At 67.4% G+C, this 54,409-nt stretch carries 58 protein-coding genes and 1 tRNA gene (2 of these 59 only partly in view); 33 read left to right on the top strand and 26 right to left on the bottom strand.

Annotation, left to right across the window (positions count from 1 at the left end):
• Together J8I34_RS11255 and J8I34_RS11260 are read right to left on the bottom strand one after the other, a co-directional pair.
• A protein-coding gene (locus J8I34_RS11255; RefSeq protein ID WP_209806065.1) for a tyrosine-type recombinase/integrase crosses the window boundary here: on the bottom strand, positions 1-1,118 show its 5' portion. Its footprint begins 22 nt before the window's first position; the window shows 1,118 of its 1,140 coding nt (coding positions 1-1,118); its start codon is at positions 1,116-1,118; its stop codon lies beyond the left edge, outside the window.
• A 244-nt stretch (positions 1,119-1,362) separates the two neighbouring features.
• Positions 1,363-3,114, bottom strand: a complete 1,752-nt coding sequence (locus J8I34_RS11260) for a diguanylate cyclase (RefSeq protein WP_209806066.1) — start codon at positions 3,112-3,114, stop codon at positions 1,363-1,365.
• A gap of 294 nt (positions 3,115-3,408) precedes the next feature.
• On the opposite strand from J8I34_RS11260, the gene arfB reads away from it, so the two are divergent.
• Positions 3,409-3,813, top strand: a complete 405-nt coding sequence (arfB, locus tag J8I34_RS11265; protein WP_029046594.1) for an alternative ribosome rescue aminoacyl-tRNA hydrolase ArfB — start codon at positions 3,409-3,411, stop codon at positions 3,811-3,813.
• 25 nt (positions 3,814-3,838) lie between these two features.
• Here arfB and htpX read toward each other — a convergent pair whose 3' ends face one another.
• Together htpX and J8I34_RS11275 are read right to left on the bottom strand one after the other, a co-directional pair.
• Positions 3,839-4,717: a protease HtpX gene (htpX, locus tag J8I34_RS11270; protein ID WP_029046595.1), complete on the bottom strand. Its 879-nt coding sequence runs from the start codon at positions 4,715-4,717 to the stop codon at positions 3,839-3,841.
• Between the two features lie 143 nt (positions 4,718-4,860).
• Positions 4,861-5,202, bottom strand: coding sequence for a hypothetical protein (locus J8I34_RS11275; protein ID WP_209775873.1), 342 nt, complete (start codon positions 5,200-5,202; stop codon positions 4,861-4,863).
• A 193-nt stretch (positions 5,203-5,395) separates the two neighbouring features.
• Between J8I34_RS11275 and J8I34_RS11280 the strand changes: the two genes are divergently transcribed.
• The 3 genes from J8I34_RS11280 to J8I34_RS11290 all read left to right on the top strand — a co-directional run bounded on the left by J8I34_RS11280 (position 5,396) and on the right by J8I34_RS11290 (position 7,451).
• Positions 5,396-5,857 (top strand): Cd(II)/Pb(II)-responsive transcriptional regulator, encoded by a 462-nt coding sequence (locus J8I34_RS11280; protein ID WP_029046597.1) that lies wholly within the window; start codon positions 5,396-5,398, stop codon positions 5,855-5,857.
• A gap of 482 nt (positions 5,858-6,339) precedes the next feature.
• Complete coding sequence (gene rnk, locus J8I34_RS11285; RefSeq protein ID WP_371748066.1) at positions 6,340-6,768, top strand: nucleoside diphosphate kinase regulator; 429 nt, start codon at positions 6,340-6,342, stop codon at positions 6,766-6,768.
• Positions 6,769-7,037: 269 nt separating this feature from the next.
• The gene (locus J8I34_RS11290) at positions 7,038-7,451 is read left to right on the top strand and encodes a hypothetical protein (protein ID WP_029046599.1); all 414 of its coding nucleotides are present in this window, start codon (positions 7,038-7,040) and stop codon (positions 7,449-7,451) included.
• Between the two features lie 192 nt (positions 7,452-7,643).
• Here J8I34_RS11290 and ypfJ read toward each other — a convergent pair whose 3' ends face one another.
• From ypfJ to gcl, 6 genes are all read right to left on the bottom strand, one after another.
• On the bottom strand, positions 7,644-8,513 hold the full coding sequence (gene ypfJ, locus J8I34_RS11295) for a KPN_02809 family neutral zinc metallopeptidase (RefSeq protein ID WP_209806068.1): 870 nt from the start codon (positions 8,511-8,513) through the stop codon (positions 7,644-7,646).
• Between the two features lie 236 nt (positions 8,514-8,749).
• Positions 8,750-10,213 (bottom strand): pyruvate kinase, encoded by a 1,464-nt coding sequence (gene pyk / locus J8I34_RS11300; RefSeq protein WP_029046601.1) that lies wholly within the window; start codon positions 10,211-10,213, stop codon positions 8,750-8,752.
• Positions 10,214-10,287: 74 nt separating this feature from the next.
• Positions 10,288-11,610, bottom strand: a complete 1,323-nt coding sequence (locus J8I34_RS11305) for a glycerate kinase type-2 family protein (protein ID WP_209806069.1) — start codon at positions 11,608-11,610, stop codon at positions 10,288-10,290.
• Between the two features lie 81 nt (positions 11,611-11,691).
• Positions 11,692-12,606 carry a 2-hydroxy-3-oxopropionate reductase gene (locus tag J8I34_RS11310; protein WP_029046603.1) on the bottom strand — a complete coding sequence of 305 codons (915 nt, stop codon included), beginning with the start codon at positions 12,604-12,606 and terminating at the stop codon, positions 11,692-11,694.
• Positions 12,607-12,687: 81 nt separating this feature from the next.
• Positions 12,688-13,470 carry a hydroxypyruvate isomerase gene (hyi, locus tag J8I34_RS11315; RefSeq protein WP_029046604.1) on the bottom strand — a complete coding sequence of 261 codons (783 nt, stop codon included), beginning with the start codon at positions 13,468-13,470 and terminating at the stop codon, positions 12,688-12,690.
• Between the two features lie 85 nt (positions 13,471-13,555).
• Entirely contained in the window at positions 13,556-15,340 is a 1,785-nt protein-coding gene (gcl, locus tag J8I34_RS11320) for a glyoxylate carboligase (RefSeq protein ID WP_209806070.1), read from the bottom strand.
• Positions 15,341-15,634: 294 nt separating this feature from the next.
• On the opposite strand from gcl, the gene J8I34_RS11325 reads away from it, so the two are divergent.
• On the top strand, positions 15,635-16,360 hold the full coding sequence (locus J8I34_RS11325) for a hypothetical protein (protein ID WP_209775869.1): 726 nt from the start codon (positions 15,635-15,637) through the stop codon (positions 16,358-16,360).
• Here the strand turns inward: J8I34_RS11325 and J8I34_RS11330 are convergent, their stop codons facing one another.
• Entirely contained in the window at positions 16,361-17,575 is a 1,215-nt protein-coding gene (locus tag J8I34_RS11330) for a M20 aminoacylase family protein (protein WP_209775868.1), read from the bottom strand.
• Between the two features lie 43 nt (positions 17,576-17,618).
• A complete protein-coding gene (locus tag J8I34_RS11335) occupies positions 17,619-18,932 on the bottom strand; it encodes an MFS transporter (protein WP_029046608.1) in 1,314 nt (437 codons plus the stop codon).
• Between the two features lie 376 nt (positions 18,933-19,308).
• On the opposite strand from J8I34_RS11335, the gene J8I34_RS11340 reads away from it, so the two are divergent.
• The 3 genes from J8I34_RS11340 to J8I34_RS11350 all read left to right on the top strand — a co-directional run bounded on the left by J8I34_RS11340 (position 19,309) and on the right by J8I34_RS11350 (position 21,637).
• Entirely contained in the window at positions 19,309-20,259 is a 951-nt protein-coding gene (locus J8I34_RS11340) for a LysR family transcriptional regulator (RefSeq protein WP_035877275.1), read from the top strand.
• Between the two features lie 63 nt (positions 20,260-20,322).
• Positions 20,323-21,243, top strand: coding sequence for a LysR family transcriptional regulator (locus tag J8I34_RS11345; RefSeq protein WP_029046609.1), 921 nt, complete (start codon positions 20,323-20,325; stop codon positions 21,241-21,243).
• A 19-nt stretch (positions 21,244-21,262) separates the two neighbouring features.
• Positions 21,263-21,637, top strand: coding sequence for a DUF2784 domain-containing protein (locus J8I34_RS11350; protein ID WP_209806071.1), 375 nt, complete (start codon positions 21,263-21,265; stop codon positions 21,635-21,637).
• A gap of 10 nt (positions 21,638-21,647) precedes the next feature.
• Here J8I34_RS11350 and J8I34_RS11355 read toward each other — a convergent pair whose 3' ends face one another.
• From J8I34_RS11355 to J8I34_RS11375, 5 genes are all read right to left on the bottom strand, one after another.
• Positions 21,648-22,496, bottom strand: coding sequence for a crotonase/enoyl-CoA hydratase family protein (locus J8I34_RS11355; RefSeq protein ID WP_209806072.1), 849 nt, complete (start codon positions 22,494-22,496; stop codon positions 21,648-21,650).
• A gap of 55 nt (positions 22,497-22,551) precedes the next feature.
• Positions 22,552-23,337 carry an enoyl-CoA hydratase-related protein gene (locus J8I34_RS11360; RefSeq protein WP_029046612.1) on the bottom strand — a complete coding sequence of 262 codons (786 nt, stop codon included), beginning with the start codon at positions 23,335-23,337 and terminating at the stop codon, positions 22,552-22,554.
• A 54-nt stretch (positions 23,338-23,391) separates the two neighbouring features.
• Entirely contained in the window at positions 23,392-24,195 is an 804-nt protein-coding gene (locus tag J8I34_RS11365; RefSeq protein WP_029046613.1) for an SDR family oxidoreductase, read from the bottom strand.
• Positions 24,196-24,811: 616 nt separating this feature from the next.
• Complete coding sequence (locus J8I34_RS11370; protein WP_029046614.1) at positions 24,812-25,504, bottom strand: GntR family transcriptional regulator; 693 nt, start codon at positions 25,502-25,504, stop codon at positions 24,812-24,814.
• 47 nt (positions 25,505-25,551) lie between these two features.
• On the bottom strand, positions 25,552-26,955 hold the full coding sequence (locus J8I34_RS11375) for a C4-dicarboxylate transporter DctA (RefSeq protein WP_029046615.1): 1,404 nt from the start codon (positions 26,953-26,955) through the stop codon (positions 25,552-25,554).
• 395 nt (positions 26,956-27,350) lie between these two features.
• Between J8I34_RS11375 and J8I34_RS11380 the strand changes: the two genes are divergently transcribed.
• Complete coding sequence (locus J8I34_RS11380) at positions 27,351-28,619, top strand: allantoate amidohydrolase (protein ID WP_029046616.1); 1,269 nt, start codon at positions 27,351-27,353, stop codon at positions 28,617-28,619.
• A 53-nt stretch (positions 28,620-28,672) separates the two neighbouring features.
• Positions 28,673-29,950 (top strand): M20/M25/M40 family metallo-hydrolase, encoded by a 1,278-nt coding sequence (locus tag J8I34_RS11385; RefSeq protein WP_209806073.1) that lies wholly within the window; start codon positions 28,673-28,675, stop codon positions 29,948-29,950.
• 160 nt (positions 29,951-30,110) lie between these two features.
• Here the strand turns inward: J8I34_RS11385 and J8I34_RS11390 are convergent, their stop codons facing one another.
• Positions 30,111-30,680, bottom strand: coding sequence for a GNAT family N-acetyltransferase (locus J8I34_RS11390; RefSeq protein ID WP_209806074.1), 570 nt, complete (start codon positions 30,678-30,680; stop codon positions 30,111-30,113).
• Positions 30,681-30,858: 178 nt separating this feature from the next.
• Here J8I34_RS11390 and arsC point away from each other — a divergent pair, with 178 nt between their 5' ends.
• Positions 30,859-31,218, top strand: coding sequence for an arsenate reductase (glutaredoxin) (gene arsC, locus J8I34_RS11395; protein WP_029046619.1), 360 nt, complete (start codon positions 30,859-30,861; stop codon positions 31,216-31,218).
• Positions 31,219-31,298: 80 nt separating this feature from the next.
• Here the strand turns inward: arsC and J8I34_RS11400 are convergent, their stop codons facing one another.
• The 3 genes from J8I34_RS11400 to J8I34_RS11410 form a co-directional block, all read right to left on the bottom strand.
• On the bottom strand, positions 31,299-31,532 hold the full coding sequence (locus J8I34_RS11400) for a hypothetical protein (protein WP_029046620.1): 234 nt from the start codon (positions 31,530-31,532) through the stop codon (positions 31,299-31,301).
• Between the two features lie 208 nt (positions 31,533-31,740).
• Positions 31,741-32,397 (bottom strand): 3'-5' exonuclease family protein, encoded by a 657-nt coding sequence (locus J8I34_RS11405; protein ID WP_029046621.1) that lies wholly within the window; start codon positions 32,395-32,397, stop codon positions 31,741-31,743.
• Positions 32,398-32,401: 4 nt separating this feature from the next.
• On the bottom strand, positions 32,402-33,052 hold the full coding sequence (locus J8I34_RS11410) for an MBL fold metallo-hydrolase (RefSeq protein WP_209806075.1): 651 nt from the start codon (positions 33,050-33,052) through the stop codon (positions 32,402-32,404).
• Between the two features lie 294 nt (positions 33,053-33,346).
• On the opposite strand from J8I34_RS11410, the gene J8I34_RS11415 reads away from it, so the two are divergent.
• A complete protein-coding gene (locus J8I34_RS11415) occupies positions 33,347-34,114 on the top strand; it encodes a septal ring lytic transglycosylase RlpA family protein (RefSeq protein ID WP_029046623.1) in 768 nt (255 codons plus the stop codon).
• Between the two features lie 88 nt (positions 34,115-34,202).
• Here the strand turns inward: J8I34_RS11415 and rsmI are convergent, their stop codons facing one another.
• Positions 34,203-35,111, bottom strand: coding sequence for a 16S rRNA (cytidine(1402)-2'-O)-methyltransferase (rsmI, locus tag J8I34_RS11420; RefSeq protein ID WP_209806076.1), 909 nt, complete (start codon positions 35,109-35,111; stop codon positions 34,203-34,205).
• A 15-nt stretch (positions 35,112-35,126) separates the two neighbouring features.
• Here rsmI and J8I34_RS11425 point away from each other — a divergent pair, with 15 nt between their 5' ends.
• The 18 genes from J8I34_RS11425 (at position 35,127) to J8I34_RS11510 (ending at position 48,961) form a co-directional block, all read left to right on the top strand.
• Entirely contained in the window at positions 35,127-35,522 is a 396-nt protein-coding gene (locus J8I34_RS11425; RefSeq protein ID WP_029046625.1) for a YraN family protein, read from the top strand.
• A 53-nt stretch (positions 35,523-35,575) separates the two neighbouring features.
• Entirely contained in the window at positions 35,576-36,163 is a 588-nt protein-coding gene (locus J8I34_RS11430; protein ID WP_029046626.1) for a phosphoheptose isomerase, read from the top strand.
• 54 nt (positions 36,164-36,217) lie between these two features.
• A complete protein-coding gene (locus tag J8I34_RS11435; RefSeq protein WP_209806077.1) occupies positions 36,218-37,057 on the top strand; it encodes a BON domain-containing protein in 840 nt (279 codons plus the stop codon).
• Between the two features lie 161 nt (positions 37,058-37,218).
• Positions 37,219-37,584 (top strand): c-type cytochrome, encoded by a 366-nt coding sequence (locus J8I34_RS11440; RefSeq protein WP_209806078.1) that lies wholly within the window; start codon positions 37,219-37,221, stop codon positions 37,582-37,584.
• A 14-nt stretch (positions 37,585-37,598) separates the two neighbouring features.
• On the top strand, positions 37,599-38,864 hold the full coding sequence (locus J8I34_RS11445; RefSeq protein WP_209806079.1) for an NAD(P)/FAD-dependent oxidoreductase: 1,266 nt from the start codon (positions 37,599-37,601) through the stop codon (positions 38,862-38,864).
• Between the two features lie 143 nt (positions 38,865-39,007).
• The gene (locus J8I34_RS11450; protein WP_209806080.1) at positions 39,008-39,934 is read left to right on the top strand and encodes an EamA family transporter; all 927 of its coding nucleotides are present in this window, start codon (positions 39,008-39,010) and stop codon (positions 39,932-39,934) included.
• Positions 39,935-39,997: 63 nt separating this feature from the next.
• Complete coding sequence (locus J8I34_RS11455; RefSeq protein WP_029046630.1) at positions 39,998-40,414, top strand: ArsR/SmtB family transcription factor; 417 nt, start codon at positions 39,998-40,000, stop codon at positions 40,412-40,414.
• A 108-nt stretch (positions 40,415-40,522) separates the two neighbouring features.
• Positions 40,523-41,872, top strand: coding sequence for a sulfite dehydrogenase (soxC, locus tag J8I34_RS11460; protein WP_209806081.1), 1,350 nt, complete (start codon positions 40,523-40,525; stop codon positions 41,870-41,872).
• The gene (locus J8I34_RS11465; protein WP_029046632.1) at positions 41,856-42,899 is read left to right on the top strand and encodes a c-type cytochrome; all 1,044 of its coding nucleotides are present in this window, start codon (positions 41,856-41,858) and stop codon (positions 42,897-42,899) included. The genes soxC and J8I34_RS11465 overlap by 17 nt, the downstream gene beginning before the upstream one ends.
• 120 nt (positions 42,900-43,019) lie before the next feature.
• Positions 43,020-43,346 carry a c-type cytochrome gene (locus J8I34_RS11470; RefSeq protein WP_035826540.1) on the top strand — a complete coding sequence of 109 codons (327 nt, stop codon included), beginning with the start codon at positions 43,020-43,022 and terminating at the stop codon, positions 43,344-43,346.
• A gap of 207 nt (positions 43,347-43,553) precedes the next feature.
• A complete protein-coding gene (soxY, locus tag J8I34_RS11475; protein ID WP_209775855.1) occupies positions 43,554-44,009 on the top strand; it encodes a thiosulfate oxidation carrier protein SoxY in 456 nt (151 codons plus the stop codon).
• 59 nt (positions 44,010-44,068) lie between these two features.
• Positions 44,069-44,380 carry a thiosulfate oxidation carrier complex protein SoxZ gene (soxZ, locus tag J8I34_RS11480; RefSeq protein ID WP_209761369.1) on the top strand — a complete coding sequence of 104 codons (312 nt, stop codon included), beginning with the start codon at positions 44,069-44,071 and terminating at the stop codon, positions 44,378-44,380.
• 106 nt (positions 44,381-44,486) lie between these two features.
• Positions 44,487-44,951 (top strand): DsrE family protein, encoded by a 465-nt coding sequence (locus tag J8I34_RS11485; RefSeq protein WP_029046636.1) that lies wholly within the window; start codon positions 44,487-44,489, stop codon positions 44,949-44,951.
• 76 nt (positions 44,952-45,027) lie between these two features.
• Positions 45,028-45,855 carry a sulfur oxidation c-type cytochrome SoxA gene (gene soxA / locus J8I34_RS11490; RefSeq protein ID WP_209806082.1) on the top strand — a complete coding sequence of 276 codons (828 nt, stop codon included), beginning with the start codon at positions 45,028-45,030 and terminating at the stop codon, positions 45,853-45,855.
• A gap of 19 nt (positions 45,856-45,874) precedes the next feature.
• Positions 45,875-46,537: a sulfur oxidation c-type cytochrome SoxX gene (gene soxX / locus J8I34_RS11495; RefSeq protein WP_209806083.1), complete on the top strand. Its 663-nt coding sequence runs from the start codon at positions 45,875-45,877 to the stop codon at positions 46,535-46,537.
• 6 nt (positions 46,538-46,543) lie between these two features.
• Positions 46,544-47,032, top strand: a complete 489-nt coding sequence (locus tag J8I34_RS11500) for a TlpA disulfide reductase family protein (RefSeq protein WP_209806084.1) — start codon at positions 46,544-46,546, stop codon at positions 47,030-47,032.
• A gap of 57 nt (positions 47,033-47,089) precedes the next feature.
• Positions 47,090-48,811: a thiosulfohydrolase SoxB gene (gene soxB, locus J8I34_RS11505; protein ID WP_209775850.1), complete on the top strand. Its 1,722-nt coding sequence runs from the start codon at positions 47,090-47,092 to the stop codon at positions 48,809-48,811.
• A gap of 74 nt (positions 48,812-48,885) precedes the next feature.
• Positions 48,886-48,961: transfer RNA gene (locus J8I34_RS11510), tRNA-Ala, on the top strand.
• 163 nt (positions 48,962-49,124) lie between these two features.
• Here the strand turns inward: J8I34_RS11510 and J8I34_RS11515 are convergent.
• Complete coding sequence (locus J8I34_RS11515; protein WP_209775849.1) at positions 49,125-49,376, bottom strand: hypothetical protein; 252 nt, start codon at positions 49,374-49,376, stop codon at positions 49,125-49,127.
• Positions 49,377-49,613: 237 nt separating this feature from the next.
• Here J8I34_RS11515 and J8I34_RS11520 point away from each other — a divergent pair, with 237 nt between their 5' ends.
• Entirely contained in the window at positions 49,614-50,576 is a 963-nt protein-coding gene (locus J8I34_RS11520; protein WP_209775848.1) for a cation diffusion facilitator family transporter, read from the top strand.
• A gap of 375 nt (positions 50,577-50,951) precedes the next feature.
• On the opposite strand, the gene J8I34_RS11525 is transcribed toward J8I34_RS11520, so the two are convergent.
• A complete protein-coding gene (locus J8I34_RS11525) occupies positions 50,952-51,578 on the bottom strand; it encodes a DNA-3-methyladenine glycosylase I (protein ID WP_029046643.1) in 627 nt (208 codons plus the stop codon).
• Positions 51,579-51,680: 102 nt separating this feature from the next.
• On the opposite strand from J8I34_RS11525, the gene J8I34_RS11530 reads away from it, so the two are divergent.
• Entirely contained in the window at positions 51,681-52,037 is a 357-nt protein-coding gene (locus J8I34_RS11530; RefSeq protein WP_029046644.1) for a DUF2314 domain-containing protein, read from the top strand.
• A 9-nt stretch (positions 52,038-52,046) separates the two neighbouring features.
• Here J8I34_RS11530 and J8I34_RS11535 read toward each other — a convergent pair whose 3' ends face one another.
• Together J8I34_RS11535 and J8I34_RS11540 are read right to left on the bottom strand one after the other, a co-directional pair.
• Positions 52,047-53,048, bottom strand: coding sequence for a hypothetical protein (locus J8I34_RS11535; RefSeq protein WP_232232365.1), 1,002 nt, complete (start codon positions 53,046-53,048; stop codon positions 52,047-52,049).
• A 167-nt stretch (positions 53,049-53,215) separates the two neighbouring features.
• Complete coding sequence (locus tag J8I34_RS11540) at positions 53,216-53,545, bottom strand: hypothetical protein (RefSeq protein ID WP_369796415.1); 330 nt, start codon at positions 53,543-53,545, stop codon at positions 53,216-53,218.
• A 282-nt stretch (positions 53,546-53,827) separates the two neighbouring features.
• Here J8I34_RS11540 and J8I34_RS11545 point away from each other — a divergent pair, with 282 nt between their 5' ends.
• Positions 53,828-54,409, top strand: the 5' portion of a protein-coding gene (locus J8I34_RS11545) for a DODA-type extradiol aromatic ring-opening family dioxygenase (RefSeq protein ID WP_209806105.1). 315 nt of this gene lie beyond the right edge of the window; 582 of the gene's 897 nt are visible here — the first part of the coding sequence; the start codon lies at positions 53,828-53,830; its stop codon lies off the right edge, out of view.

Genomic DNA, 54,409 nt, shown 5'->3' on the forward strand with positions numbered 1-54,409 from the left:
AGCTTAGCCCGCATCCGGTCGTGCCGCAGATGTCCGTAATGTTTGTCGATCATATCGGTCGACGTCCCGGCCATCCGGGCCACTTCGAAGCTGTCGATGCCGCTCGCGATCATTTCGCTGATCGCCGTGTGGCGAAGCGAGTACATTACGACCGAATCAGGAAGCTGAGCTGCTTTGACCGCGTCCTTGAACGGCTTCTTCCACGAGTCCTTGTTCCAAGGCTGCCCGTACTCAGTCGAGAAAACGGGTGCGTTGACGATCTTGCCCTTGGTCTGCTCCTCGAAGAAGCGAATTGCTGTCGTCGACAGCGAAACGACGCGATGCCCGGTCTTCCCATCAAGGACAAGCGTGCCTTGCTGACGATCGAAATGTTTGACGCAGGCGCGTGCGAGTTCGCCTGGACGAGCTGCGGTGAACAGCATGGCTTTGACCAGTTGCCGGATGTCTTCGGCGCACGCCTCGATCAATGCGCTTCGCTGCTCTGTCGGGAGGAACGACTGCCTACGACGCCCGACATCTTTGAACTTCGAGACCGTTTTCCATCCCGCGTCGGTCGCAACCAAGCGATCATGTAGTGCAAGATTCAGGGCTGCTTTCAACGACGCGAGGTTGCGATTCGCCGAGTCCTTGGCACGCCGGAGGTCGTCTTCGTCCTCGGCGGACTCCTCGATTTCGGTGATTTGCTCGGCGAGCCATTCCTTCACGTGTGAAGTGCGCAGCTTTGAAAGATCGATGCGGCCGATTTTGTCGTTGTAGACCAGCCGTTTGAAACGGCCTTCGGCGTCCGATTTGCTGGGCGCGCCTTTATGCAGCCCCAGATGCTTGACATAGTGCTCGCAGGCATCCTTGACGGTCGTGGTCTTGGTGGACACCCCGGCGTCTGCAGCCTTCGACCATTCGAGCGTAGCTTTCACCGCATCATCGAAGTTCGGGAGGGTACCGAGCGCCTTGTACTCCTGTTTGCCAGCCTCGTTGCGTCTGCGAGCAATCCAGGTCCCATCGCCCTCGGCGAGCTTACGGAACCCGACGTAGAGACCGGATTGAACCCGAGCAAAATAGGGTTCCCGGCGGGAGGGCAGCTTGTCGCGGGCGGTTTTGCTGGTGATGGATGTGGCCATGATTCTCGTACGGAAAGGGTACGGAAATTATAGGCTGGATTGCGTTGGGCTTTGTTGGCATTTTTATATTTAAAAATCAATGACATAAGAATCATCATTGGATTGGTTTGGATGTCGTTGGGGTTGGTTTCCTGCCCTCCGAAGGCAGGGGTTGCTGGTTCGATCCCAGCCGGGCGCGCCAATCCCATCCGGGTTCCCGCATTTCCACGAAGAAGAACGAACAACCAGGTGGTTCCCGCTGCGCTCAGGCTGTCGGCGCAGGGGCGAGCACGCTGTCGCCCACCGGTTCCGGCACCCGGTCGTCGCTGACTACCCGGTTGCGGCCCGCATTCTTGGCGGCGTAGAGACGTCGGTCCGCCACCATCAGCATGGTGTCGAGGTTGTCGGTGCCGTCGGCGCCGAGATCCGATACGCCGATGGAAACCGTAAATCGAATCTCGCCCTTGTGGGCCGCATCGGGGGCCGGCTCGCATACTGCCTGGCCAAGGATGCCGCGCAGCCGCTCGGCGGCCTGGGCCGCTTCCTCAATGCCGGTGTGCGGCAGCAGCACGGCGAATTCCTCGCCGCCAATGCGCGCCGGCACGTCGATGGCCCGCACGGTCGCGCGCGCCACATCGGCAAGCTTCCTCAGCACGCGGTCGCCGCTGGCGTGGCCCCAGTTGTCGTTGATGCGCTTGAAGCGGTCGATATCTATCATCAGCATCGACATCGGCGTCTTCTCGCGCAGGCTGCGGTTGTGCTCGACGGCAAATCGCGCCTCGAACACGCGGCGGTTGGCCAGCCCCGTCAGCGCGTCGGTCTCGGCCAGTTCGCGCAGCGCTTCGCCGCGGGCGAGGTAGTGCGAGAACAGCTTGCGAAAGCCCTGCAGCGTGACCCACAGCAGCACCGCCAGCGACAGCGCGCTGGCCGCCAGCACCGCGCTCAGGCGCGAGGCGGCGCGCAGCAGCAGGTCCGTGGCGGAGAAGTAGTCCACCAGCATCAGGTTGCTGTTGCCGATGCGCTGGAACATCAGGCGGCTGCCGTCGGCCAGGTGTATCGTGCCGGCGCCGCGACTGAACATCTCCTCGGGCGTGGCGGCGCGCGACGAGGGTGGCACGACCGAGGCAATCTTTTCGACACCATTGACGTTGCGCGTGCTGGCGCCGATCAGGTGGCCGTCGATATCGATCAGGAAGCTGCGCACGCCCTTGCGCGTGGTGTTGGTCAGGTAGGCGTCCAGGCTGCGTTGCGAAATGCCGGAAATTGCCACGCCGCGGAACTGCGCGTGCAGGTAGACCGGCAGGCTCAGCGTCAGGTACATGTCGCCGCTGCCATCGTCAGCCGGCACTATCTGCCAGCGCAGGGTGCGGTCGGGATTGTTGTGTGGCTGGTGCTCGCGCAGGAAGCCTGCGTTGCTGACGCGTCGCAATACGGCGGCGGCGCGCGCGGGCGGCACCGGCGGATAGGTAACAAAGAAGCCGTTGGTGGACACGTACATGAGCTTGCGCGTGACCAGTGGGTTGACCGGCTCCGCGCTCAACAGCTGGCTGAGGCCGCGTGCCACGTACAGGCCGGGGAGCAGGTCTTCGTCGCGGCGGTAAAAGCCGTCCATGCCTTCCAGCAGGCGCGGGCCGACGCCCAGCAGCGCCGCATCGCCTTCAGGTGCCGGCAGTTGCCACTGGTCATCGTTGCGGTGCGCGTAGGCAGCTTGCAGCGGCGGGTCGACTTCAACCGCGTGCGGGCCCATCTGCAGGCGGATCAGGTGCTGGGCGAAATTGCGCACGCTGCGCAGCCGCTCGGATTCCACGTTCAGCACCGAGCTGATGCCAGCCACTTGCAGTTGCTGGGTTTGCTGCAGGGTCTGCACTTCGTGGTCGCGCAGCACTACCAGGCCGTGTACGGAAATGACCAGCAGCAGCACGGAAGCAGCGGCAAAGGACAGCACCACGAAGCGTTGCGGTGTACGCACTGCCTGCTCCCATAGGCGGTCGAGCAGTGCGGAAAGGCGGGGGCGCATGAGTGACTCCAGGGGTTTCCTGAATCCGTGCACGCAGCCTGTAGCATTCGCGATCGGGTTCGTGGGCGCGGAGTTCAGCGAAAGCTGAACTCATCATGTGTCATCTGGAATAAAAGGCAAAGGGCATTGATATGTCATTGCCAAATAAGAAATGATCGAGACTATCCGGAAATGGATATCGTCATTACAGGCACGGATATCGCGACGCGCACTTTATCCCGACGCGAAAAGCTTCATGACCCAAGGAGCTTGCTGCGTCAGCTGCGCGCGGGGCCGGCTTGCTATGATCCAGCCATGGTCGACGAACTAGTCATTCCCCACCACGAATTCCAGATCACTGCGATCCGCGCGCAAGGCGCAGGCGGCCAGAACATCAACAAGGTGTCCAACGCCGTGCATCTGCGTTATGACGTTCGGACTTCCTCGCTGCCACCTGACCATAAGGAACGTCTTCTGGCCTTGCACGATCACCGCATCACCCGCGATGGCGTGGTGGTGATCAAGGCGCAGCAATTCCGCAGCCTCGAGCAGAACCGCGACGAAGCGGTGCGGCGCCTGCATGAGCTGGTGCGCAGCGCGGCCACGCCGCCGCGCGTGCGGCGTGCCACGCGTCCGACGCTGGCATCGCGCCAGCGCAGGCTGGAAGGCAAGAGCCAGCGCAGCCAGGTCAAGGCGCTGCGCGGCAGGGTGTTCGACTAGCCCCGCTTATGGGGCAAGCCTCAGGTCAGCGCGCGGACTGCAGCGCGGCAATGCGTTCCTCGATCGGCGGATGGCTGGAGAACAGCGCCATCCACGACTTGCCGCCGGCAATGCCCATGGCCTGCATGTTCTGCGGCAATCCGTCCGGCTCCAGGCCGCCCAGCCGGCGCAACGCCGAGACCATCGGCGTGGGCGATCCCATCAGGCCTGCGGCGCCGGCATCGGCGCGGAATTCGCGGTGTCGCGAGAACCACGCCACGATGATGCTGGCCAGGATGCCGAACACGATCTCGCAGACGATCACCGTCACCATGTAGCCGATGCCGGGGCCGCTCGATTCCTCGTCGTTCTTGCGCAGCATCGAATCGACGAAGTAGCCGACCACGCGCGCCAGGAAGATGACGAAGGTGTTGACCACGCCCTGGATCAGCGTCAGCGTGACCATGTCGCCGTTGGCCACGTGCGCGACCTCGTGTGCCAGCACCGCCTCCACTTCCTCGTGCGACATCGATTGCAGCAGGCCGGTGGACACCGCCACCAGCGAGCTGTTCTTGGTCGCGCCGGTGGCGAAGGCGTTGGGCTCGCCGTCGTAGATCGCCACCTCTGGCATGGGCAGGCCGGCGCGCTGCGCCAGCTTTTCCACCGTCTGCACCAGCCACAGCTCGGTGCTGGTGCTCGGGTGGGTGATGACCTGCGCGCCGGTGGACCACTTGGCGATGGTCTTGGACATCAGCAGCGAGATAAACGCGCCGCCAAAGCCCATCAGTGCCGCAAAGGCCAGCAGCGTACCCAGGTTCAAGCCGTTGGCGGTCAGGAACCGGTTCACGCCGAGCACGCTGGCGGTGATGCTGAGGACGATCATGACGGCGATGTTGGTCGCCAGGAAAAGCAGTACGCGTTTCATGTGTGTATGGAATGCAGTCGAGTGCAATCGAAGTGGAGCAACAGTAGAGCAACTGCGGCGGGATGCGGCAAGTCGCAAGTGCGCACCGCACTCGCGGCACGGCGCGCGGGAAACGGCGGACGCGGACAACCGCGGCCGCACGCTCAGGCCCGCGGCGGGCGGGGCAGCAGCGGCAGGTCGGGTTCGGGCAGCGGGGCGCCGGCGTAGCGCGGCGGGCCGGAGCGGCCCGCCCACGCTGCGAGGCGCAGAGGAGATGCCGGCAGCAACTGCTCGGCAAGGTCGGCGCCGGGCTGCGGTTGCGGTTCGGAGGATTCGGGCGCAGGCGCAGCATCTGCCGGTGCGGCTTGTTCGGCATCGCCGGCCATGTCGTCGGCAGCGCTTGCAGCCGGTGCGGCGGCGGACGCCACCAGTCCGTCGCTCATCGTACCCACGGCGTGCGCGAGCGCACCCGCCCAGCCCGGAAGGGGCAGGAAGGCCAGCATCATGACCAGCAGCAGAAGCCGGAGCGAACGCACTTGGGGGACGACTTATCGGTAGGTGTTGAGGGATTCTACAGGATGCGCCAAGACGGCGGCGCCGGTTGCGGCACGCCGCTGCAAGCTTGCTCGGACTGCCCTACACTAGCCAAAACCCTGGAGTGATTACAGGGATTTGGCCACCCAAGACAGGACTTCTACCATGCGTATCGGCGAACTTTCCCGTACCAGCGGCTGCGATGTCGAGACCATCCGCTATTACGAGCGCGAGGGGCTGCTCGACGCCCCGCGGCGCGAGGCCAACGGCTACCGGCGCTATGACGACGGCCACCTGGTGCAGCTGAATTTTGTGCGCCATTGCCGCTCGCTCGGCATGAGCCTGTCGGACGTGCGGCGGCTGCGCGAGTTCGAGCGCAACCCGTCGCAGGACTGTGACGACATCAACACGCTGCTTGACCGCCAGATCGCGCAGATCCACGCGCAGCGGGTGGCGCTGGAGGCGCTGGAAGGCCAGCTGCGCGCACTGCGCGAAACCTGCCACCACCATCACCACCAGCCCGCCAGCGAGTGCGGCATCCTGCAGAACCTGCAGCAGGCCGCCGCCGGGGCCGCCTGTGAATGCCATTCGCCCGCGCAGGATGCCGGGCATGCCGCCAATGGGTGAGGTACGCGGGCGCGCCGCTGTGCTACGATGGCTGTCACCGTGACCGCACCACAGCAGTGCACGAACCCGGTCGGCGCCTTGCATAGTAAGTGATGACTTGCCTCGCAGGCCTTACGGCTGAATGGCCGCCGCACACCAATCCTTTCCGCATGACCGTGAACGATCGCCTGACGCCGATGAATGACGTGCCTGTCCGCCTGCAGCGGACCGGCCGTCCGGGCGCGTCCGCGTTCGTCATGTCCCCCCGCCGGATCAGCGCACCGCCTGCATCCGCCCGGTTCCCAGCCTGACTGTCTCCCACCACGGGGCCCGGGCCGAACCGGGCCCGAGCCAGCCTCTCCATGGTTGCCGGCGACTGACATACCGTCGCCGGCACCGTTGATATCCGCGCTGCTGCGCAAAGCCAAGACTTGACCGCGCTGCCGCCTGCCACTTGTCATGCGGCCGGGCCGCGCCAATCCATGACTGCCGGAGGATCCGCCGTGAAGTCCACCAAGAAGCAATCCGCACAATCCGTGTCGCTGTACCTGACCGAACTCGACGTCACGCGCCTTGAGCGCATCGCCAGCCGCGCCGGCTCTGCCCAGCTCGAGGACATGCTCGACAGCCTGCTGGCGCGCGCCACCATCGTCGCGCCGGATGAAATCCCGACCGATGTGGTCACCATGAACTCGCGGCTGGTGTGCACCCTGCCGGGCGATGCGTCGCCGCGCAACTGGACCTTGGTCTATCCGGATGCGGCCGACTTCGACGCCGGCCGGCTGTCGGTGCTGTCGCCGGTCGGCCAGGCGTTGCTGGGCGCTCGCGCCGGCCAGACCGTCGGCTACCGCCTCCCCGACGGCCGCGAGCAGCAGGTGACGATCAGCGAGATCGCTTTCCAGCCGGAGGCCAGCGGACAGTACACACTCTGAGCGGCCGCCGCGCCAGCGCCAGCACATGCCGGACAAGCCACACGCACGCCGCGCCGCGTGCGTGCGACCGGCGCTCCCTGGACACCATTCATCGGCAAGCGAGTCGTTTCACGACTCGCAACGCACCATTCGTCGCAGCGGCATTTCTGCTTGCGCGCACTGTGACTAATCTTCAGTCCGTGCTCGTATCGCAACGTAGATTGCCGGGCGGTCGGAGCTTCACCCGGCCAGAAAATAAGACAGACGAAATCAGTTGAAGGAGTCCCGAAATGATCGCCAGACGTATCCTTGGCGGCGCGCTTGTGTTCGCGGCAGTGGCCGCGTCCGCTGCGGCGTTGGCTGCCCCCGCCACCAGCAAGGTCGGCAAGTTTGATGTGTATGCCGATGCGCTGCGCGCCGGCAAGTATGACGTGTACACGGACGGCGCCAAGCAAGGCAAGTTCGATACATACACCGATGGCGCCCGCACTGGCCGCTTCGATGTGTACTCGGAAGGCTCGCGCCAGGGTGGCAAGTTCGACACCTTTACCGAAGGCACGCATACCTTCAGCGGCGAGATCTCCAAGCAAGGCAAGTTCGACACCTTCAGCGAAGGGACGCACACCTTCAGCGGCGATATCGCTGACCGCGCGCTCGACAACTCGCGCACCGGTGACGGCTCGCTGTACGGCTATCGCGTCTGAGCGGCGCAGCCGAACGCCTGAACTTTCCGGTCCTCACCCGACCTGAAGCGGCCACCCACGGTGGCCGCACGTTTTCTCTCCCGCCTGCCCGGCCGACCTCCTCCTCCTTCTCTCTTCGCCTGGCAGGCGTTTTTCTCCCCCTTTCCTGTTTGCCGCACGCCTGCGGGGCGGGTGCCGTGCCGGGCTAAGGCCTCATGGTTCGCGCGCGGCGAAGGTGTCGCACTTGCGGACGTCGCCCGATTCGATGCCGCGGCGCAGCCAGCGCACGCGCTGCTCGCTGGAGCCGTGGGTAAAGGCCTCGGGCACGACATAGCCCTGCGACTGGCGCTGCAGCCGGTCATCGCCGATCGCGGCGGCGGCCTTCAGGCCTTCCTCGATATCGCCCGGTTCCAGCAGTTGCTGGTTGGCGCGCTGTGCGGTGGCGGCCCAGACGCCGGCCAGGCAGTCGGCCTGCAGTTCCATGCGCACCGACAGCTGGTTGAACTGCGCCTCGCCCATGCGGCGGCGGGCGGCGTCGACCTTTTCGGACACACCCAGCAAGTTCTGCACATGATGGCCGATCTCGTGCGCGATCACGTAAGCCTGGGCAAAGTCGCCACCGGCGCCGAAGCGCTTGCGCAGTTCGTCATAGAACGCCAGGTCGATATAGACCTTCTGGTCGCCGGGGCAGTAGAACGGGCCCATCGCAGACTGGCCGGTGCCGCACGCGGTCGGCGTGGCGCCGGAGAACAGTACCAGCGTCGGGGGCGCGTAGCGCCGGTTCAGCTCGGTTTCGAAGATGTGTTGCCAGGTGCGCTCGGTATTGCCCAGCACCTTGCGCGTGAAGACCGTCATCTGGTCGGTGGCCGGCGGGCGGTTGGCCTGCTGTTGCTGCTGCTGCGGCCCCGAGCCTTGCAGCACCGATGCGCCCTGCATGATCAGCATCGGGTCGATGCCGAAGAAATACGACGCGGCCAGTGCGATGATGACCGTGCCGATGCCGATCGACTTGCCGCCCAACCCGCCGAATCCGCCGCGGCGGTCTTCTACGTGCTGGCTTTCGGCTTCGTCATCGAGACGCATGTTGCGGGCTCCTGGGGCGGAAATGTGATGTGTGAATCCGGCGCTGGGCCAGGTGGGAGTCAGTATAGCAACGGCGCCGCAGGGCACCTTCGGAGCGTTGCACGTCCCAAAAAAAACACCACCCGATCACCCTGGAGACGGGCAACGCGGGCGGTGTGCGGCAAACATAAGAAACCGGGCTTGCGCCCGGTCCGGTCACTGCCTGAACGTTCCGGGACGGAACGTTGGTGCGGGGGCTAGGCCAATGCGGCTTCCCGCGTGGACGAGGTCGTGGCCACCGCGCTGGCGCCGACTTCCGCCACCCGCAGCAGGTTGGTCGTGCCGCCCTGGCCGAACGGCATGCCAGCCGCGATGGTGATCTGGTCGCCAGGCGCGGCGTAGCCTTCCGCCAGTGCCGCGCGCGTCGCGGCATCGACCATCTCGTCGACGCTCTGCACGTCCGGGCTCACGGTGGAGTGGATGCCCCATGCGATCGCCAGCCGGCGCGCGATCTCCAGGTTCGGCGTGATGCTGACGATCGGCGCGCACGGCCGCTCGCGCGCGGCGCGCAGCGCGGTGGCGCCCGACGACGTATAGGTCACCGTCGCCGCCGCGCCGATGATCTGCGTGACTTCGCGCAGCGCGGCGCAGATCGCATCCTGGCGCGTGTTCAGCGGCGTCTCGTGCTGCGCGTCGAGCAGGTTGCGGTACAGCGGGTCGCGCTCGACCTCGGTGACGATGCGGTTCATCATCGACACCGCCTGCACCGGGTAGCGGCCGTTGGCCGACTCGGCCGACAGCATCACCGCATCGGCGCCTTCGTAGATCGCGCTGGCCACGTCCGACGCTTCGGCGCGCGTCGGCACCGGCGAGTCGATCATCGATTCCAGCATCTGCGTGGCGATGACGACCGGCTTGCCCAGCTGGCGGCACACGCGCAGGATGCGCTTCTGCACGCCGGGCACGCGCTCGGGCGGCAGTTCCACGCCGAGGTCGCCGCGCGCCACCATCACCGAATCGGACACGCGCACGATCTCTTCCAGCTGCTGCAGCGCGGCCGGCTTCTCGATCTTGGACAGGATGCCGGCACGGGTGCCGACGATCTCGCGCGCCTCGACGATATCGGACGGACGCTGCACGAACGACAGGCCGATCCAGTCAGCACCCAGCGACAGCGCGAAGTCCAGGTCCTTGCGGTCCTTCGCCGTCAGCGCGGGGATGGGGATCACCGCGTCGGGCACGTTCACGCCCTTGCGATCGGACAGCGTGCCGTTGTTGGCCACGCGCGTGGTGATGGTGCCGGTGGTCACCGACTCGATCGCCAGGCGCACCTTGCCGTCATCGATCAGCAGCGACTGGCCCGGCTGCGCGGCTTCGAACAGCTCGGGGTGCGGCAGGTAGACGCGGGTGCCGTCGCCCGGCGTGGGATCGCTGTCGAGCACGAACACGTCGCCGGTGCGCACCGCGACCTTGCCCGCGGCGAAGGTGCCAATGCGCAGCTTGGGGCCTTGCAGGTCGGCCAGCACGGCGATGGGGCGGCCGGTCTCGGCCTCGACCTGGCGCACCGCGTCGTAGCGCGCGCGGTGGTCCTCGTGCGTGCCGTGGCTGAAGTTCAGGCGGAACACGTCCGCGCCCGCATCGAACAGCGCGCGGATCAACGCGATGTCGGTGCTGGCGGGGCCGAGCGTGGCCACGATCTTCGCTTTGCGCTGGCGTCTCATGATGTCTCCTCTTCCATTCTCGGTAGCGGCGCGTCGGCGCCGCGAGTCAGTCGGTACTACGTTGGCGGCGATCGTCAGACGATCAGGATCGCGCGGAAGTCGTTCACATTGGTACGGGTCGGCCCGGTGACGATCAGGTCGTCCAAGCCGGCGAAGAAGCCGTAGCCGTCGTTGTTTTCGAGATGCGCACGTGCGTTAAGCCCACGCGCTGCGGCGCGGGTCAGCGTGTCGGGCGACAGCAGCGCGCCGGCGTTGTCTTCCGAGCCATCGATGCCATCGGTATCGCCGGCGATCGCATGCACGCCCGGCAGGCCGTCGAGCGCCACCGCCAGCGCCAGCAGGAACTCGGCATTGCGCCCGCCGCGGCCCTTGCCGCGCACGGTCACGGTGGTTTCGCCGCCGGACAGCAGCACGCACGGCTTGCTGAAGGGCTGGCCGCGCTGCGCGACCTGGCGCGCGATGGCGGCATGGACTTCGGCCACTTCGCGCGCTTCGCCTTCAATGCAGTCGGACAGGATATGGGCCTCGAAGCCCAGTTCGCGCGCACGCGCAGCGGCGGCCTCCAGCGATTGCTGCGCGGTGGCCAGCGTCACATTGCGATGGCCTTCGAAACGCGCATCGCCCGGCTTGGGCGTCTCGCCGGCACCGCTCTCCAGGTGGGCGCGCACGTTGGCGGGCACGTCGATGCCGTACTTGGCGATCACGGCCAGCGCATCGGCGCAGGTGGTCGCATCCGGCAGCGTCGGGCCGCTGGCGATGAGGGTCGGGTCATCGCCGGGAATATCGGAAATCAGCAGCGTTTCCACGCGCGCCGGCGCGCAGTGCAGCGCCAGGCGTCCGCCCTTGAGCGCGGACAGGTGCTTGCGCACGCAGTTCATCTCGCCGATGCTGGCGCCGCTCTTGAGCAGCGCCTTGTTCACGGACTGCTTGTCGGCCAGCGTCAGGCCCGGCGCCGGAGCGGCCAGCAGCGCGGAGCCGCCGCCGGAAATCAGGCACAGCACCAGGTCGTCGGCGCCCAGGCCCTGCACCAGTTCCACCATGCGCTGCGCGGCGCGCGCACCGGCTTCATCGGGAACGGGGTGGGCGGCTTCGACCACCTCGATCCGCTTGCACTCCGCGCCGTGGCCATAGCGCGTCACCACCAGGCCCGACAGCTCGCCTTGCCAGTTCGCTTCCACTGCCTGCGCCATCGCGGCGGCGGCCTTGCCGGCGCCGATCACCACGGTGCGGCCCCTGGGCGGCGCGGGCAGGTGCGGCGGCAGGCAGTGGCTGGCGCTGACGGAAGCGACCGCGGTATCGAACAGGTCGCGCAGCAGCGCGCGCGGATGGATCTGTCCGGGATGGGCTGCCGTGCGCTGGGGCGACAGCAGGGCGGCTTGGGGTTCGGTGACGAGCATGAAGAATCCTGGTGCTGACGGGATACTGGCTGACTGCGAAAGCTAGTCGTCCCCGCGGGGCGGGGACGACTGGGGCACTGCTTACTTGGCGATCTGGTGGTTAGACATGATCTCGATCGCGCGGCACAGGGCCGAGTGATCCTGCTTGCCCAGACCGTTGGCCGAGCAGGTGTTGAACAGCTCCTGCGCGGTGGCGGTGTTGGGCAGCGCCACGCCCAGCGCCTTGGCGCCCTGCAGCGCCAGGTTCAGGTCCTTCTGGTGCAGTTCGATGCGGAAGCCCGGATCGAAGGTGCGCTTGACCATGCGGTCGCCGTGCACTTCCAGGATGCGCGAGGCAGCGAAGCCGCCCATCAGCGCCTCGCGCACCTTGGCCGGATCGGCGCCGGCCTTGGAGGCAAACAGCAGGGCTTCGGACACCGCCTGAATGTTCAGCGCGACGATGATCTGGTTGGCCACCTTGGTGGTCTGGCCGTCGCCGTTGCCGCCCACCAGCGTGACGTTCTTGCCCATCAGCTCGAACAGCGGCTTGACCTGGTCGAAGGCCTCTTGCGGGCCGCCGACCATGATCGTCAGCGATGCGGCCTTGGCGCCGACTTCACCGCCCGACACCGGTGCATCCAGGTACGAGGCGCCCAGCTTGTTGATACGCGCGGCGAAGTCCTTGGTGGCGATCGGCGAGATCGAGCTCATGTCGACCACGATCTTGCTGTAGCTGGCTTCCTTGCCGGCGGCCTTCAGCGCGGCGGCAACGCCCTTGTCGGCAAACAGCACGGCTTCGACGTGCGGCGTGTCCGGCACCATGATGACGATGATGTCGGCACGCTTGGCGACTTCCTCGGCGCTGGTGCAGACGGTCACGCCTGCATCGACCAGCGCTTGCGGGGCCGGGTTGACGTCATGCACGAACAGCGTGTGGCCGGCGGCACGCAGGTGGCCCGCCATCGGTGCGCCCATGATGCCCAGGCCGATGAAGCCGACGTTGCGTTGGTTTGCCATATTGATGTCTCCTTGCTTGAGAGTAAGTCTGTCTTGGTTCGCGTAGGTGGTAACGGGTTACCACCGGGAATACCGTAGCGGTTACTGCACGCCGTGCGCGGCGCGCCAGCCCAGGCCGGCTTCGGTGGTGGTCTTCGGCTTGTACTCGCACCCGATCCAGCCGGTGTAGCCGATCTCGTCCAGGAACTTGAACAGGTACTGGTAGTTCAGCTCGCCCGTGCCCGGCTCGTTGCGGCCCGGGTTGTCGGCCAGCTGGATGTGCCTGATCTTCGGCAGGTTGGCCTTGATGGTGTTGGCGATCTCGCCTTCCATCCGCTGCATGTGGTAGATGTCGTACTGCACGTACAGGTTGGGCGCGTTGACCTGGTTGATCAGGTCCAGCGCCTGCTGAGTGCGCGACAGGAAGAAGCCGGGGATGTCGAAGGTGTTGATCGGCTCGACCAGCAGGTCGATATGCTCGGCGGCAAGCGCGCCGGCGGCGAAGCGCAGGTTTTCCACCAGCGTTTCCTGCGCCTGCTCGCGCTTGACGTTCTGCGGCAGGATGCCGACCAGGCAGTTCAGCTGGCGCACGCCCAGCACCTTGGCGTACTTGATGGCCTCGCCCACGCCGTCCTGGAACTCGCCGACGCGGTCCGGGTGGCAGGCAATGCCGCGCTCGCCCGCGTCCCACTTGCCGGCCGGCAGGTTGTGCAGCACCAGGTCCAGCTGGAAGCGGTTCAGGCGGTCAGCGATCTGGTCCGCGTGGAATGCATATGGGAAGAGGAACTCCACGCCGCGGAAGCCCGCGCGCGCGGCGGCTTCGAAGCGGTCGAGAAAGCCCACTTCGTTGAACAGCATGGTGAGGTTGGCCGCAAGTTTGGTCATTTGTCATCTCCTGTGACTTGGTTTTTGTGCGCCATCCCCGCTGGCGCGGGGATGGCGTTCTGGTCCTGCAGGGGGCGGGAAGGTCTTACGCCGTTTCCACTTCTTCGGTCAGGATCGCCTCGTCAGCGTCCTCGATATCCTCGATCGGCTCGAATTCGTTGATGTTGTCGATCTCGGTGCCCATCGCGATATTGGTCACGCGCTCCAGGATCACCTCGACCACCACCGGCACCGAGAACTCGGCCATCAGGTCGCGCGCCTCGGCGAAGGCGGGGGCGATGTCTTCCGGCTTGAACACGCGGATCGCCTTGCAGCCCAGGCCTTCCACCACCTTGACGTGGTCCACGCCATAGCCGTTCAGCTCGGGCGAGTTGACGTTGTCGAAGGCCAGCTGCACGCAGTAATCCATCTCGAAGCCGCGCTGCGCCTGGCGGATCAGGCCGAGGTAGGAGTTGTTCACCACCACGTGGATGTACGGCACCTTGAACTGCGCGGCCACGGCCAGTTCTTCGATCATGAACTGGAAGTCATAGTCGCCCGAGATCGCTACCACGTCCGAATCCGGCGAAGCGGTCTTCACGCCGATCGCCGCCGGGATGGTCCAGCCCAGCGGGCCGGCCTGGCCGCAGTTGATCCAGTGGCGCGGCTCGTTGACCGACAGGAACTGCGCCGCGGCGATCTGCGACAGGCCGATGGTGCTGACGTAGCGCACGTCGCGCGGGAAGTACTGGTTCATCTCGCGGTACACGCGTTGCGGCTTGACCGGCACGTTGTCGAAGTCGCTCTTGCGCTGCATGGTGCGGCGGCGCTTCTGCACGTCGGCCACCCACGACTTGCGGCACGGCAGGCGGCCGGCCATCTTCATTTCGCGGGCGACTTCGACGAACAGCTCCAGCGCGGCCTTGGCGTCGGAGACGATGCCCAGGTCCGGGCCGAACACGCGGCCGATCTGGGTGGGCTCGATATCGACGTGCACGAACTTGCGGCCCTTGGTGTAGACATCGACGCTGCCGGTGTGGCGGTTGGCCCAGCGGTTGCCGATGCCCATCACGAAGTCGGAGGCCAGCAGCGTGGCGTTGCCGTAGCGGTGCGAGGTCTGCAGGCCGACCATGCCGGCTTGCAGCGGGTGGTCGTCGGCCAGCACGCCCCAGCCCATCAGTGTCGGCACCACCGGCACGTTGACCAGCTCGGCGAACTCGACCAGCAGGTCGGACGCGTCAGCGTTGATGACGCCGCCGCCGCACACGATCAGCGGGCGCTCGGCGGCGTTGAGCATGGCGATGGCCTTCTCGATCTGGGCGCGCGAGGCGGCCGGCTTGTACGGCTGCAGCGGCTGGTAGGTCTCGGGATCGAATTCGATCTCGGCGACCTGCACGTCGAACGGCAGGTCGATCAGCACCGGACCCGGGCGGCCCGAGCGCATGATGTGGAACGCCTGCTGGAACACTTGCGGCACCAGTGCCGGCTCGCGCACGGTCACGGCCCACTTGGTCACGGGCTTGGCGATCGACTCGATGTCGACGGCCTGGAAGTCTTCCTTGTACAGGCGGGCGCGCGGCGCCTGGCCGGTGATGCAGAGGATGGGGATCGAATCCGCCCAGGCCGAGTACAGGCCGGTGATCATGTCGGTGCCGGCGGGGCCCGAGGTGCCGACGCAGACGCCGATATTGCCCGGCTCGGCACGGGTGTAGCCCTCGGCCATGTGCGAGGCGCCTTCGACGTGGCGGGCCAGCACGTGGCTGATGTTGCCCGACTTGCGCATCGCCGAGTAGAACGGGTTGATCGCCGCGCCCGGCACGCCGAACGCCGTGGTCACGCCTTCCTTCTCCAGAACCGCGATGGCCGCGTCGATTGCTCTCATCTTTGCCATGATCTTGTCTCCAATGGTGGTGGGATTCGCATTGGAATCGATCCTATTCCCCGACCGGCCTGGGATAAACAGAAGGACGATCAGTTGATTCGATACTTCCGGTATGCAATATGACCTTGGAAGGCCGATGAGACGGTCGCCGATGGCACGCCAGCGTATGCAATTGGATATGTGGTGTGATGAAACGGCCACGCAGCGCAGCAGTAGGTACGCTGCCGGCACCGCCCGCCGAGGTGGCTATCCGGCACGTGCCTGAGCGGCGAAAATGGCGCCATCCCGTTGCCCGAGCCGACCATGTATTCCAGGCTGCCGCCGACCTACGAACTGCTTGAAGCGCTCGAAGCCCCCAGCGCGCCCACGCCGCCATCGGCCAGCCCGCCGGCCGGCGGGCTGGCCCGCTTGCTGTGGATCGGCTTTATCGTCGCGCTGGTGGCGACCCTGCTTGGAGGCGGGGCGCTGGCCGTGTGGCGGCTGTGGCTGAAGCATCCGGTGCCACCGTGGTCGCTGCGCGCGTTCGAGGCATTCCTGGCTACGGCAGCCGCCTGTTATGTGGGCGCCGGGCTGGCGCGCACGCGCTCGGTGCTGGCCAGGCTGCGCAACCCGCTGCGCTGGCAAGCCCGGGAAATGGACCGCCAGCGCGCAGCCGAAGACGCGCTGCTGCGGCAGCTGGCGCGCATCCCGCCGGCGCAGCTGGAAGCGCGCCAGCGGCGCGTGGCCCTGCAGCTGCGGCTTTGGGAAGGGGCGGCACGTACCGTGGGCCTGCTGCTGGCGCTGGCGCCCGCCGCGGTGGTGCTGGCCAGCGCGTGGCGCGCCTTGCCGCGTCCGGAGCAGATGGTGCCGATGCTGCTGTGGGGCTATGGCGTGATGCTGGTAGCCGGCGGCGCCAGCTACCTGTACCTGCATGTGCAGTGCAGCCGGCCGTTGCGGCGGCTGGCCTACGTGCTGGGCGAGGCAGCGCGGATGAATGCCGAACTGGACGCGCGGCGCGCGCAACGGGCCGCCGTCCGGCAGGAGGCGTGATCAGGCCGCGGCCAGATAGGTCTGCACCAGCCGCACCCATGCCGCCGCGCCCAGTGGCAGCACCGCGTCGTTGAAGTCGTAGCCGGGGTTGTGCACCATGCAGCCGCCGAATTCGCCTTCGCCGTTGCCAAGGATCAGGTAGCACCCCGGCACTGCGTTGAGCATCCACGCGAAATCCTCGCTGCCGTTGAGTCCCTTCGGCGCCTGCGTGACCACGTTGTCCGCGCCGACCAGCTCGGTGCAGACGCGCTGCGCCAGCAGCGTTTCGGCTTCGGCGTTTACCATCGGCGGCGTCAGCTGGCGGTAGTCGATTTCCGCTTCAACACCATGCGCCTGTGCTGTCAGCGCGACGATCTCGCGGATGCGCTGTTCGACCAGCGCGCGCGTCTCTGGCCGCGCGGCGCGCACGTTGAGCCCCAGCGTCACGGCTTCCGGTATCACGTTGTGCGTGGCGCCGCCGCGGATAAAGCCGACCGACACCACCGCGGTATCGTCCGGCGCGACGTTGCGCGCCACCACCGTCTGCAGCGCGGTGACGATGGCCGCCGCCGCCGCGATCGGGTCGCGCGCGCGGTGCGGCATCGCGCCGTGGCCGCCCACGCCGCGCACGGTCACGTCGGCCACGTCCGACGACAGGCTCACCGGCCCTGGCAGCACGCGGAACGAACCCGCCGGCACGCCCGGCATGTTGTGCAGCGCGAAGATTGCATCGCACGGGAAGCGCTCGAACAGCCCGTCCTCGATCATCGCGCGCGCGCCGCACAGGTTCTCTTCATCGGGCTGGAAGATCAGGTTGAGCGTGCCGTCGAAATCAGGCTGGTCCGCAATTGCCCTGGCCGCCGCCAGCAGGATCGCGGTATGGCCGTCGTGGCCGCACGCATGCATTTTTCCGGGTACCCGGCTGGCGTAGGGCAAGCCGGTCGCTTCGGTGATCGGCAGCGCGTCCATGTCGGCGCGGATGCCGAGGCGGCGCGTGCCGCTGCCGCGCTTCAGTTGGCCAACCACGCCGCTCTTGCCGATGCCGGTGTGGACCTCGTAGCCCCAATCGGCCAGCAGCGTCGCCACCAGCCTGCTGGTCGCCCCCACCTCGAAGCCCAGCTCGGGCTGCGCGTGGATCTGGCGGCGGATGCCAACAAAGGTCTCGGCGTCGATGCCGATGGCCGGCAGCAGGTGCGGCAGGTACTGGAATGGCTGGAGCGTCGGTGCGCGGGTCATGGGAGCGGTCTCCGGAAAATGGTCAGGGTTCAGTGGGCGCGGCTCAGTGGATGCGGTTCTCGCGGATGCGCAGCACGGCCAGCAGCGTGATCACGCCGCAGACCAGCATGTAGAGGGCCGGCGACATCGGGTTGCCGGTGCGGGCCAGCATCCACGTGACGATGAATTGCGACGAGCCGCCGAACACGGTCACGCCCACGCTGTAGATCACCGACAGGCCGCTGGCGCGCACGCCGGCGGGCAGCATCTCCAGCATCATCAGGAACATCGGCGTGGTGCCGAGATTGACCAGCGCGGTCAGCAGCGCCGACACGCACAGCACCAGCGGCACGCTCGGATAGGCATTGATCAGCCAGAACGCCGGGTACACCGCCAGCATGCTGAGCACCAGCGAGGCCACCACCAGCGGCTTGCGCGCGACCAGGCGGTCAGCGAGGCGGCCGGCGAACAGCGACACCACCGTCAGCGTCAGCCCGGTGACACAGCCCGACAGGAACGACAGCGACGCCGGCATATGCAGCACGCGGATCATGTAGGTCGGCATGAAGAACACCACCAGGTACATCGTCGCGGTGCCGGCCGTGGTTGCCAAAATGCCTTTGAGCACGGTGGCCCAGTGGTTGCGGAACAGCTCGCCGAGCGGGCTCGGCGCGTGGGCGTCGGCCTGGTGGGTTTCGTCGAGGTGCGCGCGGATATAGAGTCCCACCGGCGCGATCAGCAGGCCGACCAGGAAGGGCAGGCGCCAGCCCCAGCTTTCCAGCGACGCGGCCGGCAGCACGGCATACAGCGTGGCGCCGGTCAGCGCGCCCAGCAGCGCCGAAATGCCCTGGCTGCCGAGCTGCCAGCTGACGCGCCAGCCGCGGCCCTTGACCCCGCCTGCCTCCATCAGCATCGCGGTCGAGGCACCGATCTCGCCGCCGAGCGAAAAGCCCTGCAGCAAGCGGCCCGCGACGATCATCAGCGAGCCGGCGATGCCGGCCGACGCATATGGCGGCGCCAGCGCGATGCACAGCGTGCCGAGCACCATCAGGCCGATGGTCAGCGTCATCGCCGCCTTGCGGCCGCGCCGGTCGGCGTAGCTGCCGATCACCACGCCGCCGAGCGGGCGCATCACGAAGCCGATGCCGAAGGTGGCCACCGCCAGCAGCAGCGAGCCATAAGGACTGTCGGAGGGGAAGAACAGCTTGCCGATCAGCAGCGAGAAGAAGCTGTAGACGGTGAAATCGAACATCTCCAGCGCATTGCCCAGCGAGCACGCCGCGATCAGGCGGAACTGGCTCTGGTTGCGAGGTGTGCTGGCGGTACTGGCGGGGGCGGCCGCGACGCTGGCAGGCGTCGCGAAGGTGGCGTCGTTCATGCAAGGTCTCCACGAACTGGTGGGGGGCTGCACGCACGGCGGACCGGTGTTGTCGGGGCCCGGTGAGCAGGAGCGGCTCGCGCGGCAGTCAGGTTGGCAACCTGTGGCGCTGAGTATTCAGGCAAACGGACCGGGACAAAAAATCATATATTTTCATCCTGATAACCAGATCGAATCACCGTCATAACCGGTGGCGTCCCGGTATCGGGAAAACTACTGAAGGATGCCGGCAAAGCCTTGGGCGGAGCGGGTAAGGGCCGGAAGTGCGGCCCGCGACGCGCGTCGGCGTTTGCGCCCGCGGATGGGGCGTGTGGCCCCGCGCCGGGGCATTGCGCACGGCATCATGGAACAGGAAACAGAAACGGAAACAGAAGCGATGAAACTGCACCAACTGCGGGTCCTGCTTGCCGTGGCCGAGCACGGCAGCATCCATGAAGCGGCGCGCGCGCTGCATATCTCGCAGCCGGCGCTGTCCAAGGCCATCGCCGAGCTGGAGCGCGAGCTCGGCGTGACGCTGCTGTCGCGCTCGGTGCGCGGCGTCAGCCTGACTGCCTACGGCCTGGCGCTGGTCAAGCGCGCCAGCGTGGTCGAGCAAGAGCTGCGGCACGCGCTGGAAGACATCGAGTCGATCCGCGGCCATGCCGAGGCCGAACTGAACATCGGCTTCACCGCGGTGGCCTCCAGCGGCCCGCTGCCGGCGGCCATCGCGGCGTTCCGGCAGCGCTTCCCGAATGTCGCGCTGCGCGGGTTCGAACTGCGCCCCCAGCAGATCCAGGAAGGCCTGCGCGAAGGGCGCCTCGACCTGGGGCTGATCTCCACCAACAGCGGCCCCGGCTCGGCCTCGCTGCAATGGGAGCCGCTGTTCTCGGTCGGCATGAAACTGGCCGTGCGCGCCGGCCACCCGCTGCGCCGCACGCGCCGGCTGCGGCCGCTGCTGGATGCCGACTGGCTGGTGCTCGACCCGGTCGACGATGCCGGCAGCCCGCTCGCCAGCCTGATGCGGCTGCACCGGATGGAGATGCCGCGCCGGGTGGTGCAGAGCGCATCGAACCTGCTCGGCCTGCAGCTGGCCACGCGCACCGACCTGATCAGCATGTGGTCGGACTTTGTCTTCCACGGCACCGGCGGCCCGCTGCAGCTGGCCAGCGACCAGCTGGTACCGCTGCCGATCCAGGACGAGCTGCCGGATTTCCGCGTATTCCTGGTCTATCGCTCGGTCGACCTGATGACGCACGCGTGTGCCGAATTCAGCCGCGAAGTGCGGCATTGTGCCCGCGAGCGCCGCGATGCGCCGCCCGCCATGCGCCGGGCCCGATCCGCTTCATAAGCGCCGCCGGGATGCCATGGCGGCGCCGATGCCGCACAATGGCGCCCGGGAGACTGATATCCGATGGACAAACTCAAGCAAATCGAAGCCTTTATCGCCGTGGTGGAGCACGGCAGCATGGCGGCCGCGGCGCTGACGCAGAACGTCACGCCGGTGATGATCGGCCGCCGCATCAACGCGCTGGAAGCGCGTATCGGCGTCAAGCTGCTGCACCGCTCCACGCGCCGCATCGCCGTGACCGAGCAGGGCGCGGTGTTCATGGAGCAATGCAAGAAGGCGCTCGCCGACCTGGACCGCGCCGAGATGCTGATCGCCGAAGGCAAGCACAAGGCCACCGGCCACCTGATCGTGTCGGCGCCGGCCGCGTTCGGCCGCAAGCACGTGGCGCCGCACGCGCCGGCCTTCCTGGCCGCGAACCCGGAAGTGCAGATCTCGTTCAACCTGACCGACCGCGTGGTCGACCTGGTGCGCGAGGGCTATGACGTGGGCATCCGCATCGGCGGCGCAATCGACCCCAACTTCGTCGCGATCAAGCTGGCGCAGAACAAGCGCGTGGTGTGCGGCACGCCCGCGTACTTTGCCAAATACGGCGTGCCGCAGACGCTGGACGACCTCGAGCACCACAACTGCCTGGCGTTCAACCTGCAGGGCGGCCAGCAGCGCGGCTGGTACTTCAGCCAGAACGGCAAGGCCGTGACGGTGCGCGTCAACGGCAACCTCGACTGCAACGACGGCGAGCTGCTGCACCGCTGGACCGGCGAGGGACTCGGGCTGGGCTGGCGCTCGACCTGGGAGATCCTGCCGCAGCTGGAGAGCGGCGAGCTGATTACCGTGCTCGACGAATACGCGCTGCCCGACTACGACATCCTCGCGGTGTACCCGCAGCAGCGCCCGGTGCCGGCCAAGATCCGCTTCTTTATCGAGCACCTGAAAGCGCAGTTCGCGCGTCCCGGCTACTGGATGGCCGGCGGCAACGGCGACTGAAGGCCTTTGCGCCGATGCCATGGCAGCCTGGCTCGCCGACCTCGTCGTCATCGTGCACGGCCTGTTTATCGTGTTCGTGGTGGCCGGCGGCCTGCTGGTGCTGCGCTGGCCCCGGCTGGCATGGGTACACCTGCCGGCCGCGGCGTGGGGCGTGATGATCGAGTGGTCCGGCTGGATCTGCCCGCTGACGCCGCTGGAGAATGCGCTGCGCCGTGCCGCGGGAGAGGCGGGCTACAGCGAGGGCTTTGTCGAGCGCTACCTGTTGCCGCTGATCTATCCGGCGGGACTGACGCCTGCCGTGCAGCTTTGGCTTGGCCTGATTGTGCTGGTGGTCAACGTGACGGTCTACGCGGCGGTCTATGCGAGGTGGTGGCGCCGCCGGCGCCACCGTTGAGCGGAAGGCTTCAACGCGCCGGGTCAAATCGCGGCGCGCGTTTCTCCATGTTGGCCAGCACCGCCTCACGCTGGTTGGGCGAGCCGACCAGGCGGTCCTGCTCATCCGACTCGGCTTGCAGGATGGCGGCATTGTCGCCGCGCTCGACCACCGCCATCAGCCGCTTGGCCGCGCGGATCGCATCCGGGCTCTTCTGCGCGACCTGGCGCGCCGCTTCCAGCGCCGCGGCGCGCGGGTCGTCGGCGACGTAGGTGGCGAGCCCCAGCTCGCACGCTTCGGTGCCGCTGAGCACGCGCGCGCTGTAGACCAGTTCGCGCAGCACGTCGGGGCGCACCAGCCCGCGCGTCAGCACCATGCCGGCCATGTCGGGCACGAGGCCCCACTTCATCTCCATCACCGATAACTTCGTATCGGGCGCGACGTAGCGCACATCCGCGCCCAGCGCCACCTGCAGGCCGCCGCCGAAGGCCACGCCGTGCACCGCCGCGAACACCGGCACCGGCAGCTCGCGCCACACCATGCAGGCGTACTGCGGGCGGTTGGAAATGCCGTTGGTGCGCTTGCCGAGCCGTCCGCCGCCAATGCTGTCGCCGTCGCTGCCGTTTTCGCTGCTGCCGCCATCGCCTGACAGCATGCCGGCCATGCGGCCCATGTCCAGGCCCGCGCAGAAGGCTCGGCCTTCACCTGACAGCACCACGGCGCGCAGGTCCGGCATGCGGGCCAGCTGCTCGCCGGTCTCGATCAGCGCGTCGAACATCGCCTGGTCAAGCGCATTCATCTTGTCGGGTCGGTTCAGGCGGACGTCGGCGACGCCGCCTTCGATGGTGACGATGATCCGTTCATTGCTGCTGGCGCTCATGCGCGGGCTCCTTGGGTTGGTATGCCGGGTGTGGTGCAAACGGCGAGGACGCTGCTCAGCGGCCCTTGAACTGCGGCTTGCGCTTCTCCACGAAGGCGGCGACGCCTTCCTTGCAATCGTCGCTGCGGCTGGCGCGCGACTGCAGCGTGGCTTCGACTTCCAGCTGCGCGGCGAGATCGTTGCCGAAGCTCTGGTTCAGCGCTTCCTTGATCATGCCGTAGGCCGCCGTCGGCATGGTGGCAAGGTGCTGCGCGAGCTTGCCGGCTTCATCCTGCAACGCGGCATCGTCATGGACCTTCCACACCAGCCCGATGCGGTGCGCTTCCTCGGCATCGATCTTCTCGGCCAGGATGGCCAGCGCGCGGGCGCGCATCTCGCCGGCGTAGCGCGGCAGGAAGTAGGTGCTGCCGGCATCGGGAATCAGGCCGATCTTCGAGAACGCCTGCAGGAAGCTGGCCGAGCGGGCTGCCAGCACCACGTCGCCGGCCAGCGCCAGGCTCATGCCCGCACCGGCGGCCACGCCGTTGACCGCGGTGATGACCGGCTTGGGCATCTGGCGCAGCGCAAGGATGATCGGGTGATAGCGCTCGCGCAGCATCTGGCCGGAATCCTGCAGGCCATTGCCGCCCGACTGGCGCGCGGCCAGGTCGGCGCCGGCGCAGAAACCGCGCCCAGCACCGGTAATCAGCACGGCGCGCACCTGGGCATCCGCGGCGGCGCGGTCCACGCCTTCGCGCAGCTCGCGCATCAGGTCGGCGTTCATTGCGTTGAGCACGTCCGGGCGGTTCAGGGTCAGCGTCGCCACGCCTGCGCTGGTTTGGTAGAGCACGGATGCTGTCATCGTTGGTTCTCCATGTATCGTTGTGGTTGCTCTTGAGTTTTTTGGGGACGCACGTCAGCGCATGGGCTTGAGCGCGTCGGCCGAAGCGTCACCCAGCTTGCTGCCGCCATCGCAGTCAAGGATGGTGCCGGTCACGAAGTGCGCGTTGTCGCTGCTCAGGTACATGGCGGCGTCGGCGATATCTTCCTTGGTGCCGTAGTCGCGCAGCGCCAGGCGTGCCTTGTAGCGCGCTTCGGCTTCGGGCGTCGGCGCCAGCCGCGCCATGCCTTCTGTATCGGCGATCGGCCCGGGCGAGATGCCGTTGACGCGCACGCCGGCCGGGCCCCACTCCATTGCCAGGCACTTGATCAGCATGTTGATGCCGGCCTTGGCCGCGCAGGCATGGGCCTGGAACATCATGGCGTTGACGCCCTGCGGCGCGGTGATGGCGATCAGCGACGCACCGGGCTTGCTCAGGTAGTCGAAGCTGGCGCGGAATACGTTGAAGGTGCCGAGCAGGTCGATGTCGACCACGGTCTTGAACGCATTGGCCGACATGCCAACCACCGGCGCGAGGAAGTTGCCGGCGGCGCCGGAGATCACCACGTCGATCGGCCCCAGCTCCTGGCGCGTGCGCGCCAGTGCCGCCTCCACCGCGGCATAGTCGCGCACGTCGGCCGCCATGCCGATCGCGGTGCCGCCCGCGGCGGCGATGCCGTCGGCGGCGGCCTGGATACGGTCCTCGGTACGGCTGATCAGCGCCAGCTTCGCGCCGGCGCGGGCGAAGCCGTGCGCGATGCCGAGGTTGATGCCGGAAGAAGCGCCGGCGATGAATACAGTCTTGCCGGCGAAGGCGTCTGCGCGAAAGGCACTGGGCATGGATAGTCCTCTTGATCGATGGTCAGGCAATGCGAGGGGCGGCCGCATCCGCAGGCAGGAGGAGCCTGCGGATGCGGCGCTCAGGAAATGAAAACCGGGAGAGGGTGCGAACGCAGGCCGGACGGCCGCGCGGGCGCGGTGCGATCACGCATGATGGGTCTCCATGACGGTTGTTCTGGTGCGCGTCCGCGGCGGTGTCGCGGCGCAGGCCTCTGTGTTGGGCCCTCGCGATCCTAACCCGAAGCACGCATTCGGTTATGGCCGCGTTTCGTCAGCGATGGAAGGGAGGCGGTGCGTCAATGTGCGCAACCCCGCACGGCATTGCAGCCGCACGCGCTCGCGCAAGTGATTGGCCGGAAAGGGAATTTGCCGCGCTGCGGCATTGTTCGCGAGGACCCGCTGGCCTCCGATGCTCAGCGCCGCAAAAGCCAGCCCTCAGAAAAAAGAAAGCCCGCACACCGTTGCAGCGTGCGGGCGGCCTTCCGGCGATGATGCGCGAAAGGCGGAGTGCTCATGAAGTGCGCCCCCGCGTCTTCATGGCGAGGACAAGTGTGCCCGGGCGCGGCCCAGGCCGCTTTGACCAACGTCAAGCGCTGCTCAACGGCCTGCCCGAGTCCTACGCCAGCAGCGCCGCGACCAGGTCCTTGCCTCGCGCCACCGGCGCGGTTTCCTCGAAATGCAGCGCGCTTTCGACATGGCTGAGGTGGTCCACCATCAGCGCGACGGCGCGCTCGGCATCGCCCGCGCGCGCGGCCTCGATGAATTCGCGGTGCTCGTCCGACGAGCACGCCGCATCGCGCCGGGACTGGTACAGCATGGTGATGACCGCGCTGCGCGTCGACAGCTCGCGCATCATCTCGGTCAGCACGTTGTTGCCGACCACTTCGGCCAGCACGATATGGAAGTCGCCCAGCAGCCGGGTGCGCACCTGCGCATCATTGCCGCCCACCGACTTGCGCTCGGCCGCCAGGTGCTTGTCGATGCGTTTGTAGTCGGCCGCGGTTGCCTTGGCGACGAACTCGCGCGCCAGCGCCGCTTCCAGGATGCGGCGCACGGCGAAGACCTCGCGCGCTTCTTCCGCGCTGGGCTTGGCGACGAACGCCCCCTTGTCCGGCACGATCTGGATGACCTTGTCCTTGCTCAGCATCAGCAGCGCCGCGCGCACCTTGGTGCGGCTGACGCGGTAGACGCTGGCCAGCGCCTCCTCGCGCAGCTTGGTGCCGGGCGGCAGGCGGTGCGAGACGATCGCCGCGACGATGTCGTCGGCGATCGCTTCAGCGGTCATGTCGGGATCGATATGCTCGGGCATGGCAGCGCACTTGCGCAGGGGCTGCGCGTTGGGGAAATGCCGTGATTCTAGCGCCCCGCGACAGTCCCCGGCACGGCGGCGGGCGAACCGGCCACGGCAGTGTCATCCGCCATGGCGGCGAGGCCGGCATCCAGGTCGGTCGCCTCGATCGTGCCGTTGAGCACGCCGCGCGCCCGTTCGCGGTCGATATCCTTCTCCCACGCGGCCACCACCACGGTCGCCACGCAGTTGCCGATCAGGTTGCCGAGCGCGCGTGCGATGCCGATGAACCAGTCCACCGACAGCACCAGCACCAGGCCGATCGCCGGGATTGCCGGATGCGCCGACAGCGTCGCCGCCAGGATCACGATGGCCGAGCCCGGGATGCCGTGCGCGCCCTTGGAGGTGACCAGCGCCACCGCCAGGATGCCGAGCAGGTCGGCCATTGCCAGCGGCGTGTTGGTGGCCTGGGCGATAAACACCGCAGCCAGCGTCAGGTAGATCGAGAACGCATCCAGGTTGAACGAATAGCCGGTCGGGATCACCAGGCCCACCACCGACTTCTTGATGCCCATGAACTCCAGCTTCTTCATTACCTGCGGCAGCACGCTGTCGGACGAAGCGGTGCCAAGCACCACCAGCAGCTCGGCGCGCAGGTAGCGGATCAGCTTGATCACCGAGAAGCCGCACACGCGCATGATGGTGCCCAGCACCACCAGCACGAACACGATCACCGCGCCGTAGAACAGGAACACCAGGAAGCCCAGCTGCTTGAGCGAGCCGATGCCGTACTTGCCGACGGTGAAGGCCACCGCGCCCAGCACGCCCAGCGGCGCCAGCTTGATGATGAAGCCCATCATCTTGAACAGCGTGTGCGAGAACGTATCGATCAGCTTGACCAGCGGCCGGCCCGGCTCGCCCACCAGCGACAGCGCGCAGCCGAACAGGATCGACACCAGCAGCACCTGCAGCACGTCGCCGTTGGCAAAGGCGCCGAACACGGTATTGGGGATCAGCTTGAGCAGGAAGTCGACCGTGCCCTGGTCCTTGACCTTGGTGGCGTTGTCGATAAAGCCCGCAATGGCCGACGCGTCGAGCGAGCGCGGATCCACGTTCATGCCGACGCCGGGCTGGAACACATAAGCCAGCAGGATGCCCAGCGCCAGCGCGATGGTGGTGACGATCTCGAAATACACCACCGCCTTGATGCCGACGCGGCCAACCTTCTTCAGCTCGCCGGCGCCGCAGATGCCGGCCACCACCACGCAGAACACGATCGGGCCGATCAGCATCTTGATCAGCTTGATAAAGGCGTCGCCGAGCGGCTTGAGCTTGGCGGCGAATTCGGGGAAGGCAAGACCGAGTGCCGTGCCGATCACCAGGGCGATCAGCACCTGGCCGAACAGCGAGCGGGTAAAGCGGGTGTGCAGGCGTGGGGTGCCCGGGCGGTGCGAGGGAACTGCGTGCTGCATGGTTGTCTCCGTGCCGGGCCGGCCCTGCGCATGTGCGCTGGCTGGCCCATTTCGATCCAGGAATCACCGGCGGCCCCGTACTGCTCTGACGGCTGGGTGGGCTGCCGGCCTTACGTTCTCGGGCAGGGCTCCGGGTCGGGTGCGCGCCACCGCGTGGACAGCCCCCCTGTTGGGGCGGAACCCACGCAATCCGTTGTACGGACCGGATTGTCCGCAGCGGATTGTCTGAACGTGGAACCGAATATAGTGCATATCATTTTTGTATGCAATTTTTGAATTCACTGTGCTACCATGAATCGCACAGAATAGAGCTTCGGCCATGGGCGCCCCGCCCGCACTGGCACCCTCGCCAGCCACGCCGCCGCGGCTTTCACGACTTCCAGCAGGAGACACGCATGGCAGCAAATCCGTCGTCGGCCAGTTTGCCGGCAGCCGCAGAGGTAGGCACGCGCATCATGGCCTGGGCCGATGCCCTGGCCGTCCACACCGAGCAGCCCGGCATGCTCACCCGCACCTACCTGACCGAGGCCCACCACGGCGCCGCCGCGCAGCTGACCGAATGGATGCAGCAGGCCGGCATGACGGTGCGGCGCGATGCCGCCGGCAACGTGATCGGCCGCTACGAGGGCACCACGCCCGACGCGCCGGCGCTGCTGACCGGCTCGCACTTCGACACCGTGCGCGACGCCGGCCGCTATGACGGCAATCTGGGCGTGATCCTGCCGATCGCCTGCGTGGCGGAGTGGAACCGCCAGGGCAAGCGCTTCCCGTTCGCGCTCGAGGTGGTCGGCTTCGCCGAGGAAGAGGGCGTGCGCTTCAAGGCCACGCTGCTGGGCAGCCGCGCCATTGCCGGCACCTTCGACAACAAGGTGCTGGACAACGTCGACGACAGCGGCAAGACCATGCGCGAAGTGATGCGCGAGGCTGGCTTCGACGCCGCCGACCTGCCTGCCGCCAGGCATGAGCGCAGCAAGGTCGCCGCCTTCATCGAGGTGCATATCGAGCAAGGTCCGGTGCTGCTGAACGAGGGCCTCCCGGTCGGCGTGGTCACCGCGATCTCCGGCGCCACGCGCTTTATCGTCGAGCTGGAAGGCCTGGCCGGCCACGCCGGCACGGTGCCGATGGACATGCGCCGCGATGCCGCCATGGCCGGTGCCGAGATCGGCCTGTACATCGAGAAGCGCTGCGGCGGCAAGCCGGGCCTGGTCGGCACCGTCGGCCAGTTCAACGTGCCCAATGGCGCCACCAACGTGGTGCCGGGCCATGCGGTGTTCTCCATCGACATTCGCTCGGGCATCGACGCCGAGCGCGAGGCCGCCGTCAACGACGTGCTTGCCGAGATCGAAAGCGTGTGCGCGCGCCGCAACGTGCGCGTGCAGGTGCGCAAGACCCACGAGGCGAACAGCGTGCCGTGCGCCCCGTGGCTGCAAGAGCAATGGGCCGCCGCCATCGCCCGCCAGGGCGTGCCGGTGCGCCATCTGCCGTCCGGTGCCGGCCATGACTCCATGGCCATTGCCGCCATCGCCGATGTCGCCATGCTGTTCGTGCGCTGCGGCAACGGCGGCATCAGCCACCATCCCACCGAAACCATGACCGCGGAGGACGCAGCACTGTCCGCGCGCGTGTTCAGCGATTTCGTCGAGCACTTCCGGCTGCAGCAGTAAGCCAGCGCCCGGAAGCCCACCCGAACCCTCCTGAGAAGTTACGAGAACAAGTCATGACCGCACGAGACAATATGAACCCCATCGAAACCACGCTGACGCAGTTCATCGACCAGCACCGCCCGCAGCAGGAAGCCTTCCTGGCCGAGCTGGTCAAGGTGCCTTCGGACAACCCGGCCGGCGATTGCGATGCCCACGGCAAGCGCGCCAAGGAACTGCTGGAGGGCCTGGGCTTCACGGTGGAGGCGCACAAGGTGCCCGACGCGCAGGTGCAGGCCGCCGGCATGATCAGCGCCACCAACCTGATCGTGCGCAAGCAGTTCGGCACGGGCGGCCCGACCATCGCCATGAACGCCCACGGCGACGTGGTGCCCCCGGGCCTGGGCTGGACCAAGGACCCGTACGGCGGCGAAATTGTCGATAGCGCCGACAGCGAACACGGCCCGGTCATGTACGGCCGCGGCGTGGCGGTGTCCAAGTCTGACTTCGCTACCTATACCTACGCGGTGCTGGCGCTGATGGAAGCCGAGAAGCAGGGCGCGAAGATCAACGGCGCGGTCGAGCTGCAGTTCACCTATGACGAGGAAACCGGCGGCGATATCGGTCCCAAGTTCCTGCTCGACAACAACCTGAGCAAGGCCGACTACGCCATCTCGGCGGGCTTCTCGTATGGCATCACCTCGTCGCACAATGGCTGCCTGCACGTCGAAGTGACGGTCAAGGGCAAGCAGGGACACGCTGCCATGCCGCACACCGGCGTCGACGCGATCGAGGCCGCCACCCACATCCTGCAGGCCATCTACGGCCTGCGCGCCGAGCTGGCCACGCGCAAGTCGAAGGTGCCGGGCATCGACACCGCCACGCTGAACGTCGGCCTGATCAAGGGCGGCATCAACACCAACGTGGTGCCGGACCTGGTGACCTTCCGCGTCGACCGCCGCATGATCCCCGAGGAAATCGGCTTTGACGCCGAAGGCGAGATCCGCGCCGTGGTCGAGAAGGCCGCCAAGGACCGCCCGGGCATCGAAGTGAAGGTCGAGCGCATCATCCTGGCCGAGCCGCTGTCGGAACTGCCGGGCGTGGAGAAGCTGATCGGCGCGCTGAAGAGCCGTGCCGAGTCGGTGTTCGGCGTGGAAATCCCGGTGCAGGGCGTGCCCCTCTACACCGACGCCCGCCACTACACCAAGCGCGGCATCCCGACCGTGCTGTACGGAGCCGGCCCGCGCACGCTGATGGAAGCGCGCGGCCATAACTCGGACGAGAACCTGCGCCTGAACGACCTGAACCGCGCGACCAAGGTGGTGGCACTGGCGTTGTCCGACCTGATGAAGTAAGCGGAGAAGGAATTTGCGCGCCGGTGATGGATCGGCGACAGAAACGCCACGGCTTTGGCCGTGGCGTTTTTTTGTATGCGAAAGGGGCCAGGCAACTGTCCGGCGGAGCGTTCGGGTCCGCGTGAGCTGAGATCGCGGCGGCAGCTTCCGCCGCTTTTGCCTATTCCGGCAGCGTATCCGCTCCCGCCCCCAGCATCCGCTGCATCAACACCGTATCGATCCACTGCCCATGCTTGAAGCCGACCGCTTCCAGCCGGCCCACGGTCCGGAAGCCCAGCCGCTCATGCACCGCCAGCGAGCCGGCGCCTTCGCCGCCCGCGGTACAAGCGATCACCGCGACCATCTGGCGCCACGGGCCGGTTTCGCACTGCGCCACCAGCTCGGCGAGCAGCGCCTGTCCCAGACCCTCGCCAACGCAGCGGTGGTCGATATAGATCGAGTCCTCGATGGCGAAGCGATAGGCGCTGCGGGCGCGGTAGGCCGATGCATAGGCGTAGCCCAGCACCGCGCCATCGCGCTCGGCGACCAGGTAGGGCAGGTTCTTGCGGCGCACCTCGGCGAAGCGCAGCTGCATGTCGTCGACGGTCGGCGGCACTTCCTCGAAGGAAGCGCGGCCGTGCAGGACATGGTGCGCATAGATGGCGTGGATGGCCGGGACGTCCGAGGCGGTGGCGTCGCGCAGCGTGAACGGCTTGCGCGCGGCGATGGGGCGGAGGGAGGCGGTGGTCATCGGGAGCGCAGGCCAGTGGCCGGATGCATGGACCTGGGGCAACGCAGGATGCGTGCCCGACACTTGCGTCTTTGTGCCTGCGCGCAGCCTGATACGTTGTATATAGTGCCGTTGGATTTGCACCGCATTAGTGCCACCGCCCCAGTTCAGGGCGCATCAACAAGAAAGGACACCTGCCATGATCACGATCTACCACAACCCCCGCTGCTCCAAGTCGCGCGAGACGCTTGCCATGGTCGAGGAAGCCGCCGGGCGCCTTGGCGAGCCAGTGGAAATCGTCGAGTACCTGAAGAACCCGCCATCGGTGGCGACGCTGCGCCAGCTCAACACAATGCTGGGCGTGCCGGTGCGCGAGATGATCCGCGACAACGAGGCGGCGTACGCGGAACTGGGCCTGGCCGACCCGGGCCTGACCGATGCCGAGCTGCTGGCTGCCGTGGCCGACAACCCGATCCTGCTGCAGCGCCCCGTGGTCGTGCGCAACCGGCGCGCCGTCATCGGCCGGCCGCCCGAGAACGTGGTGCCGCTGCTGGCCTGAAGCGGGCCCGGAATAGAACCGGCCCCCACGAACTGTGGGGGCCGGCCGGTCTGCGAGACAAACTGCTTCAGGCGGGTCGTTCAATGAACACCCAGCCAGTGCATGGCCTCCTGACCGAAAGCAATGGCCGCGAGCACGACCAGCAGCACTACCAGCGTCACCGTACTGACGTACAGGGTGGCCTTGGCGACTTCGGCGTCTTCATCCGAGGTGTGGTGATGGGTGATGGGCGTGGCGCCCTTCGCGTGCGACCCATGCGGCCAGTGAATCCGGCCGGCCAGGTCTCTCAAGTGCAGGTCGGTAGGAAAACGCATGATCGACACCTCCTCGGCGGGCGCCGCGCGGCTCCGGGCATCATCGGTCAGGCGGATGGTGGCGGGTTGCGCAAGTGCGCCGAATAATCGGTTGGCTCGTTTCGCCCGGTGCGCCACATCCGCTTCTACTATAGGCGGGTTGGCGGCAGATGCGTGAGCGCGGTCTGCAAGGGGCGTGCCGCGGGACACGCTGCGCTGCAGCAACGCCTCATGGCTTTGGATCAGGTTGTGAGGACTCGCTCGCGCTATCATCCATGGCTGGCGCCAGGCCGGCCAGAGCCGCTTCCCGCGCGCGCTGCGTTGCCAGCATGTTGCAGAACAGCGCGCCCTGTTCCAGCGCATCGTCCAGCGCCACATGGGTGTGGGGTAGCGGATCCATCCATTCCTTTGGGAATGCCGCCTTCACGGTCTTGCGGTAAGGCCGGCCCGTCAGCGCAAAGCCCAGCGTCTTGATGTCCAGCGCGGCCCAGCCGAACGGCGAGCGCCCGGCGAAGCGCATCATGTACCAGAACATCCAGGTGAAATCGAAGCCGGCCGGGAAGGCCACGAAGACCGGCTTGCCGGGCAGGCTCTCGACCCACTCCACGTAGCGCACCATGGCGTCCTCCGGGCGCTGCAGGTCGCGCCGGCAGGCGCTCCAGGCCTCGGGCTGGGTCTGCCACCACTGCATCTGCACCGGGTGCCCCGCGGCGCCGGGCAGCGTCTCCAGGTTCGCCGAAAACGTGCCGATCACAGTCTTGTCCGCCAGCATGGCGGCCGAAGCGAACGACAGCATCGAATGCGGGCCCGGAATGGGGCCATCGGCCTCGACGTCGGTGCTGACGTAGATTTCCGGCCGGGTGTCGGGCGCCTGTCGCTTGGCCATGGCGTCAGCCCACGTCGATCAGGTGGTCCGCCACGAAGGGGTTGTTGCGGCGCTCCTCGCCGAAGGTCGAAACCGGGCCGTGGCCGGGAATGAAGGTCACGTCCTCGCCCAGCGGCCAGAGCCGCGTGCGGATCGAGCGGACCAGGTCGGCATGGTTGCCGCGCGGGAAGTCGGTGCGGCCGATCGAGCCGGCGAACAGCACGTCGCCCACCACCGCCAGCTTGTTGGGGCGCGAAAAGAACACCACGTGGCCGGGCGTGTGGCCCGGGCAGTGGTAGACCTCCAGCGTTTCGTTGCCGAACTGCACGGTGTCGCCGTTCTCCAGCCAGCGGTCAGGCTCGAAGCTTTCCGCATGGCCGAAGCCGAAGCGCCGCGTCTGTTCGGGCAGCTGCTCGATCCAGAAGCGTTCGTCCTGCTGCGGCCCTTCGATGGGGATGCCGAATTCGCGCGCCAGCGCCGCGGCACCGGCGCAGTGGTCGACGTGGCCGTGCGTCAGGAAGATCTTCTGCAGCGTCACCCCTTGCTCCCGGACTGCTTCGCGGATGCGTTCGAGGTCGCCGCCCGGATCGCAGACGGCAGCGGTGCCGGTACTTTCGTCGATCAGCAGCGAACAGTTTTGCTGGAAGGGGGTGACCGGGATAAGGAGGACTTTCATCGGTGTATTTTTGTGATCGTTGCGGCATTTTCACAGCGCGCCGCACGCGCCTCGGCAGCGGCGAAAAGCTGCCGGGCATTCATGCTTTGCATTGTAGCGCCGGGCGGAAAATTGTTGCGGCGCATACCGTAATATGCCTTTTAAGGCACTCCGTTACAAAATAGCCCGACCCCCCGCAATCCCTTGCCACACCGTGGATCGCGGGCAGGATCGTCCCCGTTCGTGCGAGATCGAACAGATTTCGTAACAAAATGAAAGAGATAGTCAGCAGTAGTCAATGCTAGACTCGCGCCCATGCTGAATTTGACCGCCCTCACCAAGCGCTGGCAACGGCTGGCCAAGCTCGGGACATGCACTGCATGCGCCCTGGTGCTGGCCGCTTGTGCCACGCCCCCCGGGGGCGACAATGCGGACGTCGCCGATACGTCGAACGCGGTGCCTACGCGCGCCGCGAAGAACGCCGGCAAGGCCGCCCGCAACGAGGCGGACAAGAGCGCCCGCGCATCGTCCGAAGGCGGCAGCTGGAACCTGTTCGGCTACGACGCGGACGAAGGCCGCAGCGGCAGTTCGCTTGACGGCCTGCGCGCAGACATCGGCACGTTCGAGCAGCGCGGCGTCGCATCCTGGTACGGCAAGGGCTTCCATGGCCGCAAGACCGCCAATGGCGAGCGCTTCGACATGCGCGCGATGACCGCCGCCCATCCTTCGCTGCCGCTTGACAGCTGGGTGCTGGTGCGCAACCTGCGCAACAACAAGGTCGCGGTGCTGCGTATCAACGACCGCGGTCCGTACCACGGCAACCGCGTGCTGGACGTGTCCTACGGCGCCGCGCGCCGGCTTGGCTTCGTCGAGCGCGGCGCGGTCAACGTCGAGATCCGCCGGCTGACGCGCACCGAAGTCGCGGCGCTGGGCCCGCAGTTCGATGCCGGCGGCACCGAGGCCGGCGATGGCACCGGTGACGACGATGTGTCCGTGCCCGAACTCGCCAACTCGCTGGCGCCCGCCAAGGCGCGCAAGGCAACCAAGGCCAGCGGCAAGGCGGTCAAGCGCAAGCGCCGCTGAGACCGGCAGCGCCCGATGCATGCCACCGCGCGCTGACACCTCTCCGTTACTTTCCCCGCATCGCCCCGGCGTCGTCGCCCGGGCGGCTTCAGTCTCCGCTATCGCCGGATCGTTGCGCCAGCGCCAGCTGGTAGAGCGCGCCGGTGCTGGCACCGGTGATCGCGGCCGCCAGCTTGGCGGCGCGCTTGGCCGGCAGTTCCGCCAGCAGCAGCCCCAGCACGCGCTGCGCCTCGGCATCGGGCGCACCGTCCGCGGCCGCATCGCCGCCGGCGCCTTCCACCACCAGCACGAATTCCCCCTTGGCCCGGTTCGGGTCGGCCGCCAGCCATGCCGGTGCCTGCGCCGCGGTCACCACCGCGATGTCCTCGAACAGCTTGGTCAATTCGCGCCCGATCAGCAGCCGGCGCTCGCCCGGCAGTCCGGCGGCAAGCGCGGCCAGCGTGTCGGCAATGCGGTGCGGCGCCTCATAGCAGACCCAGGCATGGTCCAGCGCGGCGAGCCGCGCGATAGCCTCGCCACGCGCCTTGGGTTTGCTCGGCAGGAAGCCGACGAAGGTGAAACGGCCTTCGCCCGTATCGAGCATGTCGCCCGCCACCGACAACGCGGCCACCGCGGCGCTGGGGCCGGGCAGGGGCACCACCGGGTGGCCGGCGGCGCGCACCGCCTCGACCAGCCGCGCGCCCGGGTCCGATATGCCCGGCGTGCCGGCGTCCGAGACATAGGCGATACGCTCCCCCGCGGCCAGCCGCGCGGCGATGCGGCCGGCAGCCTCGCGCTCGTTGTGCTCGTGCACGGCCACCAGCGGCCGCTGCAGGCCCACGCGCGACAGCAGCTGGGCCGTATTGCGGGTGTCTTCGCAGGCCACCGCGTCGGCCAGGCCGAGCACATGCAGCGCCCGCAGCGACAGGTCCGCGACATTGCCGATGGGCGTGGCCACGACATACAGCGTGCCGCCCGGGTACGACTGGCTAGCCGCCAGCGAGATCCAGTCACTCATTGAGAACTTCCGTCGATGCCATCATTCAAATCCACCACGCAGCCGAGCGACGCGCAGGCGCGCGGGATGCGGGCGGAGGACCGGGCGCTGGCGCACCTGCGGCGCCAGGGCCTGCAGCCCGTGGTCCGCAATTATCGCTGCAAAGGCGGCGAGATCGACCTGGTGATGCGCGCGCCGGACGGCACGCTGGTGTTCGTGGAGGTGCGGCAGCGCAGCGGACGCGGTTTCGGCGGCGCTGCCGCCAGCGTCACGCCGGCCAAGCAGCGCCGCGTGCTGCTGGCCGCGGCCCACTACCTCGCCACGCTGGCGCAGCTGCCGCCATGCCGCTTCGACGTGGTGGCGCTGGAGCCGGGGCGTCTGGAGTGGTTGCAGCACGCGTTCGACCTGGATGCCGCAGCGGCTGGTTCATAATGCGCGCTGGCGCGCAAGGTGGCGCGTAACTGCCAATGAAAGGCCACAGAGCCATGAGTATCGAGAGTATCCAGCAACAATTCCTAGACAGCGCCGAGACCAAGCAACAGGCCGCGGCGGTAATGGCCCCCTATATCGACGCCGCCGTGGAACGCATGGTCGGCGCGCTGACCAGCGGCAACAAGATCCTGGCGTGCGGCAACGGCGGCTCGGCGGCCGATGCGCAGCATTTCGCGGCCGAGCTTGTGGGGCGCTTCGAGCGCGAGCGGCCGGGCCTGGCGGCGATGGCACTGACCACCGACAGCTCGATCCTGACCGCGATCGGCAACGACTATGACTTCAGCAAGGTGTTTTCCAAGCAGGTCGAGGCGCTGGGCGTGCCCGGCGACATCCTGCTGGCGATTTCCACCTCGGGCAACTCGGCCAATGTGATCGCGGCGATCGAGGCGGCGCGCCAGCGCGAGATGGCCGTGATTGCTCTGACCGGCAAGGGCGGCGGCGTCATCGGCGGCCTGCTCGACGAATTCGATATCCACGTGTGCGTGCCGAGCGAGCGCACCGCACGCATTCAGGAAGTGCACCTGCTGACGCTGCATTGCCTGTGCGACGGCATCGACGAGGCATTGCTCGGGGAAGCCTGAGCCCGCAATCGTCCCGCACTCCCATTCCCAACATCCAGCCACAGCAAGGACCGCATGACGAACCTGCCCACTACGCCTGAAACCCGGACCGGCGCCGCCGGCACCGGCCGCATCCTTCGCGCCACGCTGACCGCCGCGGCGGTGCTGGTTTCCGCCACCCACCTGGCCGGCTGCTTTCCCGTGATCGCCGGCGCCGTGGGCACCGGCGTGACCATGGCTACCGACCGCCGTCCGGCCGCTACCCAGACCGTCGACCGCGGCCTGCAGATGGAAGCGGAGAGCACCATCAACTCGCGCTACAGCGGCCAGGCCCGCGTCAACGTGACCGTGTTCAACCGCAAGGTGCTGCTCACGGGCGAGGCCAGCAATGACAGCGTCAAGCAGCAGGTCGAGCAATATGTGCGCGGCCTGCAGAATGCGCGCGTGGTGATCAACGAGCTTGAGGTGGTCAATTCGCCCGGCTTCATGACGCAGAGCCAGGACGCGTACCTGACCAGCAAGGTCAAGACTCTGCTGATGACAGCCGACGGCGTGCCGTCGAACTCGATCAAGATCACCACCGAGAAGAGCGTGGTCTACATGCTCGGCGTGGTCACCCAGCAGGAAGGCGACCGCGCCACCGACGTGGCGCGCAATGCCTCCGGCGTGACCAAGGTGGTCAAGGCGTTCGACTACGTCAACGACACCGAGCGCGCGCGCCTGGATGCGGCCTCGACGGCGCAGAACCCGTCGATCGACGGCAACATCGGCACGCCGGCGCCGGTGCAGTCGGTGCCGGGCGTGGGCGGTCCGGTCGATGCGCCGGCCAGCACGCCAAGCCAGGCGACTACCAGCCCGGTGAGCTCGCCGGCTGCCTCGCCGGTTGCCCTGCCGCCGGGCCGGAACCTGCCCTGAGCGGGCTCGCTCGCCGACGCGCCACGGCGCCCGCGCATGCGGGCGCCGTTTTTCCATCTGCGGTTTTCACTGCACACCGTCCGCACACGATGTGATACGGTTGCCACGCCCGCAGGCATCTTGCCGATGCCGGCGCCCGGCACCCCACACGGAGCGAGACCATGACAACCATCCCCCGGCCCGCTGTGTTCGTGCGGCTGGCACTGCTGGTCTCGGCGCTTTGCGGCGCCCAGCCCGCGCTGTCGGCCGAGCCCGCGCTGTCGGCCGAGCCCGCGGCCTCCGCCCCGGCGGCCCAGCATGTGCGCGCCCATGCCTCTGCCTGCACCAGCTGTCATGGCCCATCCGGCCGAGCGCCCGAAGGCAGCACCATTGCGTCGCTGGCAGGGCGCCAGCAGGCCGAACTGTTGGCGCAGTTGCAGGCGTTCCGTTCCGGAACGCGCCCGGCCACGGTGATGCACCAGATCGCCAGGGGCTACACCGACGAACAGCTCGCCGCGATCGCGGCATGGTTCGCCAACGTGCGTTGAGGGGGGAAAACGCCATGCAACGACGACATTTCCTGGGCGCCGCCGGCGCCACGGTGCTGGGCTCGATGGGCGTGCGCGCGGCGAGGGCCGCGGCGCCGGCCAGGGTGGTGGTGATCGGCGGCGGTTACGGCGGCGCCACCGCCGCGCGCTACCTGCGCGAGTGGAGCGGCAACGCCATCGAAGTCACGCTGGTCGAACCCAATCCTGCGTTCATTTCCTGCCCGTTGTCCAACCTGGTGATCGGCGGCAGCCGGCAGATGGCCGAGATCACGCTGCCTTACGACCAGCTGGTGCGCCGCCACGGCGTCAAGCTGGTGCGCGACACCGCCGCCGCCATCGATCCCGGCAAGCGCACGGTGCGGCTGGCCGGCGGCGGCACGCTGCGCTACGACCGGCTGCTGCTGTCGCCTGGCATCGACCTGATGAGCGACGCGCTGCCCGGCCTGAAGCGGCCCGGCGGCGACCAGGTGCTGCACGCCTGGAAGGCCGGCCCGCAGACCGTGGCGCTGCGCCGCCAGCTGGAGGCGATGCCCGACGGCGGCACCTACGCCATCACCATCCCCACGGCGCCGTACCGCTGCCCGCCCGGCCCGTACGAGCGTGTTTGCCAGGTTGCGCACTATTTCAAGCAGCACAAGCCGCGCAGCAAGTTGCTGGTCCTGGACGCCAACCCGGACATCACCTCCAAGGCCGGACTGTTCCGCAAGGTATGGGCGGGGCAGTACGCCGGCATGGTCGAGTACCGGCCACAGTACAACACGGTCGATGTCGACCCGGCCACGCGCACGCTCAAGTTCGAGGTGCAGGAGGATGTGCGCGCGGACGTGATCAACGTGCTGCCGCCGCAGCGCGCGGGCGCGATCGCGGTGGCGACCGGACTGGCCACGGCCAACGCCAAGTGGTGCGAGGTCGATTTCGTCACCTTCGAGTCGCGCGCGGCGCCCAATATCCATGTGATCGGCGACGCCATCCAGATCGCGCCGCTGATGCCCAAGTCCGGCCATATGGCCAACCAGCATGGCAAGGTGGCGGCAGCGGCGATCGTCGCGCTGCTATCGGGCCGCGCGCCGGACCCGCAGCCGCTCTATAACAACACCTGCTACAGCTTCACCTCGGACCGCGAGGCGGTGCATGTGGCGAGCGTGCACCGCTACGATGCCGCCCAGAAGACCATGCTGACCGTGCCGGGCTCGGGTGGGTTGTCGGAAGCGCCCACTACGCTGGAGGGGGTGTACGCGCTGTCGTGGGCCAAGGGCATCTGGTCGGAGATGCTGGGATAGGGCATCGGCGGCACAGGCAGTTCGGGGCACTGCCAGGAGCGCCCCATGACAAAACCGCAAGAACGTGCAATGCCGGGAGCGGGGCGGCTGGTAGGCTGGGGGTTTGATCGCCACTCCCCATCGCCATTACGCCTGCCCCCGCCATGCAAGCCAGAGACCGTCTCCTCGCCCTCGCCATCGTCTGCGTCTGGGGTGTCAACTTCGTCGTCATCAAGGTAGGGCTGGCGGGCGTGCCGCCGATGCTGCTCGGCGCGCTCCGTTTCCTGCTGGTGGTCTTCCCCGCCATCTTCCTCGTGCCGCGCCCGCGCGTGCCGTGGCGCCTGCTGCTGGCGTACGGCGTGACCATCAGCCTGGGCCAGTTCGCCTTCCTGTTCTACGCGATGGCGGTCGGCATGCCGGCCGGGCTGGCTTCGCTGGTGCTCCAGTCGCAGGCGTTCTTCACGCTGGCGATCGCCGCGCTGTGGCTGGGCGAGCCGGTGCGCTGGCACAACATCGCCGGCATGGCGGTGGCCGCGGCCGGGTTGGCGCTGATCGGCTCGGGTGCCGCCGCCAGCGCCGGCGGCATGAGCGTGGCCGGCTTCGTGCTGACGCTGTGCGCGGCGTTCTGCTGGGCCAGCGGCAATATCGTCAGCAAGAAGATCGGGCCGGTCGACCTGCTGGGACTGGTGATCTGGGGCGCGCTGGTGCCGATCGTGCCGTTCGCGCTGCTGTCGCTGTGGGTGGAGGGGCCGGCCCGCATCGTGCAGAGCGTCACGCATGTGTCGGCCATGGGCATGCTCGCCGTGGCGTATCTGGCCTTTGCCGCCACCGTGTTTGGCTACACCATGTGGGGCCGGCTGCTGACGCGCTATCCCGCCAGCCAGGTGGCGCCGCTGACGCTGCTGGTGCCGGTGGTGGGGCTGGTGTCGGCGCATGTGCTGCTGGGCGAGCACCTGTCGCCGGCGCAATGGGCGGGCGCGGCGGTGGTGATGGCCGGCCTGCTGCTCAATGTGTTCGGCCAGCGCTTGTGGGTGGGCAGGGCGCTGATGCGCAGACAGGCAACCAGCAGGGGCGCCGCTGGCAAACCATGATTGGTGCCGGGCAGCCATGCCGGGCACCAATCATGCTGTTCTGCATCATTGGGTAAACACTATATGCGCACTCACGCATATACGAATATATTGGACGGCATGGAAGAGCTGGATCGCGTATTCGAGAAGGTGTCGGGCTACTTCAGCCTGCTGGCGGAGCCAACGCGGCTGAAGATCCTGCACGCCTTGTGCGATGGCGAGAAGCCGGTCAGCACGGTGGTCGAGACGGTGGGTTCGTCGCAGACCAACGTGTCGCGGCATCTCAACGCGATGTACCGCTCGGGCGTGCTGTCGCGCCGCAAGGAAGCCAACCTGGTCTTCTACGCGATTGCTGACGAAAGCGTGATCGAGCTGTGCCGCACCGTGTGCGTGCAGGTGGCCAGCCGGCTGGAGGACAACGCTCTGGCCTCCGGGGCAGTCGACCGCTTCATGGCGCAGCCCGAGGCAACGCCCGCGCGCAGGCGCCGGGCAGCAGGCTGAACGCGATCCGGCTCTTCCGGCCCATCGATCGCTGTCGCGCGAGGCGCGCGGCGGCACGAATAAAAGGCGGCGCGGCCCCACGGACGCAAGCTGCCGGAGGAGACGGCATTGCAGGAACGGAACCGGCCCGGGCGCATCGTGCCCGCGCCCGAGCACTTCGTCAGCGCATCGCTGCAGCAGGACATCGGCCGGCACGGCCTGGACGCGCCGCGGCGGGATTTCCTGCGCAAGAGCTTCCTCGGCGCCGCGGCAGGCATCACCGCCGCCACGGCCGGCCGGCACGCGCTGGCGGCGGACGGCGATCCCGCCATCCTGGAGCCCCAGCCCTGGGCCACTTCGCTCGGCCAGTCGGTCGCGGCCCGGCCCTATGGCCAGCCCTCGGTCCATGAGAAAAACCTGACCCGGCGCGAGTCGCCGGGCCTGACGCGCGTAGCGGCGGCGTCGGTCGCGTTCGCGCCGCTGCAGGGTTTCTTCGGCATCATCACCCCCAACGGCCTGCATTTCGAGCGCCACCACCAGGGCTGGCACGATATCGACCCGGCCCGCCACCGCCTGATGATCAACGGCCTGGTGCGCGCGCCGCGCGTCTACACCATGGACGACCTGATGCGCCTGCCGGCGGTATCGCGCATGCATTTCATCGAGTGCGGCGCCAATACGGGCATGGAGTGGGGCAACGTCGCCGTGCCGACGGTGCAGTACTCGCACGGCATGCTGTCGTGCTGCGAGTTCACCGGCGTGCCGCTCAGGGTACTGCTGGATGATGCCGGCGCCGACCTGCGCCGCGGCCGCTACCTGCTGGCAGAGGGCGGCGACGGCTCGTCGATGACCCGCACCATCCCGATGGAGCTGGCCGACGAGATCATCGTCGCCTGGGGCATGAACGGCGAGATGCTGCGCCCCGAGAACGGCTACCCGCTTCGGCTGGTCGTGCCGGGCGTGCAGGGCGTGTCGTGGGTCAAGTGGCTGCGCCGGCTTGAACTCGGCGACCGGCCGTGGAACGCCAAGGACGAGACCATCCATTACGTGGACATGATGCCGGACGGCAAGCTGCGCCAGTACACCTCGATCCAGGAGTGCAAGTCAGTGATCACCACGCCGTCGGGCGGCCAGCAGCTGGTGGGCAAGGGGTTCTACAACATCAGCGGGCTGGCATGGTCGGGGCGCGGGCGCATTACGCGGGTCGATGTCTCGGTCGACGGCGGCCGCAACTGGCGCACCGCGCGGCTGGAATCGCCGGTGCTGTCGAAGTGCCTGACGCGCTTCAACCTGGACTGGGTCTGGGACGGCGGTCCCGCGATCCTGCAGAGCCGCGCCATCGACGAGACCGGCTACGTGCAGCCGAAGATGGCCCAGTTGCGCGCCGTGCGCGGCACGCGCTCGATCTATCACAACAACGCGATCCAGAGCTGGCAGGTGGCAGCGGGCGGGGAGGTGTCCAATGTCCACGTGGGCTGAACGCTGCGCCGCCATGCTGGCGCTGGCTGCCGCCTGCGTGGCGCCATGCTGGGCCGCCGCCACGGCCGACGCTCGTGCGGCAATTGGCCGCACCGCCACCCCGGCCGAAGTGGCCGCCTGGGATATCGACGTGCGCCCGGATTTCAAGGGCCTGCCCAAGGGCAGCGGCACCGTGGCGCAAGGGCAGAAGGTCTGGGACGGCAAGTGCGCGTCCTGCCACGGCGATTTCGGCGAGTCCAACGAGGTTTTCACACCGCTGGTCGGCGGCACCACGGCCGAGGACATCAGGCGCGGCCGCGTCGCCGCCATGACTGGCAACCAGCCGTATCGCACCACGCTGATGAAGGTCAGCACGGTCAGTACGCTGTGGGACTACATCCACCGCGCCATGCCGTGGAATGCGCCCAAGAGCCTGTCCGTCGACGAGGTCTATGCCGTCACCGCCTACATGCTGCACCTGGGCGAAATCGTGCCGGCCGACTTCACGCTGTCGGACGCCAACATCGCCAGGGTGCAGGCGCACATGCCCAACCGCGACGGCATGACCACAAACCACGGCCTGTGGCCCGGCCGCGGCCGCCCGGACACGCGCAATACCGCCTGCATGAAGGACTGCTCGGGGCAGGTTTCGATCGCCTCGGCGATGCCTGACCATGCCCGCGGCGCGCACGGCGACCTGGCGCAGCAGCAGCGCGCCTTTGGCCCGGTACGCGGCGTTGGCGTGGCAGCAAGCTCGACGGCGCCTGCGAGTGCGGCATCAGACGCTTCATTGCCCGCGCCGGCCGGCGCCAGGCTGGCCAGCCAGTACCAGTGCGTGGCCTGCCACGCGATGGACAGGAAGCTGGTCGGCCCTTCGTTCGCGGACATCGCCGGCAAGTACAAGGGCCAGGACGCGCACGCCGCGCTGGCCAGGAAGGTCAAGGCAGGCGGGCAGGGCGCCTGGGGCAGCGTGCCGATGCCGCCGCAGCCGCAGATTCCCGATTCGGACGTCCATGCCATGGTGGGGTGGATTCTTGAGGCAAAATAGCGGGCTGGCCGCCGCAGTGCCCCCGAGGCGGCGGCCGGTGTATGCCGCGAAGCCGTTTGCAGTACGTGCCGAGCGGCCTTTGCCGTCCCCACGGCTTTACAGAGCTTGGAGAGCTTAACAATGAAGCAGTTTGTCATCGCAGCGCTGATGCTGGGCGCCGCCGCATCGGCCCACGCGGTCGATGCCGCCAAGGCACAGGAGATCGCCAACAAGAACGCCTGCATGGGTTGCCACCAGGTCGACAAGAAGCTGGTCGGTCCTTCCTACAAGGAAGTCGCCACCAAGTACAAGGGCGACAAGAACGCCCTGGCGACCCTGAGCAAGAAGGTCAAGAGCGGTGGTTCGGGCGTCTGGGGCCCGGTGCCGATGCCGGCCAACGCCGCCATCAGCGACGCCGACCTGAAGACCGTGGTCGAGTGGGTGCTCGCAGGCGCGCCCGCCAAGTAAAGCCTGACCGCCCCAGGGGCAGTCCATCGATGCGGGCCGTACGGCGCAAGCCGACCCGACCCGGACAGATCCAGCGGCCGGCAATGTACCGGCCGCGAGCAGGACACACGCAGTACAAGCAGGGCACAAGCTGGACAGACACACCAACGAGTACCGCCAAAGCGGTCACGCAAACCGATTGGGACGGAGTAGCCGGAGAGCAAAGACATGAATTCCAAACGACGAGAAGTGCTGCGGGTCACCGCTGTCCTGTCGCTGATGGCCGCCACCGGCCTGATCAGCGAGGCGCAGGCGGCCGAGTGGAACAAGGCCGCCTTTGACGGCAAGAGCGTTGCCGACGTGATCAAGGCGCTCGGCGGCAGCGGCACCGAGAAAAGCACCGCCATCACCTTCAACGCCCCCGACATCGCCGAGAACGGCGCCGTGGTGCCGGTGGCCGTGACCAGCACCATCCCGGATACCGAGCAGATCGCGATCCTGGTGGAAAAGAACCCCAATACCCTGGCCGCCGACTTCATCATCCCGGCCGGCACCGAACCGTTCGTCTCCACGCGCGTGAAGATGGGCCAGACCTCGGTGGTGCACGCCGCGGTCAAGGCCGGCGGCAAGTGGTACGTGGCATCGAAGGAAATCAAGGTCACGCTGGGCGGCTGCGGCGGCTGACGCCGGCACGCCCTCACCCCCGTTACCGAGATTTCCGCCAACTGCAACCGGAGAAACACATGGCAGACCCGATGCGCGTACGCGCCACCGAGAACGGCGGCGTGGTTGATGTAAAGATCCTGATGAAGCACGACATGGAGACCGGCCAGCGCAAGGATGCGTCCGGCAAGGTCATTCCGGCCTGGCATATCCAGACCGTGACCGCCCAGTGCAAGGGCAAGGAAGTGTTCCGCGCCCAGTTCGGCCCGGCGGTGTCCAAGGACCCGTTCCTGAACTTCAAGTTCAAGGGCGGCGCCAAGGGCGACAAGGTCGCCGTGACCTGGGTCGACAACAAGGGCGACAAGCGCACCGACGAAGCGACCATCGCCTGAGGCCGCGCGATCCCGGCCGTTGCCCGACATGTTGCCGGCACGCCGCGCCGTCCTCTGCTAAGGTTCGGGGCGAAATGCCGGGACGGACCCGGCCGGAAGGAGCATTATGCGGCGAGCGTTTATTCGAGCATCGGCGGCCCTGGCAGCCATCGGCCTGGCGGCAAAGGCCTCTGCACAATCCGGCCAGTCGACGCCGGCCGGCGCCGGCAAGGGCGGGCGAGTGAAGGTGGTGTACCAGTTGTCGGAAGGCATCGATCAGGCGGTGCGCGCGATGGGCAATCTGCGCAACCACCTGAATGGCGCCCCCGGCACCAGGATCGTGGTGGTCGCGTTCGGCTACGGCATCGATTTCCTGCTTGAAGGCGCCAAGGATGCGCGCGGCAACAGCTTCGAGAGCCCGGTGGGCGCGCTGGCCGCCGAAGGCGTGGAGTTCCGCGTGTGCCGCAATACGCTGACCGCACGCAGGATTACCGAATCGCAGCTGTTGATGGAAGCAAAAGTAGTACAGGCCGGTGTGGTCGAGATCGCCCGCCTGCAGGCCGAGGAAGGTTACGCCTATATCAAGCCCTGAGCCGGGCTGGCGGTGCCTGAAGGCAAGACAAGAGAAGAACGGCCCGTCCCGAGGCGCGGCCGCGAGGAGAAGCCCCATGAAACCGATCCGAAGCCTGGCCCGGCGCGCTGCGCTGGCCCTGGCCGCCACCGCGGCGGCCGCAGGCGCTGCCGCCGTGCACGCGCAGGGCAGCACCGCCGACGAAATCGCCAAGTACCGGCAGATGCTGGCCGAAGGCAATCCCGCCGAGCTGTGGGAAGCCGCCGGTGAAGAGCTGTGGAAAAAGCCGGCCGGCCCGAAGAACGCCTCGCTCGAGCAGTGCGACCTGGGCAAGGGCCCGGGCGTGACCAAGGGCGCTTACGCCGAGCTGCCGCGCTACTTCAAGGACGCCAACAAGGTGATGGACCTGGAGCAGCGGCTGGCCTGGTGCCGCGTGACGCTGCAGGGCCTCATGAAAGAAGAAGCGACCAGGAACCCGTTCTCGGCCTCGGGCAAGCCGTCCGATATCGAACGCCTGGTCGCCTACCTGACCGGCGAATCGCGCGGCGTGAAAATGAACGTGCAGCTCAACCACCCGGAAGAGAAGCGCACCTACGCCCTCGGCCAGAAGATGTTCTTCTACCGCGGCGGCGCCTATGACTTTGCCTGCGCCACCTGCCATGCGGTCGACGGCCAGCGCATCCGCCTGCAGGACCTGCCCAACCTGCTGACCGACAAGGGCGCGCAGGCTGCCTACACCACCTGGCCGGCCTACCGCGTGTCGCAGGGCGAGGTCCGCTCGATGCAGCATCGCCTGTACGACTGCCTGCGCCAGCAACGCTTTCCCGAACCCGCCTATGGCTCGGACGTGATCACCGCGCTGACCATGTTCCTGGCAAAGAACGCCAATGGCGGCACCTACGATGGCCCGGCGATGAAGCGCTGACCAGTACGGGAGAGACAACATGCAACGACACACCAAGGCACTGGCCGTCGCGGCCCTGGCCACCCTGCTGGCAACCGGCGCGTACGCGCAGGACAATGCGAAGGCCCGCCCCGCCAAGGGTAAGCCCGTCACCGTCAGCAACGCCGACATGAAGCACCTGATCGAGGATTCGTTCTCGTCCAGGGGGCCGGCCACCGTGGAGGGCGTGCTGAACCAGGACGCCATGCAGCAGGCCTGCAGCCAGTACCCGGACCGCAGCAAGGTGCCGGGCAAGGTGGCGAAGAAGATCGAGGCCGCCGAGCTCAAGCAGGTGAAATATCCCGCCGACAGCAACTGGCTCGGCGACTGGAAGGAAGGCGAGAAGGTCGCCCAGAACGGCCGCGGCATGCAGTTCACCGACCAGGTCGGCGGCACCAACGGCGGCAACTGCTACGCCTGCCACCAGATGACCAAGGCCGAGATCTCGTTCGGCAATATCGGCCCGTCGCTGTACCAGTACGGCAAGCTGCGCGGCAACTCGCAGGAAGTCATCAAGTACACCTGGGGCAAGATCTGGGATTCGAACGCCTATTCCGCCTGCTCCAACATGCCGCGCTTCGGCCACAAGGGCATCCTGACCGAGGCGCAGATCCGCGACGTGATGGCGCTGCTGCTCGACCCGGCCTCGCCGGTCAACCAGTAAGCCACCGTGCGTGCCGTCCTGCTGCGCTGGCTGCTGGCCGCGGGCCTGGCCTGCGCAGCCGGCGGCGCCGCCGCGCTGGAAGTGGGCGACACCGTGCGCCTGCCCGACGTGCAGACGCTCGACGGCCGCACGTTGCGCGCCGCCACACTGGCCGGCAAGCCGCTGGTCGTCGAATACTGGGCCTCGTGGTGCCCGTTCTGCGCGATGCAGAACCCGCGCCTGCAGAAGCTGTACGAGCGCACGCGCGGCACGCCGCTGCAGGTGCTGGCCATCAGCATCGACAAGGAGCCGCGCGAAGCCGCCGATTACATGAAGAAGCGCGGCTATACCTTCCCGGCGACGATGGATTCGGCCGCGCTGCAGGCCGTGTTCGGCAAGCGCAAGGGCTTGCCCGAGCTGTATGTAATCGACGCGCGCGGGCGCGTGGTGCAGAAGGAAGTGGGCGAGATGCTCGAAGACGACGTGGCCGCGCTGGAGCGTTACGCGAAGCCATAGCCATGCGATGCCGGACGCCAGGCGCCCACCGGCACGCACTTATCCACAGGAAGAGACATGAACCGACGCGAGTTCCTGCAGGTGCTGGCCATCGCCGGCGCCGGCGGCATGACTTTCCCCCATCAGGACGCGCACGCGGCGCAGGCCGCCGAGTCGATGTACGACCTGCCGCGCTTCGGCAACGTCCACCTGCTGCATTTCACCGACTGCCACGCGCAGCTGCGGCCGGTGTATTTCCGCGAACCCAACGTCAACCTCGGCATCGGCGACTACGCCGGCAAGCCGCCGCACCTGGTCGGCGACGCGCTGCTGCGCCACTATGGCATCCGCCCCGGCACGCCGCAGGCACATGCCTTGACCTATCTCGATTTCAGCGAGGCCGCGCGCCGCTACGGCAAGGTCGGCGGGTTTGCGCACCTCGCCACGCTGGTCAAGCGGCTCAAGGCGGGCCGGCCGGGCGCGCTGCTGCTCGATGGCGGCGATACCTGGCAGGGCTCGGCCACGGCGCTCTGGACCAAGGGGCAGGACATGGTCGATGCGGCGCTGGCGCTCGGCGTCGACGTGATGACGCCGCACTGGGAAATGACGCTCGGCGCGGACCGTGTCAGGGAAATCGTCGACAAGGACTTCAAGGGCAAGATCGCCTTCCTGGCGCAGAACATCAAGACCAACGACTTCGGCGACCCGGTGTTCGATCCGTACGTGATCCGCGAGATCAACGGCGTACCGGTGGCCATCATCGGCCAGGCCTTCCCCTACACGCCGATCGCGAATCCGCGCTACTTCGTGCCGGACTGGACCTTCGGCATCCAGGAGGAAAACCTGCAGCAGGTCATCGACGCGGCGCGCGGCAAGGGCGCGCAGGCGGTGGTGCTGCTGTCGCACAACGGGATGGACGTCGACCTGAAGCTGGCCTCGCGCGTGCGCGGGCTCGACGCCATCCTCGGCGGCCACACCCATGATGGCATGCCGGCGCCGGTGGCGGTGAAGAACGCCGGCGGCACCACGCTGGTGACCAATGCCGGCTCCAACGGCAAGTTCCTGGGGGTGCTGGATTTCGATGTGAGGGGCGGCAAGGTGGCAGATTTCCGCTACCGGCTGCTGCCGGTCTTCGCCAATTACCTGCCGGCCGATCCGGCCATGGACTCGCTCATCAGGAAGGTACGGACACCGTACGAACAGAAGCTCGGCGAAGTCCTCGCCGTCAACCGCGGCCTGCTGTACCGCCGCGGCAACTTCAACGGCACCTTCGACCAGCTGATCCTGGACGGCCTGATGCAGGTGCAGGGCGCGCAGATCGCGTTCTCGCCGGGTTTCCGCTGGGGCACCACGCTGCTGCCGGGGCAGGCCATCACCATGGAACACCTGATGGACCAGACTGCCATCACCTACCCGTACACGACCGTGACGGCAATGAGCGGCGAGACCATCAAGACCATCCTCGAAGACGTGGCCGACAACCTGTTCAACCCCGACCCGTACTACCAGCAGGGCGGCGACATGGTGCGCGTCGGCGGCCTGCAGTACACCATCGATCCCACCGCCGGCATGGGCAAGCGCATCACCGACATGCGCCTCGCGGGCAAGCCGCTGGAGGCAGGCAAGACCTACAAGGTGGCGGGCTGGGCGCCGGTGGCGGAAGAAGCGCGGGAGGCCGGCGGGGCGCCGGTCTGGGACGTGATGGCGCAGTGGCTGCGCAGCACGAAGGAGGTCACGGCGCGGCCGCTGAACCAGCCCAAAGTGCGTGGGATGGACGGCAACCCTGGCATCGCTGCCTGATGTTGTGCAGCATCCTCATGCCAGCCGGGGAGGATTGAAGGCCGCTGCCGAAGTAGGCTACAATCCTCCGCGACGGGCCGATAGCTCAGCTGGGAGAGCGCTGCGTTCGCAATGCAGAGGTCGGGAGTTCGATCCTCCTTCGGTCCACCAGATCTGGCGTTTCAAACGCTGTTTCAAACGCTTCACAAAGCCCCGGAAAGGCAAACTTTCCGGGGCTTTTGTGTTTTCAGGGTGCAATGTTGCGGTGTGCGGTAGCGAGGCGCCTTACGGTAGCGCTGTGTCTTGTCCGCACCTCGTGCGTCCGCCGGCCATGTCAGGCCACCCGCGTCGGCCGCCGGGCCTTCATGGCGGACGGGCGTACCTGTTGCAGCGCTCGCAGCGACTGCAGCGCGTCTTCCACGGCCTCGATGCCGTCGCGCAGGCGCGCCGTGGCATAGCCGAGCCGGCTTTGCGCATCGGCATCCGGCGTTGCCAGTTGCTCCAGTGCGTCGACTTCTGCCTGCATCTGGCCGATCAGGCGGCGCAGTTGCGAGGTGCTGTGCGAGGCAAGTGACCGAATCGCCATCGTGTGGGTCCTCCTTGCAGTGACCGGCAAGCCAGTCATCCTTTACGGTAAGGGCGTCGGATGAACTTCGCCAGCGCTGTTACGAAATCGGCACGATGGCGGCCGTGCGCCGCGCCTCTATTACTGCCAGCGGCGGCGGGTGGTGCCGCCGTCTCATCCTGGGCTATAGTCGCGCGATGGAACCGGAATCCGAAGAACGCGTTGACGCCCCGTGCGCCGGAGTGGGAGGCTGACGGCATGCGACCCGACCCCATGCAAGACGAGGCCGCAGGCTTTTCGGACGGACCCGGTGATACCGCCGCCGAAGCCGACGCCCGCCACCAGGCTGGCCGGCGCAGCACGCTGGTCAGCGTGGCGGTCAACATCGTCCTGACCGCAGCGCAGGCCGTGGCGGGCGTGATGGCCGGCTCGCAGGCGTTGCTGGCCGACGCGGCGCATTCACTGTCCGACCTGCTCTCCGACTTCGTGGTGCTGCTGGCTGCCTGGCAGAGCCGCAAGGATGCCGACACCGATCACCAGTACGGCCACCAGCGCTTTGAGACTGCGGCCTCGCTGGCGCTTGGCGGGCTGCTGCTGGCGGTGGGCGCGGGCATGCTGTGGGCGGCGGTGGGCAAGCTGCAGCATCCGTCCGGCGCCCAGCCGGTGCAGCCGGTGGCCCTGTGGGTAGCGCTGTCAACGCTGTTGTTCAAGGAACTGCTGTTCCGCTACCTGCTTGCGGTGGCGCGGCGCGTGCGCTCCGGCATGCTCGCGGCCAACGCCTGGCATGCGCGCTCGGATGCGGCGTCCTCGCTGGTGGTCGCGCTGGGCATCGGCGGCAACTTGATGGGCTACCACATGCTGGATCCGGTGGCGGCCATCGTGGTGGGGCTGATGGTCGCGCGCATGGGCCTGCGCTTCGGCTGGGACGCGCTCAGCGACCTGGTGGACCGCGCCGCCGACGAGGAAACCGTCGCCGCGATCCGCGCGACCTTGCTGGCTACGCCCGGCGTGCGCGGCCTGCATGACCTGCGCACGCGCAAGATGGGCGACCAGGTGCTGGTGGATGTGCACCTGGAGATCGACGGCACGCTCACGGTGAGGCAAGGCCATGCGATCGCCGTCGAGGCGCGGCGCCGCACGCTCGAACACCATCACGTGCTTAACGTGATGACACACGTCGACCCCGTATACGTCAGCGCTGTGCCGGCAGCAGCCCGGTGAGCGGCGGGTGTGGACATCTTGGCCTGCGACTGGGGATAACCTGCAGGACAAGCTGTGCCCTGCCTGGGGGTGTGCTGTGGGATGTATACGGAAAACACCGGGACAACTCTGGCTTCATTGCCGGCCACGTATACGTCGGCCTTCAGCTATCCCGGGAAAGCGGGGATGTCCTGCGCCGGTTATCTTTGCTGCAAGTCCCTGAGCCAGAAGCGAAAAGGTGACTTATCCACCGTGCCGCGGGCGGTTTACCTACTACTACTATGTTTACATACGTAAACAATACAAAAGACATAGAGACTGCAGTTGCTCAGAACGTATACCGGCCACGAACTGCATTGGCCGCGTATACGTCCTGCCCGTCCTGCCGCCCCCGCGTTAACACGGCACCTTGAACGCCTTGCGGGCGCGCATCACCTCCGCGCGCGTCGCACAGCCTTCCTGATGGTCGTTGACCAGCCCCATCGCCTGCATCAGCGCGTACATGGTGGTCGGGCCGACAAAGCGCCAGCCGCGCTTCTTCAGATCCTTGGACAATGCAGTCGATTCCGGCGAGGTCGCCATGGTGCGCAGCACTTCCGGCGTCAGCACCTTGGGCCGGCTGTCGGGATCTGGCTCGAAGCGCCAGAAATAGGCGGCCAGCGACGACTCGGTCTCCAGCAGTTCGCGCGCCCGCCGCGCATTGTTGATGGCGGCTTCGATCTTGCCGCGGTGGCGCACGATACCGGCGTCGCCCAGCAGGCGCTGGATGTCGCGCTCACCGAAGCGCGCCACCTTGTCGATATCGAAATTGGCAAAGGCCTTGCGGAAGGCCTCGCGCTTGCGCAGGATGGTGAGCCAGCTCAGCCCTGACTGGAAGCCTTCCAGGCACAGCTTCTCGAATAGGCGCCGGTCATCCGCGACCGGAAACCCCCATTCATTGTCGTGGTAGTGGCAGTAATCTTCGAGCGTGCCGCACCAGCCGCAGCGCACCGGCGCATCCGGTGCGTCCTTCCTGCTTGTCATAGTCAAGATTCCCGTTGAGAGTCCCGGCGCCGGCCAGCCTGTCGCCATCCGGGCCATTTGCTGCGATCATGCCCGCACCCGATCAATTGCGGAAGGCTGGAAATGGACATGCAACTGGCAACAATCGACGAAGACGGATGGGAGCTGGACGACGCCGAGCCCATCGCGGCCGCCCACCCCGACACCTTCTGGATGCCGCCGCGCGACGAACGCGAGGCCTTGCTTCCCGGCCAGCAAGCCAAGCTGATCTTCCGCATCCGGGTCGGGGACGAAACCGGCCGCGAGGAGATCCATGTCGAGCGGATGTGGGTCAGCGTGACCGGGCGCCAAGGCAGCCTCTACACCGGCGAACTCGATAACCAGCCCTACTGCACCGACGAGATGAACCCCGGCATGCCAATGTGCTTCGAGGCAAGGCATGTGATCAATATCTTCCGGGAAGGACAGGACGAGTCGTAGGCGCGATTCCTAAAAGCTGGCGGCCAGCCCGAGCGACACCCCGGACACGTTGTTGCCGAATACATAGCGCACCACGGCCCTGATGCGCGTCACGAACACTTCATGCGCGCTGGTATCGAGTTCCAGCCCGGTGCCGAGCGTGGTCAGATGGTTGAAGCCAAGGATGCCCGCCTGGCTGCCGAGGTACTGCGAGTGTGACAGCTCGAGCACGTAGCGCACCGGCCGGTCGAGCGCGCGCAGTCCGGTCGGCGCCCGCCAGCGGGCCCACAGGTTGGCGGTCTGCGCCGTCGCCGTGCCGGTGACCGAGCTGGCCGTGCCGCCGAAGCTCTGCAGGTGGATGTTGGTGTAGCGCAACTCGACGTCGACCTCATAGGTTTCGCGGTAGTGCTCCCAGTCCAGCATCACCGCGCCGCCCAGGCCATAGGCGTTCAGGCTGCCGCCGTCCAGGAAGTCGATGTTGCGGTCGGTAACCTGCTCGAGCGCAAACTTGCCGATCGACAGGTCACTGGACACATTGCCAAGCGAGGCATTGAAGATCGGCCTGAATACCAGTTCCTTGTTGGCGGTGATCGGGAAATCCCAGCCGATGCCGATGGTGCCGGAGAACGTGTTCCAGCGGGTCGGGATGGAGCGCGATTCGGTGCCGTTGCTGGCAATGAAGGTGGGATCGTAGCGGCTGTAGGCGATCGCGCCTTCCAGGTAGAGCGGGAACGACTTGCTGATGGTGAAGCCCCCGCCCAGCTGCGACATGACGATGCCGGGGTCGTCGGTGCTGGCGTTGTTGATCGACAGCGAGCTGGAAGTCAGGTCGGGCACCACCGAATACGCCATCAGCGACAGGACGGCATTGGCGTGCCGCTGCACGTTGGCCCCGACCAGCTGCAGCCCGTTGCCGGCCTGCCCGTGCGCGGTTCCCGCGGCCAGCAAGCCAAGCGCCGCTACAGCGGCGCGCCAGCGGACAGCGCGGCGCAGGCTGGCGCGAAGCCGGGCAGTCGGCAGGCGTACGGACATGGGTGTTCCCCCTTGCTCACGGCTTACACGGCTCACGTGGCGCGCCGCGAGGCGGCAGCCGTCCGACGCAATTCTATCCATGCGGGTGGGCGTGGGAACGATGCGCAAAAGTTTTCAGATCGGTTAGCCGAGGCGTTGAATCGGGCGCGCAGGCGGCAAAGCCTGGATCAGGCTGCCGGATGGCGGCGGGGCGTGCGCTGCGCGGCAGTATCGCTCTCGTCGGCCGCTTCAGGGCTGGCAGGCGGTGGGGGCCGGTGGCGGCCCAGCCACAGCATCAGCGCGCTGCCGGCCCAGCCGGCAACAAACACCGTATCGCCCGCCTGGTTCAGCCACTCACCGGCATCCGGCTGGCCGGCGAGCGACCACAGCCACTGTGCCGGCAGCCTGGCCGAGATCCACAGCGCGACCGCCGGCACGCTGCCGTAGACGCCCGGCTGCCACCAATGCGCGGGAAGAAGGAAGCGCCGCCCGGGGCGGCGCAGCGGGTTCGGTACCACGGAGTCTCCGGCCATCCTGCACGCGTGGCGTGCTGGCGGCGTCATGCGTTGGCCGCGGGGCTTGCCCGACGCGGCACTTGCCCCTCGGCTGCATCATAGGGTGCGGTGCCCGGCTGCGTCCCGGCACGCCCGCGGCGGAGTGTGGCCCAGCCCACGCCGCGCACGCCAGTTCAGTTTTTTTGCATGAAAGATGCGCAAAAGCGGGGCGTGCCGGGGGCCGATCTTTGCCAAACTCAATGGCAAGCCCACAGGACACTGAGCAGATCAATGAGACCCGACGCCATGCTCCCCGCATTGTTTATCTCGCACGGTTCGCCCATGCTGGCCATCGACCCCGGCCCCACCGGCGCGGCTTTCGACGCACTTGGCGAGCGCCTGCGCGCGCAACCGCCGCGGGCGGTGCTGGTGGTGTCGGCGCACTGGATCTACAGCACGCTGGCGGTCGGCAGCCGCGAGCGGCAGGAAGCCTGGCACGACTTCGGCGGCTTTCCGCGCGAGCTGTACGCACTGCGCTACGATGCTCCGGGTTCGCCGGAACTGGCCGCGCGCGTCAAGGCGCTGGTCGAGGCCGCCGCCATTCCCGGCGCCGGGTTTGTCGGCGAGGACGACGAGCGGCCGCTCGACCACGGCGCCTGGATGCCGATGCGGCACTTCTTCCCGGACGCCGATGTGCCGGTGGTGCAGCTGGCGCTGAATCCCTACCTGTCACCCGCCATCCAGATCGAGATCGGCCGCGCCCTGGCGCCGCTGCGCGAGGAAGGCGTGCTGGTGCTGGCTTCGGGCAGCTTCACGCACAACCTGCAGGAGGTGTTCGGCAGCGATGGCCGCCGCGACCAGCATGGGCCACAGGCCGAGCCCTATGTC

This window comes from Cupriavidus phytohabitans (assembly GCF_017815025.1).
GTDB lineage: Bacteria > Pseudomonadota > Gammaproteobacteria > Burkholderiales > Burkholderiaceae > Cupriavidus.

Bases quoted from the DNA above. Each gene is read 5' to 3' on its own strand.
- J8I34_RS11535 (WP_232232365.1), bottom strand. From the start codon at position 53,048: ATGTCCGTACGCCTGCCGACTGCCCGGCTTCGCGCCAGCCTGCGCCGC.
- J8I34_RS11290 (WP_029046599.1), top strand. From the start codon at position 7,038: ATGATCGCCAGACGTATCCTTGGCGGCGCGCTTGTGTTCGCGGCAGTG.
- J8I34_RS11455 (WP_029046630.1), top strand. From the start codon at position 39,998: ATGCGCACTCACGCATATACGAATATATTGGACGGCATGGAAGAGCTG.
- J8I34_RS11310 (WP_029046603.1), bottom strand. From the start codon at position 12,606: ATGGCAAACCAACGCAACGTCGGCTTCATCGGCCTGGGCATCATGGGC.
- soxX (WP_209806083.1), top strand. From the start codon at position 45,875: ATGCAACGACACACCAAGGCACTGGCCGTCGCGGCCCTGGCCACCCTG.
- J8I34_RS11360 (WP_029046612.1), bottom strand. From the start codon at position 23,337: ATGACAGCATCCGTGCTCTACCAAACCAGCGCAGGCGTGGCGACGCTG.
- J8I34_RS11430 (WP_029046626.1), top strand. From the start codon at position 35,576: ATGAGTATCGAGAGTATCCAGCAACAATTCCTAGACAGCGCCGAGACC.
- J8I34_RS11485 (WP_029046636.1), top strand. From the start codon at position 44,487: ATGCGGCGAGCGTTTATTCGAGCATCGGCGGCCCTGGCAGCCATCGGC.
- J8I34_RS11465 (WP_029046632.1), top strand. From the start codon at position 41,856: ATGTCCACGTGGGCTGAACGCTGCGCCGCCATGCTGGCGCTGGCTGCC.
- J8I34_RS11275 (WP_209775873.1), bottom strand. From the start codon at position 5,202: ATGATGCTGGCCTTCCTGCCCCTTCCGGGCTGGGCGGGTGCGCTCGCG.
- J8I34_RS11415 (WP_029046623.1), top strand. From the start codon at position 33,347: ATGCTGAATTTGACCGCCCTCACCAAGCGCTGGCAACGGCTGGCCAAG.
- J8I34_RS11435 (WP_209806077.1), top strand. From the start codon at position 36,218: ATGACGAACCTGCCCACTACGCCTGAAACCCGGACCGGCGCCGCCGGC.
- J8I34_RS11370 (WP_029046614.1), bottom strand. From the start codon at position 25,504: ATGCCCGAGCATATCGATCCCGACATGACCGCTGAAGCGATCGCCGAC.
- J8I34_RS11470 (WP_035826540.1), top strand. From the start codon at position 43,020: ATGAAGCAGTTTGTCATCGCAGCGCTGATGCTGGGCGCCGCCGCATCG.
- J8I34_RS11340 (WP_035877275.1), top strand. From the start codon at position 19,309: ATGAAACTGCACCAACTGCGGGTCCTGCTTGCCGTGGCCGAGCACGGC.
- J8I34_RS11350 (WP_209806071.1), top strand. From the start codon at position 21,263: ATGGCAGCCTGGCTCGCCGACCTCGTCGTCATCGTGCACGGCCTGTTT.
- J8I34_RS11345 (WP_029046609.1), top strand. From the start codon at position 20,323: ATGGACAAACTCAAGCAAATCGAAGCCTTTATCGCCGTGGTGGAGCAC.
- J8I34_RS11445 (WP_209806079.1), top strand. From the start codon at position 37,599: ATGCAACGACGACATTTCCTGGGCGCCGCCGGCGCCACGGTGCTGGGC.
- arsC (WP_029046619.1), top strand. From the start codon at position 30,859: ATGATCACGATCTACCACAACCCCCGCTGCTCCAAGTCGCGCGAGACG.
- arfB (WP_029046594.1), top strand. From the start codon at position 3,409: ATGGTCGACGAACTAGTCATTCCCCACCACGAATTCCAGATCACTGCG.
- J8I34_RS11335 (WP_029046608.1), bottom strand. From the start codon at position 18,932: ATGAACGACGCCACCTTCGCGACGCCTGCCAGCGTCGCGGCCGCCCCC.
- J8I34_RS11260 (WP_209806066.1), bottom strand. From the start codon at position 3,114: ATGCGCCCCCGCCTTTCCGCACTGCTCGACCGCCTATGGGAGCAGGCA.
- J8I34_RS11375 (WP_029046615.1), bottom strand. From the start codon at position 26,955: ATGCAGCACGCAGTTCCCTCGCACCGCCCGGGCACCCCACGCCTGCAC.
- J8I34_RS11515 (WP_209775849.1), bottom strand. From the start codon at position 49,376: ATGGCGATTCGGTCACTTGCCTCGCACAGCACCTCGCAACTGCGCCGC.
- J8I34_RS11400 (WP_029046620.1), bottom strand. From the start codon at position 31,532: ATGCGTTTTCCTACCGACCTGCACTTGAGAGACCTGGCCGGCCGGATT.
- soxZ (WP_209761369.1), top strand. From the start codon at position 44,069: ATGGCAGACCCGATGCGCGTACGCGCCACCGAGAACGGCGGCGTGGTT.
- soxY (WP_209775855.1), top strand. From the start codon at position 43,554: ATGAATTCCAAACGACGAGAAGTGCTGCGGGTCACCGCTGTCCTGTCG.
- J8I34_RS11450 (WP_209806080.1), top strand. From the start codon at position 39,008: ATGCAAGCCAGAGACCGTCTCCTCGCCCTCGCCATCGTCTGCGTCTGG.
- J8I34_RS11410 (WP_209806075.1), bottom strand. From the start codon at position 33,052: ATGAAAGTCCTCCTTATCCCGGTCACCCCCTTCCAGCAAAACTGTTCG.
- J8I34_RS11530 (WP_029046644.1), top strand. From the start codon at position 51,681: ATGGACATGCAACTGGCAACAATCGACGAAGACGGATGGGAGCTGGAC.
- J8I34_RS11385 (WP_209806073.1), top strand. From the start codon at position 28,673: ATGACCGCACGAGACAATATGAACCCCATCGAAACCACGCTGACGCAG.
- J8I34_RS11325 (WP_209775869.1), top strand. From the start codon at position 15,635: ATGTATTCCAGGCTGCCGCCGACCTACGAACTGCTTGAAGCGCTCGAA.
- J8I34_RS11425 (WP_029046625.1), top strand. From the start codon at position 35,127: ATGCCATCATTCAAATCCACCACGCAGCCGAGCGACGCGCAGGCGCGC.
- J8I34_RS11330 (WP_209775868.1), bottom strand. From the start codon at position 17,575: ATGACCCGCGCACCGACGCTCCAGCCATTCCAGTACCTGCCGCACCTG.
- J8I34_RS11440 (WP_209806078.1), top strand. From the start codon at position 37,219: ATGACAACCATCCCCCGGCCCGCTGTGTTCGTGCGGCTGGCACTGCTG.
- J8I34_RS11380 (WP_029046616.1), top strand. From the start codon at position 27,351: ATGGCAGCAAATCCGTCGTCGGCCAGTTTGCCGGCAGCCGCAGAGGTA.
- rsmI (WP_209806076.1), bottom strand. From the start codon at position 35,111: ATGAGTGACTGGATCTCGCTGGCGGCTAGCCAGTCGTACCCGGGCGGC.
- J8I34_RS11520 (WP_209775848.1), top strand. From the start codon at position 49,614: ATGCGACCCGACCCCATGCAAGACGAGGCCGCAGGCTTTTCGGACGGA.
- J8I34_RS11405 (WP_029046621.1), bottom strand. From the start codon at position 32,397: ATGGCCAAGCGACAGGCGCCCGACACCCGGCCGGAAATCTACGTCAGC.
- J8I34_RS11305 (WP_209806069.1), bottom strand. From the start codon at position 11,610: ATGCTCGTCACCGAACCCCAAGCCGCCCTGCTGTCGCCCCAGCGCACG.
- J8I34_RS11280 (WP_029046597.1), top strand. From the start codon at position 5,396: ATGCGTATCGGCGAACTTTCCCGTACCAGCGGCTGCGATGTCGAGACC.
- hyi (WP_029046604.1), bottom strand. From the start codon at position 13,470: ATGACCAAACTTGCGGCCAACCTCACCATGCTGTTCAACGAAGTGGGC.
- gcl (WP_209806070.1), bottom strand. From the start codon at position 15,340: ATGGCAAAGATGAGAGCAATCGACGCGGCCATCGCGGTTCTGGAGAAG.
- J8I34_RS11355 (WP_209806072.1), bottom strand. From the start codon at position 22,496: ATGAGCGCCAGCAGCAATGAACGGATCATCGTCACCATCGAAGGCGGC.
- ypfJ (WP_209806068.1), bottom strand. From the start codon at position 8,513: ATGCGTCTCGATGACGAAGCCGAAAGCCAGCACGTAGAAGACCGCCGC.
- J8I34_RS11390 (WP_209806074.1), bottom strand. From the start codon at position 30,680: ATGACCACCGCCTCCCTCCGCCCCATCGCCGCGCGCAAGCCGTTCACG.
- htpX (WP_029046595.1), bottom strand. From the start codon at position 4,717: ATGAAACGCGTACTGCTTTTCCTGGCGACCAACATCGCCGTCATGATC.
- soxB (WP_209775850.1), top strand. From the start codon at position 47,090: ATGAACCGACGCGAGTTCCTGCAGGTGCTGGCCATCGCCGGCGCCGGC.
- soxA (WP_209806082.1), top strand. From the start codon at position 45,028: ATGAAACCGATCCGAAGCCTGGCCCGGCGCGCTGCGCTGGCCCTGGCC.
- J8I34_RS11525 (WP_029046643.1), bottom strand. From the start codon at position 51,578: ATGACAAGCAGGAAGGACGCACCGGATGCGCCGGTGCGCTGCGGCTGG.
- pyk (WP_029046601.1), bottom strand. From the start codon at position 10,213: ATGAGACGCCAGCGCAAAGCGAAGATCGTGGCCACGCTCGGCCCCGCC.
- J8I34_RS11365 (WP_029046613.1), bottom strand. From the start codon at position 24,195: ATGCCCAGTGCCTTTCGCGCAGACGCCTTCGCCGGCAAGACTGTATTC.